Raw genomic sequence first — 57,671 nt, forward strand, 5'->3', positions numbered from 1 at the left:
CCGCGACGACATCCACGAAGCTTTCATGACCCTCGCCGCAACCATCATTTGCTGGCGCCGCCTCACCCGCTGATCATTCTGTTAGGACTTCTTAGCCCGTGCGACATTTGGAGGAGGGCCCGACGATCCGTAACGACTGGCCAACGCGATCGAGGTGGTCCCGCAGCTCCTGCTGCACTTGGGGCAGGTTCACGCGGTCGACTTAATCGAACATCAAACCGCCGCCCTCGTTGCCCCCGAGGAGTCGTACGGCACCTACCTTGTCGTCGCACCGGGTCCAAGAGGAGAGCCAGAAATCGACTTTGCTCTGGACCTATTCTGCTGATCTCGGTCCTGGACCTATGGCTGCTCGGGCCAGCTCTCCTTTGGAGCCACGAACGTGCCCCGGCCTTGGATCGTGACCACCCAGCCTTCCTCCCGCAGGAGCTCCATGGCGCGGCGGACCGAACCACGTGCGATGCCGTGCTCCTGCTGCAGCGAGCTCTCCGAAGGGACGACCTGCCGTTCCTTCAAGTCGCTCGCCTTGATTCTTTCCCTGATGATCCGCGCGAGCTGCTCGTAAATCGGTGTCGGGTCAAGCTGGTCGACTGTCACAGACAGCACGTTAGGGACGGGCAGTCATAGGACTTACGTTGGGTACGGACTAGACGTGCTAGACGAGTTGTACGTGCTACACGTACCCTGGCACGAAACAAACGGGCCCGCCCCGGCGGTGGAAGCGCTGAGGCGGGCCCTTGATCGGACACGGGAGGTCCGACCCATGGGCAAGCCAACCATGGACGACCGGATCACGTCTGTTCTGGTTGCGGACATCCGGACCGTGCTGGAGAAGCACGGTTATCGGCTGCCGCCCGGAAGTGACTACATCCACGAGCTCGTCATGGCGCGCGTCGACGTTGCACTCAGAAATCTCATCGAGGTCTTCGAAGGGAGGACTGCGTGACATGACGGAGATCGCTGACTTCCATGGCCCGCACTTCGAGCCTCCGCAGGCCAGCTGTGTCGAGGTGCACTGGTACCGACCGTGCCGGCGAGTGCAACGTATTCGTGTGATCTCACACTCATGCGAGTGCAACGAGTTGCTGTACGAGCTGTGTGCTGGCGGCGGTCTGAGCTTCGTGCGTCGGACGGATCGGGCCAAGGGCCCTGTTCGGGCCAAGGGCATTGTTCGCGAAAGCGAGTGGATGCTGACCGCGGCGGCGAGAAACCTGTACGAGAGGATCTTGCGCGGCGAGGCGCGATGAGACTGGCGCGGCGCGGGTGCGTCACCGTGCATCCGCTGCGTCTCCTGCAGCGCGAGCCAGTTCATGGGGCAGAAGCGCTGACGGTCCTGGCTCGCCCCGTGCCGAACATTTGAGCCTGGGTGTCGTTTGCCCTCGTGCCGCTGAGGCGCTCGAGAGGGTTGCTGCTTCGGTGTCTTTCATTCTTCGGTGAGATGGCGCCTCCATGAATGGCTTGCCGCGGCTGCTCGGAAGGTGAGTCAGGTGATCAAGAACGGATCCGTCACTCAGTGGCTATAGCCGTGCGTGGTCGTGATATGACTCTCTGTTGAGAATAGGTCGCGGGCAGCGATCGGTGATCTTGGGGGTTTGTGACATGGGGCGTATCACTGCCACGCTCGCCAGCCTCACCGTAGCGGGAGTGCTGGTGACGGGGGCTCCCGTCGATGCTGACGCCGCAACGGGCGTTTTGTTCATCAATGGCAAGACGTATTACAACCCGAGCGGCTGCTATCCCGTCGATGGGTCGCCGGCGTACGTCTTCAATGGTGCCAGGGGAGTCGCCTTCATCCACGACGGTCCCAAGTGTGACGCTGAAATCAACGCAGTGCTTCTCCCTGGTCATGCGGGAGTCTCGAAGTACGGCAAGAGCGTTTTCGTGGGGTGATCGGCGCGAGTCGGACATTTAGCCTATCTAGCGCGAGCTGCTAACTCTGGCTGTGTTGGGCGCCTTCGGCGTGATCTTTGGGGCTTCTGTTGGGCTGCTTGTGAGTGAAGATTTATTGCTTCGAGCCAAGCCTTGATGATCTGTATTCGCGTTTTCATGATCGCCTTGACTGGGAGGGGTGGTAAACCAGAAGTGACGTGCTGGACTGCTGGGGAGGTGCCTGATGAATCCGGGGAACCTTCTCGCAAAGGGCAGCGGCAGGCGGATTCAGGCTTGGGCTCAGTATCCCGTCATGGCTGCTGCTGCGCTCGGTGCCTTTCTTGGCGGGGTATTGCCCGCAAGGGCGGATGATCCTGGCTATTGCCCAAGAGTGTCCGAAGTGGCGTATCAGTTGTATGACATCGAAAAGTGGTGCGCCGCTGTCAACGACGACATCAAGAACGGGCGGCCCCTGGATCTAATGGGGCGTTTGCGAGAAGCGAGAAAGCTGCCGGCCTCCACAGCTTCTCCAGGAAGCGAGTCGGATGGTTCGAAGGTCCCGCTGAGGCCGCCCAGCAGTAAAGCATCGGCCAGCCAGGAGCAGCGGTCACCCGGGACAAGGCGCCCATCGGCGGAGCGGAGACCAGGTTCTCGTCACCGAAACATGGTTGAGGAGAAGCCGCCGGAGGAGGAGCGGATAGGACGTCCGCAGCGAATCTCTTCTCACGAGGTACGACCGAGGCCGCACAAAGCTCGGCAGGGCAGCCGGCGGCATCAAGACCGACATGCCAGGGCAACGCCTTACTCTTCGAGTACAAGGTCACAGTCGCCCGCTGGCCCTGGCGAGAGCCCAGCGCCTGGCGCCAGTCCTCACCTATCCCAGGCCCAACGGCAGGAGCGGGAGGTCGCCGGGCAGGGCTTGCTCCTGCCAGCCGGGGCGGCAACCTTCGCCCTGATGGTGATGCTGTTGAGCGGCCTGCTGGTGCGGTGGGTTCGCGTGCGCATGTCGAACGCCGGGCCGGAGGCGAACCTGCCAACGGTCCACTGTCACAACGAGGACCGCAGCGCTAATCAAAAGCTGGCCGCTGTGCCGGTGAGTGCCGCGAGCGTGGGCGTCAAGGGAGAGAAGCCCCCAGCTAGGTCGGAGGTGGATCATCCGAGTCCTGCTGTTCCGGAAGCTGTTTCGACCGCGCCCCTAAAGCCGCTGGTGGCGCCGCCGATCGAGACGCCGAGGCCATCAGTGGCTCAGGTTGAGGTATTGGGTCCTGCGCGACTGATGGTTGCTGGGAGGGAGGTGTCCTTCAGCAGGGCCGAGGGGAGAGCGTTGTTTGCCCTGCTGGCGACAGCCAAGGACGGCGAGTCCTCGGACGCGGTGATCGACCGGTTGTGGCCAGAGGACGGGGAGCGCGGAGCGCGGCGCTTGGAGACGGCTGTGCGCGACATCAACGGGGCGATGCGCCAGGCGACGGGGCTTGGGACCTCGGTCAAGTTCGTGTTGAAGGTCGGGCAGCGGCGGCGGTTGTCGGCGGCCTACTTCGACGTGGACTGGTGGCGGTTCGAGGAGGCGTACGTACAGGCGAACACCGCCGAGGACGAGAGGACGCGGCGTGAGGCGCTCCGGCGGATGGTGGCCCTTTACCGAGGGCCGTTGCTTGCCGACCGTGATGATGTCTGGTGCCTGCCACTCCGCCAGACCGCTGTCACCCAGGCTGTCACCGCGGCGACTCGGCTTGCTGAGCTTGAGCGTCATTCTGATCCGGATCAGGCGTTGGGCTCCCTGAGACTGGCCGTGGACCGCATTGACCCCTACAACGAGATGTTGTGGTGCAAGATCATGACTATTGAGGGCGAGCTGGGGCGGGTCTCCGAGGTCCGCTGGACATACCAGCAGCTGACGGAGCGCCTGGTAGAGATCGACGCGCGCCCAAGCGCAGAATCGCAGCGCACGTATCAGCGCTTTGTTAAATAGCCGAGCGGGGCCGAGAGCCGGGTGCTGAGGTGCCCACGTCATTGATCGCCGCGCACGAGTTCCCGCTGGTCACGGATTTGGTACGTGGCCAGTATCTGAGGCGACACGAGCTGTGCGGGTGTGGTGCCGTAGATGCGTGCGAGTAGCCGGAGGACGTGGGCGGGGGGTCGGCGGCCGCCGCGGGGCCAGTTCTCGTACTCGTAGAGGCGGGCCTCGCGCAAGCTCGTGGCTCCGGTGGAATCGAGCGCTGCGTGGGCGGTGACGACCTGGCTGGCGGTGAGTCCGGCGGCGTAGCGGTACAGCCGGAGCGGGCTGGCTGAGTGGTCGAGGCTGAAGACGATGGCGATCTGGTCGACCGTGAAGCCGTGCTCTCGGAGTAGGCGGCCTCGATGCCGGCAGTCGAGGAGTGTTTGGTAGCCCTTGCCGGACATGTATCCACGCTCCCTTCGGCGATGTGGGGTGGTGAACGGTAGGGCGGCTGGCGGGTGAGGCTCAAGCCGCTGGTTGGGGTGATAGATCGGAAATGATGCCTGGTGATCGAGCCCGGTCGGCGCGCGTTGTCGCAGGTAGTTGGGCGCAACGGGCGGGGGTGATGGGTGGCGCTCGCTGGGGGTGTGATTCGGGCGTGGAGTTGGTTGATGGTGCTGGCCGTCCCCGGATCGGCCGGGGTTTATCGCGGAGGTGACCAGCGGTGGACCAGCGCCACGACGATCACGAGTACGGCCAGGCGGGCGATAGCGCGCCGCTGTATGGGGACGCGCATGCGAACGGAAGCGAGCAGCGCCACAAGGTGTGCTTCCCCGCTCCTCAGCCGGGCCGGGTCTTGGCGGAGGTTCGGTCGGGACACGGTGGAGGAGGGCTGGTGTGGCGACGGACGTTCGCGGGCCGTGGGGATCAGGCTGCGCCGGCGCGTCGCTTGGTGAGGTTGCTGCTGGAGAACACGCCACGCGCGGAGGATGCGGAGTGGGTGGCGGCGGAGCTGATCAGCAACGCGCTGCGGCACAGCCTGTCCGGTGCGGCAGGCGGCTACTTCGTGGTGGAGGTCGCTCGTTCCGCTCATCTGGCGCGGGTCGTCCTCTACGACCTGGGAGGAGGAGCCGTTCCGGCTCTCGATCGTGGCGTTCCGGCCGCTCGGAGGACCGAGACGGGGCAGCGAGAGGACGGGCGCGGGCTGGTGGGAGTGGCCCAGCTGGCGGCGGCGATGGGTGTGTGCGGGGACCCGATCACCGGGCACGCGGTCTGGGCCGAGCTCAGCCTCGCCCCATTCGGTGATCAGGAACGCCAACAGCTCTTTTCGGCCCCTGGTCAAGAGGGCGATGCTGCCGCCTGGGGGAGCGTGCTCTCACCTGACGAGGCAGGGACGGCTCCCGCACACATGGCACTCTCTGCGTCGGATGAATCCCAAGCGCAGGCGTCTCCGCAGCGCGGATGGCAACCGGACCAGGCTGGACGGGAGGGCTTTGCGCTGGACCCTTCCACGCGGCTGCTGGAGGCGCCGTGAGCCACCGTGCGGACCCAGCGTCCGCATTCGGGCAGGAGCCATGGGCGCAGCGTGAGCTCGGCCGGTTGCGTCAGGAGTATCCACACTGGGCGTTCCTCGTGGTGAGCTACCGGTGGATTGCGCTCCGCAGCAAGCAGGCGGTGATCACCGCTTACGGGCCAGGTGAACTCCGGGATGGCCTGCTGGAGGCTGATGGGCGCAGCACGGTTGACGTAGCGGCAAGGGGGTTGGCCCCAGAGATCAAGTCGGTGTCACGGCCGGGCGCTGTCGGTGGAATGGCTGGGGCGGGGCCGGGGGACACGGTCGTGGGCGATGTACCGCGACAGGCGGTGTTGCACGCGCACCGGTCCGAAACTGGCACGTGGGCGGCCGTGGCCCATCCCGTACGGGGATGGGGGCGGTGGCCCTGGCCACGGCTGCGTAGACGTACGCGACGTACAGCTAGCACGATCGCGCGGTAACTGGTGGTTCTCCTGAGGAGGAGAAGGCAAGGCGGCCGACACTTGGCCATGTCCTCGACTTGATCTCGTTGGACACAGAACTCATCCGCTTGATCTCCGCGCCGACTGTAAACGGTCGCCTGCTTGTGAAGACGGTACGAGCTGATGAATGCGGGCTCGGCCCAAACACCAGTAATGGCGGGCGTCGGCAGTGACATTGGTGGCCTGCGCCAGCGGCGCGAGGAACTTGGGGTCTCTTGGGTGGTGCGGGCAGGGGAGAGGCAGGTTGCTCGCCGCTGAGATCGGCGTGGAGATGCGGATAGCGCTCCTGCGCGTCATTAAGACCGCTACTCGCGATAGCGATGTCTTGCCAGGTCAGGGCGGTCTTGGACTGCGCGATGCGCGGCCCGACTCGCCTATAGGCGAGGCTACGAATAGATGGGCCGGGGATTCTGATGGGCTTGTCTGTTCCTGCTGGTTGCCGGCGCCCAGCGGCGTGCTTTACCTGCTGACGTTCTGGCATGCGTCGCGTGCGGCAGGTCCGCTTGGCGCTTGCCGTTCGGCGACAGCCGAGCAGAACCTTCGCCCGGCGGTGTGCCCGGCCGCGTCGCCGCATGGTGAGCCCCGGACGGCGGTCCGGGTGGTGCGCCGTACCCCCGCCCCCGGCGCATGGCTGTGGCCCCGGCCGCCTATGGGCGTGCTGGGGCCAGGGGCGGCGGGGCTGTCAGACAGTGGCGGGGACGGTGTGCGCGGCGTGTGCGACGGCGACGAGGGCGGCCACGTCGGTGGCGGGGGTACCGGGAGGAACGGTAGCCAGCTGGGTGCGATCGGGGGCGTGACCGGGGCGGCGGCGCGTCCTCGACGATCACGGGTCGGCCGGGGCCGTCGGGGATGGTGAGTTGGTAGACGTGGCCGTCAGGGGACCGGTAGCCCTGGATGATTTGCCGTCTGTCCCCGGCGTTGCCTTGACCGCTACGCGTGAAGCCGTGCGCGGCGAGGGCGCGCGTGTAGGGCAGGGCCTTGGGCGTTCGGTCATGTTCTTTATCCCTTCCGTTTCCGGCCCACGGCCAGCGTGCCCGGATTTCCTGTGCCATTTCTATGGACGCTCGATCCGGTAATGATGTCAAGTTGAAACGGGGATTGATGTCGAGATCCGATTAATTTCTAAATGGACATGAGGGATGGATGGCCGTCGTTGTGGAAATATGGTGCGACTGGATCACGGTCATAATGTCAAGCCGATCGGCCCGCCTTCTCGTGAGATGTTTTAGCAGCTCAGAGAAGACTTTGGTGAGGATAGCCTCTCCAGCCGTTGGGGTGACGAAAAATATCCGGAGACCGCTTGCCGTAGGCGCGTTATGCGAGCCATCGTCGAGCCAACCCAAAACGCCGACCCCGAAAATCGGGGGGCGAATCTTGCGGGAAGGGAGACGTTTCAATGGCTATTCATGCCCCGGAAGTCGCGTCCGATGGCGCTGGCGAAATCGCATCGGATGTCGCCCCTAGAGCCGTCGACGTACCGGACGTGCCGCCCCTAGACGGTAATGGCGCGGACGGTACGGACGGCCGTCAGGAGGCAGTGTGGGCGGCGCTGGTGGCCAACCCCGGTACGTCGGCCACGGCGGTTGGCGCGGCGGCGGGGATGAGCCGGATGGTGGCGGGCAAGATCCTCAACCAGCTGGAAAGCGAAGGCCGAGCCCGCCGGGTTGCGGGCGGTTACGACGGGCAGGGACGGGGCCGGACCCCGGACCGCTGGTACCCGATCATCACCGACGCCACCACATCCGACGCTCCTTCCGCGCCGGATCGGGACGGGCCCGATTCGACTTGCGCACCCGACACTTCGGTGTCCGCTGCCGAGGTGGTCATCAACGGTGCTCCCACGCCTGACGCCCCCTCCATGGGGATCGCCGAGACGCAAAATGAGCCGGAGGCCACCGCAAACGCGGAGTCACTCGTGTCAACGGACATCGACGCTGGTGAAGCCTCCCCTGCGGCTGAAGCCCCAGAGGCGGAGGACGGTCCAGCCCCAAATAGCCCTACGGCGGCTGTCCTCGATGAACGGCTGGAAAGAGACGAGGATGCGCCGGACACGGAGCCGGGGGCCGAGGAGGATCCAGCGCGCGAGCAGGCGCGGGCCGAGCTTTTGGAGCTGGCCGAGCTGTTGCTGGGGACGGCGGCCGCGATGGAGGCGGACGGGGATGCGGTACTGGCTCTGGGGCGGCTCGAGATGGCCATGGCCAAGGCTCCGCAGGTACACCGCGCCGTTCGCTCGGTGCTGACCGGTACCACTTCACCTCCAGCCCGGGCGGCGACCAGGGCCAGTGCCCAGGACGCCAGGACGGCGGGCACGGTCCGGCATGGCGCGTTGCGGGATCGGGTGCTCGCGCACCTGGCCGAGCATCCGGGCAAGGAGTTCACCCCGTACGAGATCGGCCGGGTGCTGGACTCCTCGTCCGGCGCGGTGGCCAACGCTCTGGACCGGCTGGTCAGCCTCGGTCAGGCCGAGCTGACCTGCGAGCGGCCCCGCCGGTACACCCTCGCCGACGACCTGGACTCCGGTCGCTGATGCGCGTGGCGGGGATGGGACCCGTGCGGGCCATCCCCGCCGCACAGACACGGCATCGCCTGCCTAGGGCGGCGCGCCGGGCCCCTGCTCGTCCCCGTTACGGCTGAGCCCAGAACACCCGCCTTCCATCCGTTCCCTCACACCCATTTCACGACCGCCTTCGAGGAGGCATCCGCCATGGCTCACGAGATCGAAATCTTCGCTAACGGTTCTGCCGGGTTCGCGGCCGCCGGGAAGCCCGGCTGGCACCGGCTCGGCTACACCGCCCCCGGCCCGATGACCGCCGAGGAACTGCTCACCAACGCCCAGCTCGCCGGGTGGAACGTGCGCAAGGTGCCGGTTGGCACGGTGACCGACCCGGACACTGGCCAGCCCGTGACCAGCGAGGAGGACTTCCTCATCGTCCGCACGAACCCGGTCACCCGCGAGCCGGAACGCCTCGGCATGGTGGGCAAGGAATACAAGATCGTCCAGAACGAGGAGGTCGCCGACTTCCTGCAGACCCTCGTGGACGAGTCCGGGGCCATCTTCGACACCGGCGGATCGCTGAACGGCGGACGGCGAGTGTTCGTCACCATGCGCCTGCCCGAACCGCTCATGGTCGGCGGGCACGACCAGCTCGACCTGTACCTCGCGGCCTTCTCCCGGCACGACGGCTGGGGGGCCTTCACCACGGTTGCCACTCCCGTACGAGTGGTGTGCGCGAACACCGAACGGGCCGCACTGCGCAACCACGCCTCGATGTTCCGGGTCCGCCACACCGGCCACATCGCGGGCCGGATCGCCGAGGCGCGGGAGGCCCTCAAGCTGACCTGGCGGCACGGGGAGGCGTTCGCCGCCGAGGCCGAGAAGCTCCTCGCGATTCCGATGGACGTCAAGGAGTTCCGCCAGTTCACCAACACCCTGCACCCGCTCGCCCCGGACGCCAAGGAGATCACTCGCCGCAACCACGAGCTGGCCATGCGGGAGCTGGAGTACCTGTTCACCACCGCGCCCACGCAGGAGCCGATCCGCAACACCCGCTGGGCCGCTTACAACGCGGTTACCGAGCGGCTGGACCACCGCAGCCCGGTGATCGGGCCGCGCGAAAGCGCCGTGGTCCGGGCCGAGCGCGCCCTGCTGACCGACCACGACAACACCAAGATCAAGATCCGTGCCTTCAAGCTCCTCGCGACCGCCTGAACGCCCGCGACCCCGGTACGGCCTGCCCGGGGCCGGGCCGTACCGGAACCTCCTCTCCGTCCCCGGGTCCAGTCAGCTCATACCTCGGGAGAACGACGTGACCCAGTTCGAAGACCTGGCCGAAACCCACCACGCCAACGCCGCACTCGAGTCATGTGAGGCGATCGGCAAGCTTACCTACGCCGCCGAGTCTGGTCAGGAGCTCCGTTCCGACGACCTGGCCCGGCTCGCAGTCACCCAGTACGTCTGCGGCTGGTGGCAGCAGGTCATGGACCTGATCAACAGCGAGGAAGCCGACGGAGCAGAGGCCATCCTGCGTATCCGCCGCGAGGCCGAACAGCGCCTGCTGACCGGCTATCCCACCATCTATGGCGACCTGTTCGCCCAGGCCATGGCTCAGGCGGGCCGTCAGGCCGCCCGGCAGTTCCTGGCCACCACCCAGCCCCTTGCCGACGCTCTGGCCAAGCTCGCCGCCACCGCCGGACCTGCTTTGACGGCCTCGGCCACACCTCACGACCCGGCAGCCACCGCATCGCCGCCCCGTGCGTGGGAGTCGGGGCGGCTGTGAGTGACCTCCGGGTGGCTCTACCTCTGACCTCTCCACCGAAAGGAACAATCACCTTGAACACCCCCAGCGACCGCCGAGCCCCGTACGCAGGTGCGCAATCGGTGGCGGTTCCGCCCACGCCGCCCGGCACGGCGGACGAGTCCAGCTCACCGCGATCCGGGACGGTAGGTCCACTCGCGCTGGCTGACGAACGAGTGCACGAGGCGCTCGCCGCCGCCCAACACGCCGCACACGCGGCCGCCGCCGAGGTGGCCGACCTGCTGCAACGCGGGCTACGGCTGACCAGCGAGCCGCTGTACCAGGCGACCTACACCCAGGCGCTGCGCACATGGTGGGAGCAGGTCGGCGAGCAGCTCAGCGAGCGGAACCTGGAGGCTGACCATGCGCTCCGCCGAGTGCGCTCGTGGGCGCGAACCCACCTGACCGCCGAGATCGGCTCCACCCAGCCAGGCACCCTGTTCGATCATGCCCTCGCACATGCCTCCAGGGCAGCCGCCCGTCGCTTTCTGACCGCCACCGGCGAACTGCTCGCTGAACACGCAACCCGGCACGGTGACTTTTCCACCAGCCCCTCATCCCCAACCGGCGCATGACCGCTCGTCTCCGACAAGGTCCCCACCACGGCGAAACGCCCATTGATCTTGGAAAGGACATCACTCTCGTGAACGACCCCACACCCCCTCACCTGTCCGGTGAGCCTTCGTTGCGGGCCCTGGTCCGGCAGCAACAGCAGGTGAACAAGGACACAGTCGACGGCCTGGCTTCGCGACTGGCTCATGGTTACAGGCTCAGCGCCGAACAACTGTGTGCCGCCCTGCAGGCCAACCTCCTGCTCCACTGGTGGAACATGCTCGGGCGGTACGGCGAGCAGCACGGGCTGGGCATGGTCCGCGCGATGGCCAAGTTCAGCTTCTGGGTCAGCTGCTACCGCACCCAGGACCTCGCAGACGCTCGCCCTGCTAAGGGGCTCGATGGCGCCACCGACAAGGAACTCGCACTCGCACATCTCGACTGCGCGCTGGAGCTGATCAAGCGGACCGCCGCCCGCGAATTCCTCGACAAGGCAACGAAGATCCCCTCGCCCCGAACGGAGCAGCCCAAGTGAATACTCACGCCCCAGCATCACGGCCGCACCCCAGCCCCCTGGATGAGTCCCAGATCGAGACGTTCCAGATGTTGGCCTGGAAGTGGGACATCACCGCCGCCAAGCAGCTCACGCAGGGCCGCGAGCCCACCGGCCAGCTTGACCCGCAGACGTGGGCGGGCATGCTCTACCTGATCCGCATCGACCACGCGCACGCGGCCAGCGTGAACCTGGACGAGCCGCTGATCGCGGTGCCGATCCCGGATGTGGGCTGGCTGATCGTCGATGGCTGGCACCGGATCCACAAGGCCCTCACCCAGGGGGTGGAGAAGCTGCCGGTCATTGTGCTGACCGCCGAGGAGGAGCTGGCCTGCCGCATCTTCGGTGGGGAGAAGGGCCAATCCCGGCGGTAGCCGAAGTCCGGTGGTGTAGGTGGTCTGCCCCGGTCGCGCACCTGTGGTGTGTGGCCGGGGCACACCTCCTGCATCACCGGCCCTCGCGCGAGGACACCCCCGATGCCCGATTGGACAGCTCGCGATCCACCTGCGCTTACCCTCGGCTGTCTCGGCGCTGCTCGAGACGCATGGCCCTGCGCCGCTCGAGCTCCCGGCGAAGCGTGTCAATCTTGGCGAGGCCGCCAGGCGTTGGGACGAGCCAGAAGTCCCACCCGTTTCGCCACTGCCTCTTACCTTTTCCCTTCTCCTCGTCATCTGAATGGCTCTCGATCAGCGCCTTGGCCGCGCCGGACAGCGTTTCGCAGCGGCGTCCTTCGTGGTCTTCGAGCCAACCGTCGTCGGCAATGGTGACGAAGCCGGGATACATGCGAGAAGGACTGACGAGTTTGGTGCCCGAGGCGACGAGCCCCTCTTCGAGTAGGTCGTACACGCATATGTCGCTGCGGGCGCGAGCGCCGACGCGAGAGCGAGGCATGGGGCGGGTCCGGTTGGACACTTCGCTGGGCACTTGTGCCTCAGCGCGAGAGGACGTTTGCCGGGCGCGAATACGCCAGCGGACCGTGCGCTGTTCCTGCGCGGTAGCGGAAGGCGGAGCGGGGATGAGGCGGTGCCCGAGCAGGTGCAGCGTGTGAAGGATGGGAGGGACGTACTCGCTCAGGCTGATCTGATCCTCCAGCGAGATGGTGTCGTCCTGAGGCCGGTTGCGGTTATGCAGGTAGACCTGATCGGAGGCGAGCAGGTGGTTGTAGAGCTCTCCTTCCAGCCAGCCGGCCTGCCCCGAGTGCAACTTGTCGTCGTTTCGGCGAACGAGCAGGGCCCGGTACCAGGCATTGTCACGGGTGCTGGCGTGGTTGAGCACTCGAGTGCGCAACCCACCAGGGGAGGCTTTACCGACATAGGCTGCCCAGCGTCCGGTTGGGTCTGGGCGGTCCAGCAGGAGATAGATACCCGGAACGTTCCAGTCCGCCGTGAGCCGATGGACGGCACTGCGGTCGACGATCGTCATGCCGATCACGCGATGTCCGATGGAGATCTGCAGGGGGTCGTTGAGGTCATTCGGGATCATGACGTAGAGCGGCTTGGGGCGGGAGCTTTCCATTCCGGGTCTCCTTCGAGCATGAGGCGAGTCGAAATGTGCCCGGAGGGTACCGAAAATATGACTGTCCGTGACAGTCGCTTTGGGAAAGCAGCCACAGGTTCCCGTGCGCCGGAACGCATGGGTTCATCGGGAGGCGGGGCGCGTGAATCCGATGAGGTCGGCCCGCCAGTAGCTGGCGATCTTGACGGTCTCGTGGCGGTTGGGGGCGTGGATCATCTGGCCGTTGCCGATGACGATGCCGACGTGTCCGGGGCCATCGGGTTGCATGTGGAAGAACGCCAGGTCGCCGGGCTGTTCATGGCCGGGCGGGATGGGCTGGCCATGTCTCCATTGGTCGGCCGCGACGCGAGGGATAGTGATGCCTGCCGCCTGGTAGGCGCGCATGGTGAGGCCGGAGCAGTCGAAGGCGAATGGGCCTTCGGCACCCCAAAGGTAGGGCTTGCCGAGTTGGGCGTGGGCGTAGGCGAGAACGGCTGCTACCTTCTCGCCCGCGATGGGCAGCACGCAGGCACCGGAGACGGCGTCGACGGCCTGCTGGGCAAGCGGTTCCCAGCGGGCGTACGCATCGGGGTAGGCCGAGCGTTGGACGGCTTGTGCCGCCCTGGTCAATGGCAGCTGCTCCCAGCGGGGGACCTTAACCAGGCGATCGTAGAACTGGCGAGCCGCATGTGACGGGTCGAGGATCTGCTCGCGAGTTCCCCAGCCCTGTGAGGGGCGTTGCTGGAACAGGCCCAGGCTGTCGAGGTGGCCGTGGGGAAGATTGCGGAGCTCGGACTCCTGCAGGGCGGCCGCCACCGCGATCACGGCGGCGCGCGCGGGCAAGCCGAGCTGCTGGCCTGTGCTGACGATGAGCAGGGCATTTACGCGCTGCTCATCATCGAGGGTCGCGATCTGGCGGATGGGTTGGTTGGCGGGTGCCGCGACCGGGTCGACCTCTCCAGTGGTGCTTGCCATCGTCGCCACGCAGGCCGAGCCGCTCGGTCCAGCAGAGTCCAGGAGACTGGCCACCGCTGCGATGATGGCGGCTACGAGGAGTAGGAGAAGAGCGGCGCCGGCCGCGGCGTACTTCATCTCGTCCCAGCTCCGTTCCTTGCCGCGGGAACGGTTGGGAGGTCACGCATCCGCGTGCTTCTGAGGCCGGCCGAGGAGAGTCCAGGCATCGGCGAGTTCGGCAAGCCGCAGACGGGGCTCATCGGATCCGACGGGAATCCAGATGGCTCCTGCCGGGCCATCATCGGAGTGGACCGCCGTGGCAACCGGGACCTCGGCTGTAGCCATGAGCTTGCGCAGGTTGTTCTCTCGGGTGCGGTTGGGCAGCCAGAACAGGACAGGTGTGGTGATCCCGGTGGCGTCGGTGAGGTTGGCGTAGGCATGGAGCTTGGCGGTGACCTTGGCGAGGGTTTCGGTGCCGGTGTCGTGTTCGAGGAAGAAGTCGAAGTCGCGGCCGTCTTCAATCCAGCGGCCATAGGCGTCGGGGCGGGCAATGTCGCCCCAGACCTGGGCGCAGCGCCGTTCGGACCACCATGTCCTGACCTCGGCCTGCGCGTCGGGTTGCCGGGCGCGATGGTGCAGGTGTGAGAAGAACTCGTTGACGCCGACCTGGTGGGTCAGTCGCGAGGAGACTGCGATCGGGTGGTCGGGGTCGTAGCCGAGCTCTTTGACGGTGATGCCTTCTCTTATGGCCAGGGCGGCGGCTCCGGCTCGGCCGAGGAGCCAGTGCACGGGTTGTGAGCCTGCGCCGTACGGGGCCCAGGGGCGGAAGCGGGTGACGGCGTTGAGCGCGTAGAGGGTGGCCAGGCGCTTGCGGGCCGATTGCGGGATGCCGAAGAAGATGCGCTGGAGCTGGTGGGTGGTAAGCACGCGGTGGCGGTGAAGGTAGGCGAGGATCTCGTAGTCGCGCGGGGTCAGGCGGGCGGCCAGTGTGGTCAGGGCGATGCGGTCGAGGCGGGGCTGTCCGGTCGGGACGGGCTGTGCGGTCATGCGGATCTCCCTCTTGGCGAGCTGGCTGGCTCGGTCGGATCGGGTGCTGGGTGAGTCAGTGGTTGTGGGCGCGCGGGTCGTGTTCGGGCCTGCCATGGGCTGGTCGCTTCTGCCGTATTGGGCGTTGGGCATCGGACGGGGGCGAGCCGGTGAAGCGGTCCCGTGATGCCTCGCGGATGGCCTGCTCGCGACCGGGGATGAGAGACGGCAGAGGGCGGGTGCGCAGCGTGAAGGCGGCGGCTTGCTGGCCGTCGACGATGAGACGTGTGGCGGCCTGATAGGCGCCGAGGTGAGTGAGGTCGTGCGGAGTGATGAGCGGCGCGGTGTGGTGCTTGAGCTCGGCCGCGTCCTTGGGGGAGGCGTTGAAGTAGATCTTGTTGCGGGCGTCGGCGGAGAGAGCCTCGCGCAGGTCGGCGGGGAGCTGGTCGAGGTGCTGGTGGGCGAGGATGAGGGAGAGGCGGTAGCCGCGTGCTTCGGCCAGGACATCGTTGATGTGGCCGGGCAGGTTCAGGAAGTTGTGGCACTCGTCCAGGTAGATCGCGGCGTCCGATCGGTCGGCCTCGTTGCGGGTGGCTCGACGGGTGGCGGCTTGCCAGGTATGGGCAAGCAGGATCGATCCGAACAGCCGGGCCGCGTCATCGCCGAGGATGCCTTTGGGGAGGCGGGCCAGGATCAGCCCTCCGTCGTTGAGGAGCTGGCCGACGGGGACGGTGGTCGCGGGGCTGGCGAGCGCTTGGCGGATGAACGGACGGAGGAGGACGGCGCGCAGCTTGTTCATGACCGGCCCGATGACGGTGGCTTGTCCGGCAGGCGTGAGGGCCTGGTAGGAGTCCCAGAACCCGGTCAGGAGCTCATCGTTGAGCCGGGCGGTGATGCGGGCGCGGAAAGCGGAGTCTGTGAGCAACCGAGGAACTTCAGCCAGCGTGGCCTGCTGGCCCAGCACCTTCGTGAGGGTGAGGCAGGCAGAGCGCAGCAGGTCGTCCACTCGCGGTCCCCAGGCCGACCGGAAGCAGCGGTGAAAGATGGTGACAACGGAGTCGACGGCGAAGGCGGGGTCGGGCCCGGCGAGCACGTTGATTGCCGGCGGCCTGCTCGGGTCTTGCGGGTCGAAGACGACGGTCTTGCCGAGGGCGCGGTCGGGGAGGCGGGTGAGGACGTCGGTGATGAGGTCGCCTTTGGGATCGATGACGAGGGCGCCTCTGCCTGCGTGAGCGTCGGTGAGGATCATGTTGGCGAGCAGGGTGGATTTGCCGACTCCGGTGCCGCCGAGGACGTGGGTGTGGTGGCGGCCATCGGCTACAGGTTGGGCTATGGGGCGGCGTGGGCCGCTGTCGCTGTCGCCCAACACCCGGACCGGCCTGGCCGCCGCGTCGCGCGGTATGGCCGGTGACGGGGCTATGGGGCGGGCTCCGGCACGGGTGATGCCAGGGGCGTCGGCATCCCAGGGCAGATGCGCCAACGCTGCGAGCTCGCTGATCGACAGCAGGAATCCCGAGTGCAAGAGCCGTGACCGGATGATCGCATGGGGGCGGTAGAGACGGGCGCGGCGAAGGTACTGGTGGCCGGAGGTGAACAAGGCGAAGACGCCGGCCAGGGCGTGGGCTTGGCCTCGTAGCCAGCCGGGTGTTGAGTCGTCGTCTCGTGTGGAGGCGACGGCGTAGCGGATCGCGACTTGATAGCGCGGCTGGCCAGCCTTGGCGAGGATGGCGCGTACCTGCTCGGCGCGTTCGGGGAACATGCGAGCGAGTTCGCCGGGATGGCTGTGGCCGGACATGGGCGCAAGTTCGTCGAGGACCTGGCCGAGCAGGCTGCTGGTGCGGGCGCCACGGAGCGCGGCTGCGGCTCGGTGGGCGCGGCGCAGGCGGCGTCCGGTGGTGGGCCGGGCGAGAATCTGGACGACGGCGTGCTCGCCGTCGCGCAGGCCGCTCATCGCGCTGAGCAGGGAGCGTATGGGGTCGTTCGGGTGTTCTGACTTGAGAGGGAAGTGCTCGGCCCGGCCGAGGATGAGCCGTCCGCCTGCCATATCAGTCGCGGGCGGGAGAGGGCTGGCAGCGGGCGCGGTGGTCGTGACGGCGCCAGGCCAGGCGGCCTGGATGGCCTTCTCGACGATGCCAGGTGGGACGGTGCCGGGTACCCACAGGCGTACGCGAACCCCGGAGGCGTCACCGTGGTACTCCCACACCAAGTGGGGTTGGCCACTCAGGAGGCGTTTCCACGCAGGGGGGAGCAGTCCGATGAGCTGGCTCCATAGCACCTGCGCGCCGTGAGGGTCGCTGTCGGGCGGGCAGGAAATCTCGATCAGGCGGGCGCCGGGAAGTAGGGGCCGGTGGCGTAGCCGTCCGATGAGGCGCCGTACGAGCTCCAGCAGTGACATCGCGCCCAGGACGATGGCGGCGACGCGCCAGCCGTAGCTCAGGGCGTATTCGGACAGGTGCGACGGCAGGTCCCTGAGAAAGCCAAGGATGGCTTGTACGTCCTGATCGTCAAGGTCGCACAGCAGGCAAGGACTTGTTGCTCTCATAGCGGGTCAGCCTCTCCGTCGAGTTCGTCGTAGGCGGTGTTGGAGATCAGCTGGTCTGCGGCGGGTTCGGAGGTGTCCAGCTCGGCGAGTTCGGCCGGGTCTGTGGTGATCAGCTGCGCCTCGGTGGGGGAGGCGGTGACGTAAAAGGCGACGCGGCTGGCCGGGCCGGCGACCATGAGGGCCTCGCCGCGTTCGGCGGTGAGCAGGAATTGCCGCTCGCCCTCGGACAGGTCGAAGGCGTCGCCGACGGCGGAGATGGCTTGCGGGGATTGGCGGAGGAGGATCTGGCTGGCTGCGTTGGCGACGATGGCCTGGCCGAGGTCGGTGCCGAGCAGGTCGGCGGCGTCCTGCGTGATGACGGCGAGCCCGGCCCAGTGCTTGCGGGCGGCTTTGGCCATCCGGAACAGGAACCGGGCACCCTCCGCTTCCTTCATCAGGAGCCAGGCTTCGTCCACCACGATGAGGCGTTTCTTGCGGTCGCGCGGGTTGGCTACGCGGCGCCAGATGGCATCGAGGGCGAGCAAGGTACCGACAGCTTTGAGCTCGTCGGGCAGGTCGCGGAGGGAGAAGACGATCAGGTGGCCGGTGGGTGTGGTGGTGGTCGGGCCGTCGAACAGTTCTCGGTAGGAGCCGGTGACGTACGGGGCGAGCTGAGCGGCCAGTTCCGCGCTCTTTGTCTTCAAGGCAGTGACGAGGTCGCCCAGTAGCGGGGCGGGCCTGTTCCAGGTGTCCGGGTCTCGGGTGATTCCGGCCTGCTGGTAGGTGGCGATGATCGCGGTGTCGAGTGATGCCCGCTGCTGCGGGGTGAGCGGGGTGGCGAGCATGGTGGCGATGAGGGTCTGCAGGAAGAGCGCTCGCCGCGACAGGACGTCGTCGTGGGGTCCGTGGCTGGTAGGCAGGTCGAGCGGGTTCCAGCGGACTCCGGTGGCGCCGAGGCGCAGGTGGGTACCGCCGACGGCCCGAGCCAGGCGGGCGTACTCGTCTTCGGGGTCGACGACGGCGACTTCGACGCCCTGGTAGAGGAGGCGCAGGGCTTCGAGTTTGGTGAAGAAGCTCTTGCCGGCGCCGGATCGGGCCAGGGTGACGGAGTTGTGGTTGTCCTGGGCGAAGCGGTCCCAGACGACGATGCCGGAGCTGGAGGCGCTGAGCCCGTACAGGATGGCGCTGTCGCTGGTGGGGGCGGCGAGGTCGGGCGAGGTGAACGGGAACGCGGCCGCCAGAGCGGTGGTGTCGAACGTACGGGTCAGCTGCACCGAGTCCACTCCGAGGGGCAGGCTGGTTGCCCAGCCCTGCAGGGCCCGGAAGGTGGTCGGCTGGGCATCCAGGAGGAGCGAGGCGGCCAGGGCGTGGACGCGTTCGAGCTCGGCGCTGAGTTCTTCTTCGCTGGAGGCGTACATCGTGAGGTAGAGGCCGACCTTGAACAGTCGCCCGTGGCCTCGGGCGAGGCTGGCGGCCAGCTCGGTGGCGTCGTCGGCGGCGGCTTCGACGGCGAAGTCCTGCAGGCGGCCGTGCTGGGCGTCAGCGCGGCTGGACGATTCCAGCCGGGCGAGCTGGCGGCGCAGCCGCATTGCGGCGACCGCCTGCGGGATCGGCTCGATGTGCACCGACACATCCAGGCGGCCGGGATAGGTGAGCAAGGGTTCCAGCCAGCCCGCACCGACCTCGCGCGGGTAGCCGACCACAGCGAAGGACGCGGCCACTCCTTCCGGGAAGGTCAGAACGCGAGCGCCGACCTGCAGAGCGGCAGGCCTCAGCAGCGTGGCTGCTTCTGCCGTGCTGTCGTGCTGGCCGTGGTGTCGTCTCATCAGCCCTCCTGGCCAGTGGTGGTGATCACGTCGTCGGGGAGGGCCGCCGGCACGGGATGCCAGCCGCCGGGGTCGAGGCATTCGGTGAGAACCCGATACGCCGCTGACGCGTTCAAGACGGCGACGGAGATGCCGAGCGCGGCCAGGGTGCGGGCGCTCTCGTCGGCGCGGCGCAGCACGACGGAGGCTGCGGTGTCACGCTTGGTGGTGCGGCGCCCGCGAGCCGGTCCCGGATCTCGCAGCACGATGAGCACCTGGCGGGCCAGCAGCTCGCGGGAGTCGTTGAGCTGCTGCAGGAACGCCGCATGCTCGGTCGCGCTACGGGCGAGCGCCGGGTGAGGCAGCCGATCGGCGCGTCGCAGGACTGTGCCGATCAGGGCGTCGAGCTCGATCGGGCGGGCCCGTACCAGGATCTGCGCGGGTGCTTCGAGCGAGTTGAGCCAGCGGCCGAACGCGCCCACCAAGCCCGCCTGCTCCGCGGTCGTGCGCAGATGGAAGGAGACGGTGGTGGTCTCCACGAGCACCGCCACCCCGCCGTCCGCCAGTTCCAAAGCGCCATCAGTACGGATGGTGCGAACCGGCAGGCGAAGAGGTGCGGGCAGCTTGCCCCGCAACCGGCACCAGGCGGGCGGCTTGACCACCTCACCGGAGGCAGCGACCAGTCGCTTGGGAGCGCGGGCGAAGCGCAGGGCGGCCAGCGAGAAGCGATCGAGGCTCAGGCCCTCCCGGCGTCCGAGGGCGACCGCCAGGCCGACGGCGAGCAACGGCAGCGCCAGCCCCGCGATGACCACCACGGGTAGCAGGTGATGGAACAGGTAGTAGATGGCGGCGGCAAGGGCTCCGGCGGTAGCGACGATGATGATCTGGCGGGTAGTCAGCCCGTAAGCGATCTTGTCGGACTGGGCGATGTCGGCGGGGATGTGGGCGATCAGCGGCTCGGGCTCGTTCACGGATCTCTCCTTCCGCGTGGCAGGCGGCGGGGTGGCGGATCGAGCCGCAGGTGCAGTTGTCGTTGGCGTCCGGGACGGGTGGGCATGCCGGGCAGCATGGGTTGCACCCACGGCGGGCGGGGGCGGATCCACGGCCCGCTCGGCGCAGATGGCGGGGCTGGTGCAGGTGGCCGTGGCACCCGCGTGACCGGGAATGGCAGCGCCAGCTGGCGACCGCGTGCTCGCGAGGCAGGGGCCGGTGCCGGCGCGGGCGGCAGGTTGAGCGGAAGCGCGAGCTGCTGCGGCCCGCGATTACCGCCCGCTGCGGTGGTGGAGCTCGACGGGGCCTGGGCAGATGCGTTCATCGGCTGGGGTCCTCTCATGCTTGGCGGCCCGCCCCTGGGTCGAGGCCCGCTCGGGCCTCGCCGTCCGGCCCGTCCTGGCCCGGACGGCGGTCGCGAGTGACGTGCGGCTCCGGCGCCTCTGGCGGCGGAACTGGCGGCCTTGCCCTTGCGCAGAGCGGCGCCAGCCAGGCCGAGGGTCTTGTAGACGATCAGGGACTTGATCAGGCGTTGGAGCAGCTGGGGCTGGGCGTGTTGCCAGACGGAGCGGGCGACCCAGCCGGGGATCTTGATCAGGATGAACAGCAGGCCGATCAGTACCAGCGTGTCGATGGCCCGCGTGACGACCGGTTTCACCACCGCCACGACCGGCTGATCGGGCGGGGTGGCGAACGCGTCGGTGGAGTCGGTGAAGTACACCTTGAACGCCAGGATGAGCACCAGCGCCTGCAGCACCTGCATGATCAGGACGCCGGTGAACGCTCGCCACCACAACCGGGCGATGTGCTCGGTTTGCGGCAGCGCGTGGCAGAGCAAGGCGAGTGGCGCCGCGATGATCAGGAACAGCAGCAGGGCGACCCGCAGGATCGCGATGAAGGCCAGGACGAGGCCCATCACGACGGCGAGTCCGATCATCCAGATCAGGAACATCTGCGGGCCTTGGAGCTGGCCGACCGGGTTGGCGAGCTTGTTGGCCAGCAGGTCGCCTGCCCGCTTCCCGTCGACACCGTCGCCGAGCAGCGCGGCGACCAGACCGTTGGCCAGCTCGATGGCGTACTGGCAGAGGGTGATCGAGGTGTTGAGCGCGACGACGGCGACCACCAGGCGCGGGATGATCTCCTGTGCGGTGGTGGAGGTCTGTACGCTGCCGTACGCCATCACGATCAGACCCGCGACCAGTACGAACAGCGCCAGCAGCGCGTTGGCCACCAGCCGCACGTGAGCCGACAGCTCCTGGACCCGCTCCAGCATCGAGGGTGGCGGCGAGGACAGCAGGAGAGTCCCGACCGCCTGGAAGGCCGGCTGGATCGCCTCGGTCACGATCAAGCCGAACCAGCCGTTCAGCGCCCGATTGATCTTGCAGCCGAAATCGAGCCAACCGCACTCGTCTGGAGCAGCCGTTTGATCTGGCGTCGAGGTGGAGGGCGGCGTGGTGGGATGCGGCTGGGGCGGCGGCGTGAGCATCGGACCAGTGAGTGAAGTCGGCGCTGGTGTGGAGGCCGGCCCAGGTGCGGGCGGGGTGGGCTGTGGATTCAAAGATGGCGAGGGCGTCGGCGGCGGAGACGCCCACGTTGGGGAGCTCATCGCGGCCAGCGTGGTGACGATGAGCGCGAGCAGTTGCGCTGTCACGACCACCACGCGACGTGGACTCGCGGCGGGCAGAAGCGGCGACCGGCGGGGCACTGTCAGGCTCCTACGATGCCCTTGAGGATGCTGACCAGCAGCGGCGCCAGAACGGCGATGCCATAGCCGATAGCCGCGTAACGCAGGGTCTTCTTGGCCGCCTCCACCTCACCGGGGTCGCCGCCGGCCAGGATGTAGCGGACCCCGCCCACGGTCAGGAAGAGGGTTGCCAGCGCGACCAGCAGGCCGACGATCACGTTGCGCAGGTTGTCTATCACCTGGTTGAGCGAGCTGGCCTCCTTTGCCTGAGCAGGCCCAGCCCAGGCCGACGCTGTGATTCCGGAGATGCGAGCGGCCTCGGCGAGGTGGGCGAGCGCCAGCTCGAGGAGCGTGCCGAGCGTGGTGCCCGCGACGATGACGACGCCGATGAGAAGGACCTTGCGAGGGGTGAAGCGGGAACGTGGTACCACTGCTACCTCCCGGTATGGCGTTGAGGATGCGTGCGATGGGTGGGACAGGCAGCGCGGAGGCCCGGTCCCGGCCAGGGCCGGGTGGGCGTCCTCCTTCTGCGTGGGGCGGTTGGCGGGTCCGGTGGTGACAGGAACCGGGTGGCCTGGTGCGGCCTGGCCGGACCGGTGCCGTCCGCGCTGCCTTTCACCTGTTAAAAGACCGGGTTCAAGTGCCGAGATCGGACATCGAGGCCTGTGGAATTTGCCGGATCATGACCTTGAGCGGTGGGGCGTGGCGCTGGCCGTCATGCCGCCAAGCTCGGCGGTGCCGGATAGCTCGCCGCTGATCAGGGCTTGGCGGAGGCGTGCTTCGGCACGCTGCCGGCGTTTGAGCTCCGCGCAGTAGAGCAAGCCTCGAGCTCGGCAATAGTCGGCCAGCGATGTGTGGTCCAGCCGGGTCATCCCGATCAGCTCCGCTGCCTCCGCCGTGATGATGCCGGCCTCGACCGCGCGGGCCAGCAGCAGATCGGCGTGACCGGACGGATAGCGCAACGCCAGCCGCTCATCGCTCATCTCGGGCTCGGAGAGCAGCTCGGGCTGATTGACGGCGTGGGCCCGCAGGACGCCGAACTGGGTCAGCCGCGACAGCCGCAGCAGCGGGTGGGACCAGGACAGCTCCACCCGATGCAGCGCCTCCATGAAGCAGGCCAGCATCTCGGCCTCCAAGTCCTCATGCTCGGCGTTGACCATCTCGTTCAGGGGCTTGAGCAGGCGGCGCAGCATCGGCGCCGCCAGCGCGACGGCGGCGACCATCCAGGCGCCTCGGTGGGCACGGGCCTGCTCGATCAGGTGCCGCCAGACCCCGTCCCTTGTGGTCCGATCGCAGCTGGGGTGCAGCAGGATGGTTCGCAGCTCGTCCAAGGGGATGGGGCGAGCGGGTAGGACGAGCCCGAGCGCGGCCCCGTCGACCGCCAGCGGCTGCGGTCCTTGCATGAGCAGCGCGAATGAATGCTCGGCCTGGTTCAGCGGACGCCTTCGGATCGAGGCGGTGGAAGAGGTGCCCGAGGAGGAAGCCTCGTCGCTGTTCGCGGTGGCGGCTGTGGTCTGGAATCGGGCGTGGAACATGGCAGCTCCCGAAAGAGTGAGCGGGTTCGGATGCTGCTCATGGCGCCAGAGGCCGCGTACAGAAACGGGACGACTTCCGGACGGACTTCGGCTCAGATAAAGATCATCCAAAGCTCGAAGGTGCGTAGGAATTGTTGCCTGACCTGTGCAAACGCCTCTCGGTGCATCGTTGAGGGAGCGGAGAGGGACGAGGGTCGGGCACCGTCCGCTCCGAGTCCGGAAACGCGCCCACCTGCGTAAACGGCGAGGACCAGGATCGGACACTTATAGATATGGCAAAGGGAGCCGGACGGTGGACCGGCCGCCGCTCAACTGCGAGGTTGCTGCCCCTTACGCACCTTTTCTGAAGGGCAATGGCGGCAGGGTGACCGATGAAACGATGGTGCGCTGGGAAGGCACCGGTCCATCAGGTTGTCTGCTGGCCCTCGGCGTCCTGCCGTTCGGCGTCTTACTTACGTTCGCGCTGAATCTCTTCTTCTCGGTGCCGTGGTTCCCTCACGGCCTGAACGCCCTCGGCTCGATGCTCGCTCTGGGCGTTGTGCCGTGGCCGGTGAACGAGCGGTACGAGGTTACGGTGGCGGAGTTCATACGGCACCAGATCCGTCTGGTCAGCAGGGCCGCCGTTCCTACGGTGGAGGCGGCGGACTCGATCGTGGCGCATTCGGCCTCCATCAATGATGGCTACACGCGGACATCGCTGCAGGTGGCCTGGTACGGCGGGAAGGAGGATCGCCGACGGCTTTCACGCTGCCACGCTCGCCCCATCGCTCAGGCGACTCCTCCCGCCAAGCGTCGAGGTCCGGCACGTGTGGGAGGAGCTGGAGTACCTGCTGTGAAGAACGCCCGAGGGGCGTTCAGCCCGCATCTTTCACGCTGTCACGGGCCATCAGTGCCAGCCGATGCGGATAGGGGTACGGCATCGACCGTACTTGGTCCCCTCGCACAACTTGAAGACGTTGATCCGGCTGAAGAAGGTGGAGTCGGTCCCACAGCCCCATCGGGCGCCGTTGGAGTCGACCACCGTCCAGGTCTGCAGGTAGGAGGTCTTATACACGGCTCGTACGGCTCGACCGTCATTGCTCAGGTCGCAGACCTCGATGTGCTTGCGGTCGGCTGAGATGGTGACCGATCCCCAGCCAGCGTCGTCGTACCAGCCGCCCGCCGAGTCAGCTGAGGCTGAGGAGGCGCAGAGCACGGTGGCGAGGGTGATGGCCAGTGCGCGGCGAACGTACATAGGGCGTCCGTTCCGTTGAGGCGAATTAGAACGGAGCCACTGTGATCCCATCGCGCGCCTGAATCTCGCGGGTCAGAGCCCGTGACGACATGGCTTGATCAACATTTGGTTGGCCCACGAGGCAGCGACGCAGCGAGGGCGCGCGAAGCACTCCGAGCCGGACCCGAGCGTGCATCACTGCTCGCCCCGGCCGTGATCTCTCCGTCCCTTCTCCAGAACAACGGGGCACGTACGGCGGTCGATGACTGTCCGGTCTTTGTCCCGAACGTGTCCAGCAGCGCTGTGACCTGCGAAAACTCGGTGGTAGAAGTTGCCTCGGAGACGGTGGCGGGGAGACCGCGTGCTCGAACGGATACTGCTGTGCCCTTTCCGAATCGAGCCTGTTCAGGACTGGGCATACGTGTCATAGAACCGGGTGCCGCCCAGTGCCCGACTGAATCTTTGCCTGCCCTCATGTCTCAACTCGGCCCTCGGCGCCGGTATTTAGATAGGTGACAGGAACCAGGTGGTCCGGTGACGGGCCACACCATCGTGACACCACCCGTACACGCTGACTGCTCCGCCGCCACCACTGACTTCGTCGCTCCTCGTCGAACCGTTCGCGACGTTCACCAGAAGCATCTGCCGTTGAGCGTCTGGTTGGCTGCCGCCGATGCCGAGACCATTTCCGCCTGCCGAAGTGGCTGCTGCGTCCCGGTGAGCCAGGCCCTGGCCCGCCATCTCGTCACAGTCTGTACCCGGCTCGGCGATCTCGTGATCAACATGGACGCCGCCGACCACAACCTCATCTCCACCGCACTTGCACTCGGCTGCCGGGCCACCGCCACCGTCGCCAGCCCACGCCTTGCTGGCGAAATCGGCAAGCGGCTGGCCACGACCCACTCCGACGCCCGTCTGGAGATGGCCGACCTACGCGTCGTCCACCCCGAATCCCTGCACTCGGCCGTCAGGGACTTGGCCGGAGCCGCAGCCTTGGTGGTGTTCACCCACACCTGTCCAGGCCAGCATTGGGGGCAGCAGCTCATGACGGCCCGGCTGGTTGACGGGTCCGAGCGGACTGCGGTCGATCCAGCTGGATTGGCGGCGCTGCTGAAGCCGGGTGGTCACCTTGTGGTTGTGACCGGCCTACACCACGGCGAGCACGAGCTCGTCGACCCGGTCCCAAGCTTGATCGCAGGCGTGAAGCGTTCGGGGCTGGCGTACATGCAGCACATCGTGGCCCTACGGACGCCCGCCCGCGGCGGACACCTCGAACAGCCTCTGGGATGGGGCCCGCAAACGACTGGCACTGCGGGGACAGGGCGGCCGGCCAGTGCTCGCGTGCACAGCGACGTACTCATCTTCACCAAACCTCGCACCGGTCGAGGAGCGCCGCTATCCGTAGTCGAGCCGCCCCGAAGGACCGACCACCAGCAGACGGATGGTCAGGTGCTGGGGGAGCGATCTTGGCTGGAAGGAGAGCTGTCATGACGCCGATCACGTCGGTGTGGGCGACGGGCCAGCAGCAGTCGCGTACTCAGAGACGAGACCGGTACCTGCCGGAGTCGATGAAGCACCCGGGCAAGATGCTGCCCTCGATCGCAGCCCAGGTGATCGACACCTACACCCAGCCGGGTGAGCTGGTTATCGATCCGATGTGCGGGATCGGCACCACTCTGGTCGAAGCCGTCCACCTGGGCCGGCACGCGGCCGGAATGGAATACGAGGAGGGTTGGGCGAAGCTCGCCGTGGCCAACCTCGCTCACGCCCGCCGCCAGGGCGCCACCGGGTTCGGCACGGTGATTGCCGGAGACGCGCGAGGCATCGCCCGGCTACTGCCGGACCTGGTCGGCCAGGCGGCGCTGGTGCTGACCTCGCCGCCATACGGGTCGGCCACGCACGGCCACATCCGCGCCACCCGCGACAGCGGTGAGCCAGGTATCCGGAAATGGAATCAGCGCTACTCCCGGGACAGGGCCAACCTCGCGCACCAGGGTCTCCCAGTGCTACTGGATGGGTTCGCCCAGATCCTGTCCGGGTGCGGTGAGCTCCTACGGCCCGGCGGCGTCGTTGCGGTGACGGTGCGTCCGTACCGGCACCGCGGGGAACTGGTCGACCTCCCTGGCCACGTGCAGCAGGTGGCGCAGCGCGCTGGGCTGGTATTCGCTGATCGGATCGTGTGCCTGCTGTGCGGGCTGGGCCACGGCAAGCTGCTGAACAGGGCGTCGTTCTTCCAGTTGTACGAGGCACGCAAGGGCCGGGCTCGCGGCCTGCCGATCCACGCCACCGCGCACGAGGACCTGCTTGTCTTCACCAAGCCTCACCCGCTCGACAAGACCGCTTCGACCGTCCAGAGAGCTGCATGATCCAACTGAGGGGCCCTCACACGGCGTGCCGTCAGCGTCTAAATGCTGACGGCAGGGTGCGGATGGCGCGGCTGGTGGGCAGCCGCCAGACCGCGACCGGCCAACCACAAACCTGTGCCTCGCTCTCGTACCCGACCATTTCAGGGGATGGCGCAAGCGTCCTTGCACCATCAATCGGGGCGATTCAGCTTGGGCGAGCCGTAGGGCGCAGCTTCCCATGCCACGTTCGCCGTCACGCCACCGGACTTGAAGACCCGGTCGGAGGCGGTGATTCATATCCCTGCCCCTGACGGTCTGGGACACCCGCTATGCGGGTGGTCGCCCCAGGGACACGGCGAAGCGCCAAGCCTTGCAGCCCGGCTGGCTGCTGGACGCGCCTCCGCGGACCGTCATCCAGTTCGTCCTGGTCAACGGAGCAGGCGGGTGACCTGCTCATTGGCCAACAAGAAGAAGCGATCAAGGAGGTCGTGAACTATCCGAGCCTGCGCCGACTCGCCCGCATCGAAGTCGACGCCCGCAATAGCGCCCTCGCCTGGCCACATCCGCCAAGATCCGCCAGGTCGAGGGCCATCCCACACCAGACCACTGGAGAGGACGTATCCCATCTTGCACGAGCGTGTCCATTCCGGCGCCAAGACGAGAATGACCGACTGGCTCGACGACCCGGACAACGATCGCTGGGCCATCGCAGTCGGCGGCTCTCACTGCCCGCACTGGGCCTGGCCAACGTCATGCTGTCGGGCCACAGCGGGAAGCCGTCCGACCGTGACCTGTCTGCTGAACGCGGGCGGTGGTCGATGACCAAGCAAGACGAGTTGCTGACTATCCCTCAAGTTCTCGACGAGCTGGGCGGCGTCTCACGCCGCACCTTCTACCGCTGGCGCCAGCTTGGCCGCGCGCCGGTCTGCATCCAACTACCCAACCTCGAACTGCGCATCTGGCGGAGCGATCTCATGGCCTGGCTCGACTCCCGGCGGGAGGCCGCGTGAACACCACGTACGACGTGAAGCTCAGCGGAGTTCAGCACCGCACCGACCGAGACACTCCCACGTTCGTCGCCCGGTGGCGCGTCGCAGGCAAGGCCAAGTCCAAGAGCTTCCGGACCAAGGGTCTTGCCAACGCCTTCATGTCCGACCTACGGCAGGCAACCAAGGTAGGGGAGGAGTTCGACATCGCAACCGGGCTGCCATCGTCAATGCTCGCGCCGCAGTCCTCCGGCCCGACATTCCTGGAGTTCGCACAGGCGTACATCCTCAGCCGCTGGAACAGCCTGGCAGCTCGAACCCGAGAGACGGAAGCTTACGCACTCCTCTCGCTGATCCCTGCTCTGGTGAGCGACGCGCCGCGCCGTCCCACGGCCGAGACCCTGCGAGAGGTCCTCCGGAGCCATACTCTCCTTCCGGAGAAAAGACGAGCCAGCCTGACCACAACCCAAGCTGCGGCCTTGGGCTGGCTGGAACGGGCGTCCATTCCGCTGTCCGCGTTGAAGGAGCCGCACATCCTTCGTACGGCGCTCGACGCCATCTCGGTCACCTTCGCTGGTACTGCAGCCGGCGCAAACACGGTGCGCCGCAAGCGAGCCGTCCTCCACCACCTGCTCGAGCATGCGGTGGAGCAGAAGGTGTTCGACAGCAACCCGCTGGACGGCATCAAATGGACCGCACCCAAAGCCGTCACAGTCATCGACCCGCGAACGGTGGTCAACCCCGCCCAGGCCCGACAACTCCTCGATGCCGTCCCCAAGGTCGGACGCAACCGAGGCACACGCCTCAAGGCGCTCTTCGCCTGCATCTACTACGCCGCACTCCGGCCCGAGGAGGCGGCGGACCTGCGGCAGAGGAACTGCACCTTGCCCGAATCCGGCTGGGGCCTGATCGTCTTGGAAAAGGCGCGGCCCCAGGGCACGAAACGCTGGACCAACTCAGGCGAAACCCACGAATCGCGAAACCTCAAGCATCGAGCAGACAAGGAGACGCGAGAGATCCCCATCCCGCCCATCCTGGTCGCCATCCTGCGCGAGCACATCGCCGAGTACGGCACGGCAAAGGACGGCAGAATCTTCCACACGGGCAAGGGTGGCACCTACTCCAGCTCGGCACACTCCTACGTCTGGCAGGAGGCCCGAAAACTCGTCCTCACTCCTGAGCAGATCAGCTCCTCCCTGGCAGGTCGGCCCTACGACCTCCGCCACGCGGCCGTCTCTCTATGGCTGAACGCGGGGGTACCTGCCGTCGAGGTCGCAAAGCGCGCCGGCCACAGCGTAGAGGTCCTGCTACGGGTGTACGCCAAGTGCATTGATGGCCAGCAAGAGCACATCAACTCAAAGATCGCCAATGTGCTGACCGACTAACTCACTGAAGCGACTGCGGCCCCAGCCAAGCTGGGGCCGCAGTCGTGTTCGGCGTAGATCGCTGTGGAGCTGTTCGCGGTTGGAGCGTGGCCGTCGACTGATGCTTCCTGGTTGGCCGTCACGTCCTTCCGCTGGCATACGCGGCAAGCTATGCCGAAAGGGTTGATCAATGCTGGTGTGGCTGGTTTTGCCCTACCCTGAGGGCGCTGCCAACAGGCGGGAGGCGATCATGAGCATGACGCCGCCGGGTACCGGCCCACTCTCCCCTGACTACAGCGGGCTCGATCCCGAGCTCATGGAGAGGTTCATCACCACGTTCAAGAGCGGTGGAGATCGGGTCGGCGAGGAGGCCGGGGCGCTGCGTCGCATTTTGGAGCAGGCGAGGCTGCCGACGGCGGATTTGCAGCCGCTGGCCGCCACGTTGATGTGGCTGGATGTGAAGTTGCCGGAGCTGCGCCGCCGTGCCCAGGCCGCCAGGGCGGCCAACGCCATCACTCCTTGGCGGACCGGCTTGCTGCCGTTCGACGAAAGCCGGCTCATGTCCCAGAGCGAGGCCAGAAAGAAGGGGACGGAGTTGGCCGAGCGGTTCACGGACGCGAAATCGGGTGCCGGACCGCTGATGAATCGGCCCCACGACGATGAACTAGGCGCGCTCATCGCCGAACTGGACGCCCATCGCCATGACCCCGATTTCACCGCGGCCTTCTTCGCCGGGCTGGGTGTCGACGGCACGCTCGCCATTGCCGGCAAGCTGCGGCAGGGTATGCGGGACCCGGAGAAGGCGATCGATGTGGTGAGCCGCGCCTTCAGTACCGCGGTGCGGGGCGGGGATGTTGTCTCGCGCAGTTACAGTGAGCGATCGGCTGTGTTCACGGGTACGGATGTGCCGGGTTTCGCCAAGCTCAAGGACGAGCTCGCGCGAGGGCCCAGCTTGCCCGGCGATAGCTCCATGGGTTGGCTGCTGCGGGCGGGCGATTTTCCGCCCGAGTGGCTCGCCAAGGTGGTCAAGGCGCATGTGCTGACACCGGACAGCCGGCTCCAAGGCAAGGAGATGGCGGGCTATCTGGCCGCGCTAGGCAAGAACCCCGCCGCCGCCCGGCTGGCCATGGCCGCGGTGCGCAAGGACGGCGTGTCGCTGTCGGCGCTGCTGCGCGACCTCACGTGGCGGACCCGCCGAGAGGTGTCCTCGGGGTCTGAGGCAGCGGATGCCTTCGGGCGGATGCTCGCGGCAGCGGCCGGGGCCTACGACGAGAAGGACGGGGCGCACTCGTCCGAATCGGCGAAGTTCGCCTTCGACCTCATGCGGGCGCTGCCCGACCTCGCCAACCCCACCCCCGCTCAACGGCAGCAGAGCATCGAGCCCTTGGACCTCGACGACGCGACCAGGAAGCACCTGGCGGAGATCGCCGGCGTGTACGCAACGGAGATCACCGAGGGCGCGAACCTTGGCGACGCGAACCGCACGCAGGGCAGCGCCTTCGGTCCGGTGAAGACGGTCGTGTCGGGGCTGAACCCCGGTTTCCGGTTGTCACCCGAGGACACGTACGCATTCGTCAAGCTGTTCGCCACCTCCCCGGCCACCATCACGCCGTTCGAGGAGGGCATGGGCAAGCTGACCGATCGACTCATGGCAGCGGCGGCCCAGGCGGACGGCGGACGGGGTATTGAGCACCTGGAACGGGCGATGAAAGCGCTCGGGTACACGGCAGGCATGCAGTTCGCCGCGGAACGAGCGGTGCAGGGTCTGCTCGACGAACGGGACAAGGAGTTCCGTGAACAGCAGCTCGCCAAGCTCGGGTTCTTCATCAACGTGGCGGGCGTGCCCGTGGCGTTGCAGGGACAGCCACTCTGGATCGCGGCAACCACAATTGCGGGATCCGTGCTCAACGACCTGACCGAGGTCGACAAGACGCGACTGGACGTCCTCGATGACAAGACCAGGCTGGCCGCGCTGGCGAGAGGCAGGTGGCTGGTCGATGTGTTGACGGCTGGAGGGTTCAAACCTCAAGTGTCGGCGGCAGACGAACGGTTCAACTCGCCGCCGATCGTCGATGAGAATGGACGACTGCTGCCGTTCGAGAAGATCGCGCAGAGCAAGGAAGCTCTCCGCAACCTCAACAACTGGCTGATCGCCAACGGGTCCGGCCTGACAGACAAGAGCCGCATCGGCGAGGCGACGAAGCAGTTGGACGTGATGTTCCGCGGGGCCAAGGACGCGGCGGAGGACGAGTGGAAGCGATTTGATGAACTCAGCCGGGCGGCAGGCAGTCCGTCTCGCCGCGGATGACCATGACATGCTCGGCCGGTGACGACAGCACGATATGGGTCTTGAACTCCTTGCTAACAAGATCTTGCATTGTGGGTTGTCCGGGCGCATTCAGCTCGTATTCGGCGACAAGATCGAGGGCGCCGACCATGACCAGGAGCATCGAGTTCGGATCTCCTGATCCGATGTCATTTTCTGCTGAGGCAGCGTAGGTACGTTTGACCTTGCCTTCACCGCAGGGAACGTCTCTGCCCCCCGCATCGGTGATCTCGATGTTCTTGGCCTGAGCGCCCTCGAGGGTCCGAGTGATGTGCTCCTTGAGCGTTGCACCAGCTTCGGCGGCCGTCGGCACTTTCGGATCGTCCGACCCCCCGCATCCGGCCAGCATGAAAAGCACGACCAAGGACACCGAAACTACGCGCCATACCGGAATTATCATCGATTTGCCTCCGAAGGCAGGCCAGTATCCGGACAAGTCTCATAATGGTCGATAGGTCATTGCAACCCATTCAACCAATTCCTTAGGAAACCGATGGCTCCGGTACCCAATCCGCGCCATGCGGAGCTACAGCAGCTCATCGCCCAGGCCAGGGCACACGTGGACCGGCTGGAGGCGGCGCTCGACCCCGTCTGTGAGCAGTTTGCGGGCCAGGCCATCTGGGCCGGTCGCACTGCCCAAGGCTTCGCCAGGGAGCTGACCGGGCATCGCACTCGCGTGCGAGCGGTGGCCCAGGCGGTTCTCACGACACTCGAAGAGGAGTTGCGCCGCACACCATCAGAAGTGTCGCCAGATCAGTTCAAGAGCCCATAGCGCTCTCGTTCGATGGGTCACGTCTCGTCGGAGGGTGTAGATCCGGTCAATCCCCTGAAAGCGTGGAGACGATCTATGCCACAGCGGTCCTCAGCGGGGGCGATCAGGCTTTGGTTTCGTTCATGAGAAGCGACCGTGAACGTTCGCCGTTTTTCGACCGCACCGAGGGGCGTGCGTCGGTGTTCGTGAGAACCGACAGCAGTCATCCGCTTGGGGCCACGGGCATCGACGAGAAGCAGGACGTTGGCAGAGGTCAGCGGAGTCCGCTCGCGTAACCGTTGGGCGCGGTCAGAACGGGCGAACATCAACCTCGCGACGACCACCTGGCGAGCCGATGGGAAGCCTCGTGAGCAGTACCCTGTTCCAGCCAGGTTCTCGAGAAGGCGCCGGTCAAAGGCCCTGAGCCAAACCGTCGGGTGTGGCTGCCAGAGCGACACGCATCTCCGTGGGATGCTGGAATCGGTCGTCGGGATTGGTGGCCAATGCTTTGAGGATGATGCCTCGCATGTACGCCATGTCGGCCAGTGGTGTCATGTCCCCCTTCCCCTGCAAAATGGCGGTCATGATGCCTTGGATGCCTTCCTCGCGAGGGTAGGGCGAGTGTCCTGTCAGGGCGAAATAGAGAACGAGCCCGAGCGCGTAGATGTCGGTTCTGATGTCCGTCCGGCCGCCCTCAATGCTCTCAGGTGCCATGTAGGCAGGTGTGCCGACGATGCCGCCGGTCACCGTGATGTCAGCGAGGTCGGCTCGTTTGGCGAGACCAAAATCGATCAGTACAGCGCCGCGATCGGGCGCCATCATGACGTTGTGAGGCTTCAGGTCGATGCGGCTGACCTGCTGAGCTTCCAAATATTCCAGTGCTTCGGCGATCTGATGTCCGAGAAGTACGGTGGCCGCGAGACCCAAAGGACCCTTCTCGTTCACCGTCTGCTGCAGCGTTAATCCTGGCACCAATTGCATGGCGATAAAGGTTTTTTCTTCGTCCTCGATTACGCCGAACATGCGTACGACACGCGGATGTCGAAGCTCGCGGAGGATCCTCACTTCTCTGCGAAAACGTTGCTGGAGTTCAGGACCTCCGCCGCTCCGTAGCTCTTTGACCGCTACCTCCCGCTGCGCCACCAGATCGCGAGCTCGATAAACCATACTCATCCCGCCCGCACCTATGGCCTCGACCAGTTCATAACGGCTGGCGACGGTGCGCAGTACGGATTCCAGGTCACGCTCCGATGGTGGATCAGTGGGCATGGCAGCCGGCACCGACTCCGACGCAGTGGTCTCTCGGGAGGGCAAGGGCAGACGGAGCGACACGTCCAGCGCCGCTCGCTCGCTTGCGTTCCCCCAGACGATCCCTAGAAGTCGACGTTTCACATCATCAGCGAGCTTGTACCACACGAGTGCGCCGTCTTGACTATCGCTCACGATACGTGTTGCGTCAGGCCGATCCGGGTCCCGGACGACCGTCAGGAAGTCGTGCTTGGTCAGGTGACGCAGCAACTGCTCAACGTCCGGCTGCGCGAGCCGTAGCAGGGGATCGAGTTCGGGCTTCTCGGCCGATCCACAGACGTGGGCGACGGTGAACGGGTCACCCTGTCGGCGCAGGATCCAATCGATGACAAAGTATCCGGCCATGCGCCAGCGGTCATCGTCAATATCTTCCCGGAAGAGCCGATCTGAACGGCCGTGCTGGAAGTAGGACTCGAGCAGTTCCTCAACCTGCGCGTAGAAGGTAATCCGGGCCCTGTCATGCTTGCCGACGACGAGGAAGGGGTGGTCGTCCTCCCAGTGGACAAACTCGCCGAACTCTTGCAGCAACCGCCGTGGGATGCCACGGGCTTTGAATCGCAGATACCGGACGACTTCTTCGGCATCCGCGCCCGCGTCTTCGGCGAGCACCGCCCTGAGGAGCAGGTCCGGCGCGTCCCAGCTGCACGGTACGTAGCGCTGCCAGGCGAAGATGCTCTCGTAAACGCTGTTGCCCCGGCTGGCGTCAAGGACGGCGTGATCGTGCAGGTCTGGGCCGGCTGCCAGCAGGAAGTGCGCGCCACGCATGGTGAGCGTGTTCTTCAGATTGCCCAGCAGTCGTTCAACCTCCGCAAGCCCGGACGGCTCCGAGGTCAGCTTGTCAACCTCGTCCAGAACGACGATGAGATGAACGCGGGGCTTGGCTCTGCGCCACCACCTACGCCGGCCCGGCTCGGCCCTGGAGAGGAGGTCGATGATCCGCCCGAGGTCGTGCTCAACGTCGCTGTCCGAATAGGTGAGATAGGACGCCTCTACGGCCAGGGACCGCGTCCGCTTGGACGTCAGGCCCGCACTGGGCGCCAGCCATCCGGCGGGACCGGTCAATTTGGAGGCGCCCGGACCCATGCCGATGGTCAGGGAAGTACCGCGCTCCTTCGCGTCGGAGCGTGTCTGCTTCAGTCCTAACGACGTTCGGATGTGAGCCAGCATGACCGCTCGCCGTGTGGTCTCGTCCAGCCGTTTGAGCACGCGGCGGTCCTGCAGTGTCTCGTAGAGCCGGCGCACAAGAGCGAAGAGCAACTGATCAGGGGTCATGGGGCGGGCCACGTTGATCGTGATCGGCACCACGATCTCGTTCGTGGCTGCCTCGGCGGCGATCCCCTCGACTGCGCGCGTTATCACCGTGCTCTTGCCGACACCTCGGAAACCTGTGATGAGGAAGGTGCCTCCTCGCGAATAGCGCAGCCGGTGCATCAGTTCGCCGATGAGCTGTGTGTTGCCGAGGAGCGGGATGACATCCTCGTCACCCCTCAGCGGTTCGTGCACGTACCGGAAGGACGGCTTGAGCGGCAGCTTAAGCATCAGGCTCCGACCTCGATGGGGTTGATCATGATATTACCGGCGGAGGAGGGCTTGCCAGGGAGGCGTACTGCCGTGACGTGCCGGCCGCCGGTTGAGCGGCCCGATCACACCGGACGTGCCCAGGCGGCTCGCCCTCCGCCACCGGGGGTCCGAGCAGCTTGTCGATGTAGCGGTGGCTCACGATGCATGCAACGACCCCTGCCCGAGCCCGAATGGCCACCGGCACGGCTTCCTCGAGGGAAGGGCGGAGGGCTTGCCCATATAGCGGTCGGCGGCCACGGCGGCAGCCTTGGGACCGGCGTCGCTGAACGGCATCTCTGGGGACGCCTTCATGCAAGGTGCGGGCTGGCTCATTCGGCATTGGTGTCGAGCCTTGTGAAACGGGGTGACGCTCGAGTTCTGCGCACGTATTTGGCACGATCGGCGGGATATGTTCGCCCCGCGCCGGACGATCGGAGCGGGTTGCCGAGAACCCTGATGGCCCAAAAATGCGGCCTGACCTGGGAATATGCTGCAAAGATCATCCCGCGTATGTCCCCTGATCATGGTCTTACGGCTGCATCCGGGCGCCGTCGGCTGCCTATCAAGGTCCACAAAGCAAAAGACCTGCGGCTGAGAAACCGCAGGTCAGGGACTGAAATGCCTGTTCAGGTAAGTGCCCCCGGCAGGATTCGAACCTGCGGCACCCGCTTTAGGAGAGCTCGAGCTGTTTCGAGTCCAACATGTCTACTTATGGGCTATATGCGGTTTCTGCTCGACGTGTCTTGGCGCGTCGACAAGGACCTCTCATCGTCCGCCGCTTGATGGGTGTTTGGCCTGGTCAAGGTGGCATTCGCGGCGGGAGCCTTCCAAGGTGTTCCCGCTCTCCAGGTGCGAGTGCCGATACTGTCAGATCAGGCGGGCGATATTGGCGATGGTCAGGCGGTGCAAACTCAGCCGGCCGCTCATGGTTCCGATTCACGCGACGTGGCAGGCGGATCCGTCCTCGCGTTCGCGACGCTTCAAGCCGTCGCAAGCTGGCTAAGGAGCCTTGCGACGTCGCTCCACTTGGCCACGGCATCAGGCGCGGGAAAGAACGGATACGCCGATGTCAGTGGCTTGTTCGTCAGTGTGCGTAGGGTCGCGAGGCAGGCGTCCGCCAGGTCATCGCGTCCCCGTCCACGAAGCGGGTCAAGGTTGATGCACAGGGCCCGATTCTTCGGGTAGAGCTGCGCGATGCGCAGGTCGTTCCGACCGGAGACGATGACGCCTGCGGTGGTGTGGGCCAGCATCAGCCCTTCCTTGTCGGCCCACTGCTCGAGCAGGGTCCACAGGGTGCGGACGTCTTCGTCTGCCTTGTCGCGAAGTTCGCTCAGGCTCGGCCGTACGACGGCGGACTTGGCGGAGGCGGCCGCGGTGCGTCCGTACACGGCCGGGACGAGGGTCCGCCATCCGTGATTTTCCGCGACGTACTGCTTGACCTCTACCGCGAGAACCTCTGCCGGGTTCATCTGCTCGTTGAGGAACTCCACGATGCGGCGGAGATCGTCGGGGATGGCGTCGGCGACGAAGACCATTCGGATCCTGCCTGCTCGCAGGTTGTCGCCTACCTTGGCGAAGAAGGTCTCCACGGTGACCGTGTCGTCCTCGCAGAGCTGAGCGACCATCTCTTGGGGATCGCGGCCGGACTCGCGCTGCGTCTGCTCGAACAGTGCCTGAAGGTTGAGTACGGGCCAGTAGAGGACGCCGTTGGCGGCGTAGTCGAGCATCTGGCCGACGACCTCGCGGCGGATGCGGCTGTCGCTGGCGCGCTTGACCTCGACCAGGGTGGGGATGCCGTCCTGGTCGACGAAGAGGTGATCGAGGCTCCAGCGTCCGCCGCCTCCGTCGCGGTCGGGGACGCCTGCCTCCCGGCGGACCAGCAGCCAGCGGCGGGGATCGCCGGGCGTCATCTGCCCGCCCGCAAGAAGATCCGGGTGAGTGGCCAATAATTCCTGGAGCACCTCTTCGGCCTCGTACGGCGCCAGACGCATCGCGAGGAGGCGACCGGACTCGTCGATGTGGAACATTCCGTCGCTGTTCATGGCCATCCTCCAGCCAATCGGTCCATCGCCCCGCGCGTATGGGATGTCAGTGGAAAGCCTGAGCTTCGGGGCATCGCTCGTGGCGTTCTCAGCGGTTTGGGTAGGCCGGGGACTCGGGTGGTAGCACGAGGGTCGAAAGATCGCGGGCGAGCACGTCGAAGTAGGGCTGCGTCGACCACGAGGCCCGATCGCCGATCACGTAGAGGCGCCGTTTGGCGCGGCTGACCGCCACGTTCAGCAGGTTCGGCCGCTTGGCCGCCCAGGCCCTGGCGCCTGGCCGTTGCGGATCGCCGCCCAGGACGAGGATGACCACCTTGGCCTCTTTGCCCTGGGCTGTGTGCACGGTCCACGCCTCCACACCTCGGAACCGCTGCACGACCGGCCGCATCCCGCGCACTACATCACGGAACGGGCTGAGCACGAAGACATCCTCCGGCGAAACCCTGTCACGCGCCAGGCGAGCCAGGATGCGCTCCAGCGCGGCTCCTTCCTCAGGGATCCAGTGCCCGCTGGAGCCTGTTCCGGCCACGTCGATCCACACACTGCCCGGCAGCTCGATCGGCGGTTGGGCGGTTTTGCCGTAGACCATGAGCCCGTCGTAGGCGATGGTGTTGGAGATGCCGAACATGGGCTCGTCGCAGCGCCGGTGGACGCGCAGCGGGGCTCCGACCCAGACGGGAGAGTCCTGCCCGGGCAGGTACGTGCCGTACGCGTTCGTATGATCGGCCAGCTGCTGAACCGAGGTGCGTCCTGGCAGCCAGTGCTCCTCCTGGACGCCGAACGTACGCCGTAGTGCCTGCTGGGCGGCGAACGGCAGCGTCACCACCGGCTCCAGTTGTAGAGGATCCCCTACGGTCACCACCCGTCGGGACCGCCAGATCGCGCCGGCCGCGAGCTGCGGTGCGGCTTGGCCGGCCTCGTCGATGAACAACCAGCCCAGTGCCTCCTGGGTGAGGTGTGAGAACACGCGATCGAAGGAGGCGAAGGTGGTGGAGACGACCGGGATCAGGAAGAACAGGCTCTGCCACGCTGCTCGTACGGCCTCCTCCGGCACGCCGGCCGGCACTTCCCCCGTGACGACGTCCATCGCGGCCTGCAGGCTTCTGCGCATCCGCGTCGCCTCGGTCTGAAGGAACGCCTGGTGCAGGCGGAGGGCCTCTACGAACAGGTCGGTGCGTGCGTGGTTCCAGGCCTCGTCGGTCCACAGCGTTTGACTTTCCCGGTGTTCCTCGTCGGTCCACCAGCGCTCCTCCGGGAAGAACCGCCCGAGCCGCTCTTGCTGGACGGCCAGCCGGGACTGGAGCTCGGCCAGTCGGTGTCGGGCGGCGTGGAGCTCGGCGCGCCGGGAATCGAGCTCATGAGAGATCTGCGCGGCGGTCTGGCGAATTCCTGCCAGCCGCGCGGTCGCGGTGCCGAGTGCGTGGTCAGCACTCTGAACGTCACCTGCCAGAGCTCGATCCTGCGCATGCCACTCCCGGGAGGCCTTTCCGAGCGTGAAGAGCGCGGTGACCAGGCCGGGCTGGAACTGTTGATGCTCCTGGCGGCTGCGCTTGCGTACGGTGACCTCATGCCGTGCCGACTCCTCGAGACGCTTGGCCTCATCGAAGTCGTTGCGCAGGGCGGTGAGGCGATGTTCTGCAGCGATGATCTGCTCGGTCGCCCGTGCGATGATGCGCTGCTGTACAGGCACGTCTCGCAAGCCGTCGTGGGCGGTGGCCCGCTCGCGCTGGAGAGCCTGGACGCGTTCGTAGGCGAGGGTGAACGACTCGACGGCCGTCGCCCATATGTTCGTCACGGTGTTCTGCCAGGCTTCGAAGCTCACCCGCAGGCCGGGTTCGTCGGCGGTGCCGTACCAGGCTTTCCTGACGAACTCCATGCGGTAGGACTTCCTGCCCAGCTTGGCGGCTACCAGGCCCCATGCGGGCTCGCCGAGCACCCGGCTTGCCACGTCGTCGAAATACGTGGCCTCTCCTCGCCAGAGCGCGTCGATCGCTTTCTCTCCGGGGATCTCGGTCGTGACGTTCTCCACAGCCCCGTTGTTGGCCGAGGTGACCACCATCTCGAAGCCGGTGAGCTCTTCGCGCCACAGACTCACCACACGCCGGAAGTCACCCGTCTGCCACCGCATCTCTCCGGTGAACGCGGCCTCGGTGCTGGGCAGCCTGGACAGGCGGAGTGCGCGCTCCACGACGTTGGCCGCGATCAGATCCCTGAGCATCGTGGTCTTGCCGGTGCCTGGAGGTCCGTTGACGGCGAAGAGGCCCGCCCCCTGGCCCAGCTCAGCCATGATCGTGTTGACCGCGAACTGCTGGCTCAGCGCGAGTGGCAGGCTCGGCCCCTGGGGCCAACGTCCCGCAGGGACATGTTCGGGTGCCACGTGGTCGAAGACCACCTGCGGCTCCTTGCGCAGGTCCGTACGGGACGGCTCCGGTATCCGCAGATAGGCGTCCAAGGCAGTGCCATAGGCGCCGGTCCGGACGGCTGAGGCCACTCGTTCGAGATCGTGGACGATGAAGCTGTTCAGGAAGTCGGTTCTGCCGTCGTCGTCGTGCTCGCGCCGGCGCGGAACCTGTACGCACTTGACGAGCAGGCCGTCCGGGGCCAGAACCTCTTCCACACCGAACCGGTCGGTCGTGAGCTTCATGAGCGCCCGCAAGTCGTCCTGTCTGAGAGGGCGGCCGACAGAGACACCTTCGTTCCGCAGCTCGGCGGCTCGCTTGTCATGCTCCAGGGCGGCGACGAGTTCCTCACCGGCAGCCCCCACGCGTCCAGCCGTCTCGTCGAAGCCCTTGAGCCAGGCCGGATCCCGAGGGCCGGGGGACACCGTGCGACCTGCCGCCCAGGCAGCGCTGGAAAACTCCCACGCTCCCAGCAACGGTCGGCCTTCTTCCGTGACCAGCATGGCGAAGAGCGCGCTCGCCCCCTGCGGTGCGCGGTCGAAGTTCTCCGGATCGGGCCCGAACACGTTCTCGAGCATGACCCGCACGCGCTCGAGCTGGAAGACGCCGCCATAGACGATGTACCGCCAGGTCATGGTCGGCTTGATGCGCCTGCGCTGGAGAGGGTGACCGACCTCCCAGGGGAGCAGGGCACCGGCCTGCACCTGGAACACCGGCTCCCTCTCGTCCCGGGGATCAACCCTTGGCAGACTCGGGGGGCTGAACAACTCGCAGGCCCGCCAGAACTCGATGACGCGCGCGCGGCTGTCGTTCAGATGGCTCACGGCACTCCTTGCTGAGGGACTGCACGACTTCGCCCGGTTCAGCCTCGTCAGGGTCCGGGTTTGGAGCTCAGGGCGACCACAGGTTAACGGGCCGCCCTGAGGTGCGTGGGCAGGATCGCGATGTTGGTCGACGAGCAGGAGACTTACGCGGCCAGGACGCCGTCGGCGGCGGAGATGCCCACTACCTTCACCTCGATGCCGTACGTCCGCAGCACCCTGGCCGCGTTCGCGAGCGCCACCCGCGCCAGCGGGAAGAGTGTCTTAGGGGTGAGCGTGGCCCCGGTCTTGAGGTGGATGGCGAACACGACCTTGCGCGGCCGGAAGTCCTCCGGCACCTGGCGACGGCTCCGGCTCACCTCCTCAACCTTCTCCCTGAAACGGCGGAGCGCCTCGTCGGAGTGCAGGAGCGCCTGCGTCGCCACGACGCCCTGGGCGAACAGGTGGCTGAGCGTGCTGGCGCCCTCGGCGAACTTGACGTGCACCAGCGCGTCGTCGGGACCCAGGAGGTCGCAGGCCTCGAAGCCGTTGCCGGTGAAGAACTTCGTCTTCAGAAGAGCGCGGTCCATGCACAGGAACCCGTCGCACATCTCCCCGACGTAGATGTTGTAATCCTTCTCGTCCTGACCGGCGTACCGCGTCGGGAGCTCGACGGAAGGACGCAGGGTGAACAGCGGCACGATCTCGTTGAGCTTGTCCTCCAGGTACGCGGGGTCGATCTCGTACCACTCGCCGTCGAGCAGGAAGTAGCGTCGCTCGCTCATGGTCAGCACGACCTCCAGCCACTTGATGGCCGCCGCCTCCCCGACCTCGTGAGTGCATTCGGCGTCGCGGAAGATGCGGATCTTGCCCTTCCGCAACGCCGTCACCCGCGCGCCCGGCGCTTGAACACGAGCGCGGACACGGATGAGCTGGACGTCGAGCTCGTCCACGCGCTGCGTCGCGGTCCCGATCTTCACCTCGAACCGGCGGGCCTGAGCGTAGCCGGGCAGACAAGAGGTCGGCACCACGCAGACGAGCTCCGCGGTGTCCGACTGGCCCAGCAGCTCATCGAGCTTGGCGTCCAGCCGGTTGACCAGCTTGTTGTCCACGATGGGGCGAATGTGATCCACGAACTCGAGCGACGGGTGCGGCTCGTCCTCACGGCAGACGCGGGCGATCTCCCGGATGTCGGCGACGAGGTCCTCCGGCCAGATGCCGAACCTCATGCTCAGCCCCACGCCGGCCTCCAGGCGCACCGGCCGCTCGTCGGCCTTGGAGAAGGTGACCTTCAGATCCCGCGAGCGCCCGCCCATGCGGCGGATGACCTCGGCCTGCTCCTCGATGCCGAGAGCCCAGATCGGCATGCCGCCGGGGATCAGGGTCAGATCGCTACGGCCACGTGCGCCGATCCTGCGGCGTGCGACGTCCTGCACGTGGTCGGGGTCGAGGCGGCGAACCGCGAAGCAGATGCCGAACCCGTGGTCCTTGTGCTCGTCCGGGATCCACCAGTGGCCCTGGCCGTACCCGATGGCGTAGACGGCGCCGTCGACGGCGATCAGCAGCAGCCCGAAGGAGCGCCGCTCGTCGAGGGCGATGTAGCTGGACACGAGGCCGCCAGTACGCGGCAGAGGACCTTGACTGGGATGCTTCGTCAGCCATCACCGCGATGGCTTCGAACCGTCTTTTTGGAAGCGCCGCCTCGCGCGCCAACTCGATCATCCGGAGTGGCTCTCAGCCCGGTCTCCAATTCGGCGATGCGCCGTTTGGTGGCCGCCAGCTCGACCTTTACGCGTCAGGTCAGCTCCTCAGTAATGAGCAGCATCCATCGTCTCTTGGCTGCTGTCGGATCTGGAGCTGGAACCGACGTCTGTGGAGGAGGGGCACAGTGTTCTGCTCAAGAAGGGGAGTGATTGCATAACCAGCTCTAGTCCTCAAACTGCGCAAATCACCGTATAATCGGCCCCAGCTCTCAAGATCATCTCAAGTTGCCTCCCGCTTGATGGGGCTTCTCACGGGATCCGCAGTTCGAAGGGACTCGATGTATGGCGTACTGGTGGGTGAATCAGAGTCATTCGTTTCGTCAGGAGCTCGAGGCTGGGATCCTCTGGGCGCCGACCCGAACCCAGGCCGGTCGACGCCAATCACACTGGGAAACAATGACGAAGGTGCATCCAGGCGACACAGTGATCCACTATGCCTCTGGAGTCAGAGCGCTCAGCCTCACGACAACCACTGCGATCTCCTCGCGACGCCCTCGGGATATCCCCGGCCTCTGGACTGGGGATGGCAGACTCGTGCGGACCGCCTACCGAGAGGCTTCGCAGGTAGTTCCACTACTAGACATTCCCGAGGCCTGGCGCACCAGCCACTCGACGGATGGGCCCTTCAACCGCGATGGCGGTGTGAAACAAGGTTATTTATTCCGAGTAGACGATGCCTTTTTCAAGCGGTTTGTGGAGCGTTTTGGACACCTACTCCCAGACGCCCCAGTCGTGCTATCTGCTGAGGCGAATGACAGTGCCACCGACTTGCTCCGGCGATTACTTGGTCACGACATTTCGACACTTCATGGACACCGCAATCGTATCGTTGACGTGCAGCCTCCATATGTCCTCGTGGCAACGGAACGATCGCCGAACGGGCAACGGGTGCCAATCGCCGATGTGGAGGCTGCACTCGCAACTCTCCGTACTTTAGGTCGCGTGCAAATTCATCCTACCGAGGTGGGATACCGCAGCGCCTTCGTTGGAGCCGTCCTGCTCGCTCTTCCAGGAGTTGAGTCGGTAGGTGGGACACCGCCAGTGATCGCTGTGCGCTCTCTTGCTGACTCTGACACGCCTGCAGAGCCTCAAGAGGCACTCACTTACGAGGGCGATCTGAACCGTCCGGTGACTGCAGCGCAGCGTCGCGAACAATCCGCCTTGCGCCAGCTTCTGTTCGGTTCTGCCATCATCGCAACATGCGCTCTCTGTGGTGAAGCTTACCCTGTCCGCTTTCTGGTTGCCGCGCATATCAAAATGCGGAGCCTCTGTAGCGACGAAGAACGCCGCGATCTATCTAACATAGCGATGCCTGCATGTCAGTTCGGTTGTGATGCCCTCTATGAAGCCGGCTATATCTCTGTTGGCCAAGACGGTACTATCGTGGCGTCCACGCCAGAGGCAGATGGGGCGCTTGCTGATCGCCTTAATGACCTCGCGGGGCGCCCATGCCTTTCGTTCTCGGAGAATAGCCGTCGCTACTTCGAGTGGCATTTTTCCACGCGATTTCGTAGTTGATGCTCAGTGCGGCCTTATCGCCCTCAGGTGTTGGGTGAAGCCTGCCTCAGCTACGGGTAGCCTATGGTCGCTCGGGCGGTTTCGATGAAGCTTTGTAGTCGGTCACGGAACACCTGATGAGCATTGTCGAAGCGGGAACGTGCATCAGGGGTGCCTTGCGCAATGTGCCATAGCGCTCCGTTGGCATCCGTGACCGCCACCTTGACGGCTTCAGCCTTTGCGGCAACGGCTTCTGGCCCTTCGAGGAGGACCACCCTGGCACATCGTGCCAGCGGATCATAGGCGTCCCGCAGGGCAGTACGTAGAAGGTCGATCTTCTCTAACTGCTCGTCCGGCCGCGTCAGTTGTACGTAGACGTCACCGAGCCTGTAGTAGAACTCGCCCGCGATGTGGGCCTGCTCCAAGAACTCAAGGTAGGCCGTCCGGCGTGCTTCACGAATCTGAGCATGATGCTGGGCCTTGGCGGACGCTTCGGCCTGGATTCGTGCTGCGCGAGCGTTCCCCAGGCTGGTCACCCATCCCGCCAGGATCGCCGTCCCACCGGTCAAGATCGCAACCCACACCGTGCTGTCCACACGACCTCCTAGTCCAAGGCCGGCGCGTTCGCTCGAAGGCTGCTACGCCTCCCTCGGCACACATGGGCCTGTCGGAGACCTTGCTTCCGATCTTCTCACTCTTGCGCCTCCATCATCGCTGTTCTGCGGTGCCTGAACCAAGCCGGATCGGGAGCGAGCGTCCTGTCGGAGAGGAGAGCCAGAACCTGTTCCAATGTCTCCTGGAGGGCCGTGTCTGCGTCAGGCTGGTCCATGAACCTACGAGGGACCCAATTAGGAAACACATCGAAGATCATCCGATGCTGACGGCTTCGATGATGTCGAACTGTGGGGTCCGTGATGGTGTCCTGGTTCCGCAGCCCTGCGCGGTCGTCAGGCTTGCTGGAGATGTTGGATGGGCTAAATTGATGTCTGACCTGGGGAAACTCTATCAAGATCATCCTCCACGTGTCCCCTGATCATGGTCTTACGGCTGCGTACAGGCACCCTCAGTCGCCTATCAGAGTCCGCCAAGCAAAAGACCTACGGCTGGGACGCCGCAGGTCAGGAGCTGAAATGCCTATGTGGGTGAGTGCCCTCGGCAGGATTCGAACCTGCGGCCGCGTGCTGAACGGCTCAGAGCTTGGATACGCCGTCCAGTTCCGTCTGCAGAGCGATCAGTGCCTCGTGAAATTCCGCAAGGCGCTTGATTTTGTGCTCTTTCTTTCTGGAGTACACGGTCATGGCGAGAGTCGCCGCTCGCGTCGAGTTTCTGAGTTTCACCACGCGCTTTTTAACGGCTGCTTGCATGGAAGGAAGTATGCTGGGATCTGTATCGCGGAAAAACTGGTCGAGTTGTTTGGCCAGAGCTTTCGCCACCTGTTGTGAAGGTAGGTCGATGAGGAAATTCTCGGTGACCGCGTCGACTTCCCCTTTAAGGTCCGCAGCGAGCTCGCGGATTAGTTCTCGCGCCGATAAGGATGACGCGGGCTGTGGCTTGGACCCGCCGAGAAGCCCGCCATCCCGCCCTTGGTTGTCGGCGGCCAGCACTGCGGGCTACCTTGGGGCTAACGCGTGAGCGCTCTTGCCAGCAGCTTCTGCAGCTCCTCTCGCAGATCGGCCCACGCGACGGCCTCATCGGCAGCTTGTGGCTCTCTGACCTGATCGGCCCACTGCATGGCCGCGTCCAGGGCCGAGCGCAGGGCGCCTGCGTCTCGCAGAAAACTGGGCCGGGGTCGAGTGTGGGTAACGGTCGCCAGTTCCTCGATCGCCGCGACCGCCTCGACGACGGCGTCGATCCATTCGCTGGCCGTCCAGCGCCACGCTTCCAACTCCGGCAGGTCCCGGGGCGGCGGCGGTGGGTCGTGCAGGCTGTCTACTAGGGCCGCCGCATGAGTGGCCTTTTCATGCACCGCATTGGCCGAGGGCAGCGGGAAGACGTCTTTCAGCGCGGCAGTCGCCAAGGGTTTCTTCTCGAACGTCGGACGTGGCCCGATGGGCACCACAGGGTAGTCGTGGTGGTCCCAAAGCCTCTTCACGAGCTTTTCTACCGTCCGGTAGTCCTGGGGGTTGAGATAGAAGCGATCGAGCCTCGCGTAGATCTCGTTCGACACGTCCTCGTCGGTGACGCCTACGAGCACGGCGAGCACGAACTTGTAATTGAACGTGTGCTGATCTCTGTTGTAGTGACTTCTGATCGTGTCGATCTCACGAGCTGCCCCCGCTCCCTCGTCTGTCCGATTCTTTCCTTCCCATCGCTCTTTGTAGGCGCGGCTTGCGACGATCACCACGAACCTGCATTCGTCGACCATGTTGGGTCCCCAGCGGGTGAAATCCGTCCCTGGCGGCTGGAATTTGTCGAATCTCACGTCAATGCCCCCGGGGTCCCTGAGGATCTCGGCCAGCGCACGCACCTGCGTCTCCCACGCCTCGGCCTGGGCCTCCGTCATGGAGCGGTGTCTGTGAGCCCAACTGATGAAGACCGGAGGCGGCGGCGGTTCGCCTGTCATGCGCTCAGAGTAGTCTTGCTCTCTCTTCGCGTCAGTACTTGCATCAGGCGAATTCTGGCAGATGTGTACCAATCGGTGTCGACATCACGAGGGACGCCGGGACAGAATATGTAGGGATCAAGGGGTGGCCGTGTCGACACTTGCTTCCGTGCGCAGAACCGTCCTTTCCGGGCGATTCGTCCGGTCATGGCTCATTACCTTCCTGGCCTGCCTGGGGGTCGTCTCGGCGGGAGCAGGGCTGATCGAGGCGCTGTTCGACAAACCATTCGCACCGCACGGTGCGTATTATCTCAGCGCGGCACTGGCAGGCTGCTTCGCCGGGGCCACACTGCGGACCTGGCCGCGACTGACTTTTTCCCGACATTTCCCTGTCCCCGGAACGACGATCATCGTGACCGTAGGCGACCTTTTCGATCAGGAGGGCCATCTGGTCATCGGGACGACCGACACCTTCGACACCGACACCCATTCCATCATCGCCAAGCAGAGCATCCAGGCCCAGCTCCTTGAGCGCGAATATCGGGGCGACGCTGCGCGACTCGATGCAGACCTGGAGAGAGCGTTGCGGCCTGCGGTCCCCTTGCGGGTGGAAGAGCGACGAGATCGGCCTCAGGGAAAGCTGGTCAGATACCCGATTGGGACCGTCGCGACGATCGGCATCCGGGGGAGGCGGTATTTCTGCACCGCCTACAGCACACTGAACAACGACAATTACGGTCGCTCGTCGATCGACGATCTCTGGAAATGCCTTTCGGCGACGTGGGAGGCCGTCCGGCGACATGGGGAGCGGCAGAGCATATCCGTGCCAGTAATAGGAGCCGGATTGGCGCGGATCGGCAACATTTCGCGCACTGATCTCATCCGCCTGATCATCATCTCCTACCTGGCCAACAGCCGCGAGTCTGTAGTAGCAGACCGGCTGCGGGTCGTGATCCATCCCGCGCACGCCGAGGAGCTGAACCTGCGGGAGATTGAGGATTTCTTGTCGGTGCAGTGACTGTTGCGCGCATCGGGCTGAGAATGAGAGCCTCTCGCGAGGAGTATGACGCCTGGTGGTACCGCCCGCCACCCTGCCCGCTCGATGTCGCGGTGAGGCGAGCATGTCGAGGTGGTGTAGCCGTCGCACTGGACGAGAGCAACTACGGCTGGTCAAGGGCGTGCGCAACGCGACATTTTCGATATCTCGATGGACAGCGAATGGCAGGGCTGACGTGTTTGCGGCTGGAGAACGCCGCGAAGGTCGGACCCTGCCTGTCCGGTCGAGGCAGCTGTTCGGAGGTCGGCGGCCCGTGCACGATCAGGGCGCGACCGCTCGGTGCGGCGGGAGCGCAGGTCCAGGGCGGTGTGCATCGCGGCTATTGCCCAGCGTGTAGCCGGCTGATTACCTAAAGCGATGAGGAAGGCGTAAGGCGCCCGGGGAGAATAGTGACGCTGGGCCGTCGCCCCGGGAGTGGATCACAGGGCTTCGGAAAGCGTGGTCTTGCTGGAGCGCCAGCCCTCGGGAATGCATTAGGAGGACTGGCCGTAAAGATCGGTGACAGCCGTTCACATGCGACACACAACGAAGCCCTTGATTCGCGTTTCCGCTAGACAGGGGCTTGCCGGGTCAGTGGAAGTGTCAGGAATGCACACAGCGTCAACATGTTCGCCGTCGAAGACGAAGCCCCGCTGGTGCTCGATAAGCGGGTCGAGGCAGTCCGCCGCAGTGTCTCTCTACCCTACGCCGACGCTCGGCGCTCGCTTAGCATCTCCTCGATCGCGAAATACGCGTGCCATTTCCGCGCTGCCCGGGGCTCTGTGAGCTATCTGGATATCCGCGCCCATCATCACGCCTGCGCCTCACGGATCGTAACAGACGCCGCCCTTGTCCTCGCCATGTGCCGAGTGTCGGTTGCGGCGCGCGCTTTTGTGCTTGATAAGGGCGGTGGCCAGATTGAGGGCGGCAACGGCCAGTGGAATAAGCTCAACCAGAAGCTTCATCGTGGCTCCTTCGAGAGATGCGTCGGTTGCTCTCCAAAGTCACCACAGGGAACGAGGGTCCGGCATCGGATGCGGAGCACGCCGGAGGCACCACCGCGCAGCGTGAACCGAGCGTGCAGGCTGGACGGGTACGGGGGCCGCACCGACGATAGGAGTTGGAACCGGTCCGATGCTGTCCGAGTCAGTCGCCGAAGGCCTCCGCGGCTGGATGGGGATGGCATGACGGGGAGGAGCGTCACTGGTGCACGTTGAGATGCCCGATCCCAGCCAGGTGCACACTGTCCCCGAGCTGGTATCCGCACTACGTGCCATAAGGGCGGGTCGTTCGTACGCCGACCTCGACAAAGCAGCCAACCCCGGCAACCGGCCGAAGGAAGGCTTACCGAGCTCGACGCTGTCGGATCTGCTCAACAAGGGCAGGGCCAGCCGGGAGACGCTGGAGGTGTTCCTGCGGGCCTGCGCGGTTCCGCGCGAGCAATGGGGCGCCTGGCAAGGGGCGCGGGAACGCGCGCTCATCGCCGATGCCCCTGGCACTACTGGCCTGATCCGGGTGGCGCAGGCCGACCCGCGGCGGCTGGGCGTGCATGCCGCGATCGACGCTCCGGGCGCGACTGGTGACCTTCCCGCCTACATTCTTCGTGACGCCGATACCGCCCCGCGTGGAGTCCGGGATCTGCTGGCGAAGGCTGCGGACCGAGGCGGCATGGTGGTGCTGGTTGGCGAGTCGTCGGTGGGTAAGTCCCGATGTGCGTACGAGGCGATTGGGGCGGTACTGCCGCACTGGTGGTTGCTCCATCCCGCTGATTCCGAGCATGTTCGTCGTGCCGCCGAGCAGGTGACTGGACGGTTGGTCGTGTGGCTTGACGAGTTGCAACGGTTTCTGGGCGGCTCGGCCGGCCTGAGCGCCGCCACCGTCCGCGTTCTGCTGCAGGCAGGCGCGGTGCTGATCGCGACCATATGGCCTGAGCGTTATACCGCCTACACAGCGATGCCGAGCCCAGGGCAGCCGGATCTGTACGCCGCTGAACGCGAGCTACTCGATCTGGCCGACGTGGTTCATCTGCGGGGCTCCTTCAGCGCCGCGGAGCGCGAGCGCGCCGAAGCCGTGGCGGCCTCTGGGGATCAGCGGATCGCCTTGGCCCTGCGATCCGGGGATTACGGGCTCACCCAGATCATCGCCGCAGCTCCACAACTGGTGAATCGATGGCGCGGAGCGGATCCCTACGCCGCCGCAGTGCTGAACGCCGCCATCGACGCCACTCGCCTTGGTGCCGTGTCCCCGCTCAGCCCGGACCTGCTGCGTGCCGCGGCACCCGGGTATTGCGACGTCCGCCAGCGCGCCGCCGCCCCACCCGATTGGTTCGAGGCCGCACTCGCGTACGCCACCGGCACGTTGAACGGCGCCGCGGCCGCCCTAGCGCCGGTCGCCAGCTCCACCACCATGGGACAGATCACCGGCTACCAGGTCGCCGACTACCTCCAGCAACATGCCGGGCAGCAACGCCACCTGGCGGAGGTACCACATACCTGCTGGGAGGCACTGGTCAACCATCTCACCGACCCTGGCGACCAGACCCGCGTCGCCCACGCCGCACAACATCGCCTCTTGTACCAGCATGCTCGAGCTCTATACCGCCACGCCATCCGCTCTGGTAGTGGGCAGGCGACTGGGCTCCTGGCTACCCTCCTGGCCGGACAGGGCCGAACAGATGACGCGCTGGCGCTGTGGCGCGCCCAGGCCGATGCAGGTGAGGGCTCCGCGAGAACGACGCTGGCCGGCCTCCTCGACGAACAGAACCGAGCAGGACGGGAGCTCGCACGCAGGCAGGCCGATGCTGGCACCGGCGGCAGAGCAGTCGCCGTACGGATGGCCGGTCTCCTGATCGCACAGGGACGCCCGCAGGACGCGCCCGCACTATGGCGAGCCCGGGCCGATGCCGGCCGCCTCGCCACCGCCCGGTCACCTGAGCGGTTCGATGGCGAAGTGACCGTCGATGATCTGGCCGAAATGCTGATGACGGCGCTGGAGATCAAAAGCCCTCACACGCGGCGGCACAGCGAACGCATCTCCCTGCTGGCCGCCATGATCGGCGACGGAATGGGAATGCGCCCTGACGCATTGGAAGCCGTACGTCTGGCTGGGCTGTTTCACGACATCGGCAAGCTCGCCGTCCCCGGCACTGTCCTCAACAAAAGCGAACCTCTCACCCAGGAGGAATACGCGCTGATCCAATCGCATACGAGCTGCGGCGTGAGCATCGTCGCGGGACTGGTGGAACTCTTCGACAACCTCCTGGAACCAGCCGCTCGAAACGTCCTCACGGACGCTGCTCTGGAGGGCATTCTTCACCACCACGAACGGTTCGACGGCCGCGGCTATCCCAGGGGCTTGGGGGGCAAGGAGATTCCGGAGAGCGCCCGCGTCATCGCCGTGGCCGACGTGTTCGACGCCGTCGCCACTGGGCGTACTTACCGGCCGGCGAGGAGCATCGAAGCGGCTCTCGAGGTCATGCGTCAGGAAGCGGGAGCGTCCTTCGACCCTCAGACGGTGGCGGCGTTTCTGACCATCGCTGACAGCCGATGCGACCAGCTTGAATTGCTCTTCAGTCCCAGGCCCGCCCGCAACGACGGTAAGAAACCGATGTGAGCGGTTCCGTGCACGCCAGTGATCATTCTTGCATCCGTACGAGGCAATTTGTCGAGTGACCGATCACTGATGTGCGGCTCTTCTGCTAATTAGGTGAAGACCAGGAGATGCGACCGAGTTTGGCTTGCGCAGCGGGTGGCGCTCGGACTTAAATCGGCCGGTGCCTGCAGAATCCGAATCGCTGATGGGGTAAACCTGACGGTCATCGAATTTCACGGCAACGGCTCGCTCACTGCCTTTGAGACGAGCATTTCGGGTGACCTGGACATCCACAGTAGCGTGCTGTGCGGTCGAATGGATGCGAGCTCGGCCATGCTCCAGGGGGCGCTGTCCACCTCGACGGCACGGTGCTCGGCCAGGAGGACGGGACATTCCTACGCGGCCGTGGGTTAAGCGCGCGCCAAACTGAACTACTGCTCGAGCACGCCCCTGGCCGGGTCGAGCCCAATGACAGCACCGTTCCGTCCTGGCCGGTCACGGGGCATCATGGCCCATGACCTCAGCTCATTCGGTGGAGGCTCACCGATTGTCGGTGTCGATCAATAGGCTGCGGCGCATGATCGAGAACAAATTATGCTCCGCCTGGATCGAGGCACCCGTGTGAACCCTGTGCAGGGGGTGCTCGACCGCATCGAGACCGGCTCCGTCGCAAGCCTCGTAGCGTTCTTGGACGGGCTTAACGACGACGACAAGTGCGCCGTGGCCCGGCGCTTGCCCACTCACCTGAGCGAACGCAGGCGCGCCGGGCTTGAGGCCGAACGGCAGATCTGGGAGCTGGCGCCCCTCTATCGCCTGGCCGGGGCGGCCTGCTTGAGCGGGGCGGAGCAGGTGGCGTCCTGGCTCAACCGGCGGGAGCTGAGCGGGGTGGAGCCGAAGGCCGACGCCGTACAGGTCATGTCCGTGCTCGGGAGCCGGCCGCTGGAGTGGCGCCGCGATCTGGCCATACGTCTGGTAGGGCGGTTGCGGCCGGCCCCTTCCGGTTCGACCTGGCGGCGTGTGCAGTCGCTGAGGGCCTGGGACCTGGCTGCGGCGCTGGTGATCGAGACGGGCGTTGAGCCGCCGGAGAACGACGCGTTCGTGTCCGGGTGGGTGTTGCGGACGGTCGAGCGGCATTGGATGAACAACGGGACCCCGGTGCTCGCCCATGATCGGCTGCTCGATCACATGCTGCCGCGCATGTTCCAGGCGGCGGGCGTGGCGGATGGGCTGGGCTGGAATCCACCCTGGGAGGGAAGCCAGACCATCATCAGCGAGCTGGTCGAGCTGGCTCGGACGGGCCGCGTGTCGCGTCAGGCGCTGCTCGACGGCTGCGTGAGCCGGTTCCTGACCGGATGCGATGCGGCTGAGGCCGCTTCCTTCATCAAGTTGTGGAGAGAGCTGAAGCCGGAGGCGGCCGAGATCCCGGTGACCGACTTCGTCCGCGTGCTGCCGTCGGCGTCCTCGCCTTTGGTTCAGCTCGCGCTGGAGGAACTGCACCGGGCGGAGTCCGCGGGAGCGCTCGAGGTGGACCTGTTCGCTGAGGCGGTTCAGGCGCTGGCGTACCGGCCAGAGAAGAAGAACATGGCGGCCGCGGTGAAGTGGATCGCCGACGTGCCCCCGGCCAGGGGTGCCGCCGCAGTGGCCGCGCTGGCGCCCGTGTTTGACGTCGACACGCCCAGCCTACGCGAACGTGCGGTGCGCGTCGCGGTCAAACTCGCCCCGCACACCGCCGAACCCGATAAGGAGGCGGTCCGCGAGGCGGCCACCCGGCTGCCTACCGACCTGCGCCAGCGGCTGGCGGCCGCTTTCGGCACGGTGGAGGAGGCTGAGCCTGAGCCCATAGCCGCCATGCTGACCGTGCCGGCGCTACCGGCCCTGCCCCCGCCCATCGCGTCAGTGGCGGAACTGGTCGCCGAGCTGGACAAACCGCTCTGGCCACAGGATCCAGCGCGGATCGAGCGTGTCTTGTCCGGCCTGGTCGAGCTGACCCACGAGGACCGTGACGCCGTCGTGGCGGGATTACAGCCCTGGTGGCGGACGAACTGGCAACATCCCTTCGAAGCGCGAGCCTATGCATACGGCATCTCCGGCACCGACGAGAACATCGGTTTCCTGCTGTGGCGCTGCGCACTGGCCATCGTGTCGCCCTCCAACAGCTGCGAGTTGACCGTATTGCTGAATGACGACAGCGGCCGCTGGCCGAGCTCCGAGCCTGCCCCGCAACGATTCGTCCAGCAGCGCTTCCGTGAGGTCTTATCCCTGCTCGAACGGGACGAGACGATTCCCGTGTTGCTGGCCACGCCGACCGCGCCCACCGGGCACGTCGACGCCACCACCTTGGTCGCGCGCATGGAGCGACTGGACGGCGCCGAGCCGCTCGAGTACGACTTCCTGCAGGCGTTGCTGCGACTCCCACGCAGGATCGATCCGGAGCTGGCCGTGCGGGCGGAGAGATTGCCGTCGGAGGCGGGCCGCCGGCTGGCGGGTTGCCTGCGCGACGGCGGCTTGCCCGGCCCCGTCGTGACCTGGGAACTCGGAGTGTTCGACCGCCCGGCGTCCTACCAGCAGTCGCTGCAGGAGGCGCACGCCCGCCTCGCACCACCCGAGGGCGTGCCCGGGCCGCTCGCCGAGCTGTGGACTCTCGCACCCAAGACCGGTTATCCCGCCTTCTCCCGGAACATGGTGTGGTGGCCGTCGATCATGCCGTCGCATCGGGAGGCCCTGGCCGCGCACCTCCTGGAGTGCCTTCCATCGAGCGGTCCGGTGGAGGTCGTGGCCGCTCTGGCGCACAACGACAGCCCGGCAGGCATCGCGACCGCGAGCACGATCGTTATCGCCATGAACCATCCCAGCTCCGCCCAGCGGGGTCTGGCCGCCGACGCGATCCTCACGCTGGTCGCGTACGGGGAGTTGCCCGCAGCCGACCTCGGCCGTGCCGTGGGCCACCTGGTCCGCGGTGAGCAAGTCAAACTCAATCGGATCACCGGCGTCCTCGATGAGGTCACGGCGGCCGGGGCGCACGCCGACGTGTGGACGGCCCTGGCTCAGGCGGTGCCGCTGCTGTTGCCCGGATCCGGTGAGAGGGCCAGGCCGGGGCTGGGCGAACTGCTCAAGGTCGCCGTGCGTGCGGCGGTGCTCGCCAAGGCGCGCGACGACCTACCGGGGCTGGCGGAGTTGGCGGCACGCAAGGGCTCGAGCCTGTTGATCCATGAGGCGCGGCGTCTGTACGGGACAATTTCCGCCTGAGGCATCATCTCGAACCCTTGCTCGTGATCAAGGCCCGGGGCGGGAACGGCGGCGATTGCGTGAATGGCGTCGGTCAGTGCGTCATCGCGGCGATGTCCACCGTGGCTGCCTCAGGCTAAGCCGGCAGCAGGCGTAGCAACAGCGCGCAAGGTGCCCACGCCACTGGGTGTGAGAGTGAGAATTCCCCTCCAAATGGTCTTCGACACGCCGACGGCCCGGCGTTCACCCGCCATCGACATCTGCCCCACGGCAGACCGGACTCTTCTCGCCGCACGTCGCCGTGTCACGCAGACCGGACAGGACTCCGTGACAAGCTGTGGCTGCATAGGCCGGCACTGGGCAGGCGGCGTCGAGGGCCTCAGCGATCCTGTGAGCCATCTCAAAGGGGCGGGATCGCCCTCGTTGTCGGTTACCAGGACCAACGTGCACAGCAGACCACGCGCAAGGTAGCCAACACCGAGATGCCCACCCGAGCTTTATCAGGGAGGTCGGGTTGGGCTTGTGCGGCGGGGTGACGCTGGGAGCGTACGCACGTATTTGGCACGATCAACGGTTGTATTTGTACGGTTGGCCGGGCGGCCGTAACCGGTCGCCAAGGCCCGACGAGCCCAAAATCAGGGCTTGACCTGGGAAAACACCGTCAAGATCATCCCGCATATGTCCCCTGATCATGGTCTTACGGCTGCATGTGGGCACCGTCGGTTGCCTATCAAGGTCCACCAAGCAAAAGACCTGCGGCTGAGAAACCGCAGGTCGGGCGCTGAAATGGCTGTTCAGGTGAGTGCCCCCGGCAGGATTCGAACCTGCGGCACCCGCTTTAGGAGAGCTCGAGCTGTTTCGAGTCCAACATGTCTACTGATGGGTGATATGCGATTGCTGCGCGATGTGCCTTGGTGGGTCGACAAGGACCTCCCATCGCTCATCGTTTGACGGGTGTTTGGCCTGGTCAAAACGATACTCGCGGCGGGAGCCTCGCAAGAAGCTCCCGCTCTTCACACGCGGGTGCCTTCACAGGAGTACGTGCCGACCACGGTGACCTTCTTCTTCGGGAATGCCTTCGACAACGACAACTTTTGCGAGCCGGCCAGTGATGGCAAAGCACATCACGGAGCTTCAACCCATGGCGATCGTGGAATGCATCCGCATGGGCGTTCCACCCGGTGCCCCTGCCGTTCAATGATCCTCGCTGCCGTAGCGGCTCAAGGACGTGCCCGCAGGGCCTGCTCCCGGCCCTCACCTGCTGTGCCCGCTTTCCGCCGGTACTGAGTGACTTGGGACAGGGGCGCGTCAGGTGCGGGCGAGCACCAGGATGAGCACGGCCATCCCGGCCAGCAGGTGGGAGGTCGCCGCGGGCGCCGTCGAGGACGTTGCCGGCGGCGGTCGTGCCGTCCGGAAGGCCGAGCCGGACGCGGTAGATCACGGTGCCCAGGGAGCCGAGGACGGTGAGCCCGACGGCGATGCCGAGCTCGTTGCTGACCTGGGCCAGGGGCGGCTCCCACTCCGGCCCGCTCCGGCCCGCTCCGGTGACGCGGCGCTGATGACGTGGTCCATGAGCAGCGGGAACGCCGCGCCGATGCCGAAGGCGGCCAGGGCCGCGGCAGCGGCCGACACGCTGGTGGGCCTCGGCGACGCCCACCACGCCCTCGGCGACCGGCCGGCGGCCGAGACGGCATGGCGTGGCACTCGCCCTGTACGAACCGCACCACCGCCACATCGAAACCGCCCGCGTCCGCGCCCGGCTCGGGTCGTGACTTCGAGTGCCGGGCACCGGCCCGCCACGGGCGTCAGCAGCAGTCGTACTTGATCAGGCTTTGTGACCGAGACAGATCCTGCCGGGGCCGACGCGGATGGCCGTGGTCGGCGCCGAAGGAGGCGCCCGGCCCATCTGACATCGTGACCCGCATAATCCACGCCGCTCGACCTGTGGCCTAATCAGGCAAAGCGTCGGGCGATGTCGCTCTCGTAGAGGCGTGCCAGCGAGACCGCGTGAGGGGCGGCATTCAAGTGGCTCTGGTCGAACCGCACTCCGGTCACAGCGGTAGCCACCGCCAATGCTCGGATCACCTCCGCGCTCAGGTCCCGCTCCGGTACGTCCTCCTCATCCACGTCCTCATCGAACACGTACTCGTATGCCGGTAGCAGGCCGACTGCCGACAGTTGGTCATTGAGTGCATCGGGGGACCGCCCTCGGCGGTCGCCCGGGAGATAGATATCGAACGCGGTGATTACCTCGCCGTCCATAGCATAGGCGAACGTAGCGTTGACCAGGAAGTCACGTAGCACCACGACGGCCTTTGTGTCCTGGGAAAGGCGGCGGATCGCCTCAAGCGTCATGCCGCCGAACCCGCCATTCTCGAACATGATCGACCCGCTGCCGGCGGCGTGTATGTGGGCGATGTACGGCTGTGTCGTGTCGAGGGCCGGCGTGGCACCCAGGAACGTGCGCAGGGTGTCTTCCACCCAGTCGGGCGACTTGTTCGGGAGAAAGGTGACGCAGAACCCGGTTATCCAATGGGGGAAGTCATCGCCTGTCAGCCAAGCATAGTCGGCAACATTTGGAGTGGGCATGTTCATGCGTTTCCGATTCGACTGAGCCTGAGAGGCTGAGAGTGATGGCCGAAGGCCTCAGAGGACTGACCCTGAGGCCTTCGGCACTCGAAGCTATGACAGTGATTATTACCAGTCCGTCAATTTAATCCAGAATTCGTCGCCGTCGATTATGCGCTCGTTATTGTACCACGTACCCAGGACCTTGCTCCCCCAGTCCACATTCTGTTTTCCGTCGATTACCGCCACGGAGTAGTTGTCGAGGAATTTTTTTGTACCGGGGTCGCGGGCGGTGGAGCCTTCCCTGACCGATGCGAAGGGAAACTCGTCACAGTTTCCAGGGTTGCCAGGTGCGCCATTTGGTCCTGGGTGCGTTCTGGCGTAGGTGGCGGCGTACCCGCTTCCGTGAATTCGCACGCATGTCCGCACCGACCGTCCTCGGTTGCGCGCATTAAGATTCTCGTCACCGGTTCGCGTGATGCGGTCATGCAAGTCCCCGCCGGGGATATCCTTAGGCAATAGTGACCTTCCGCGGTGGTCTGTTTGCGGATCAGTGCCGTCTGGGTACCAGATGGCATACGCGAGGTGATTCACCTGTTGCGGATAGGTCGTCGAGGGCCTGATGACCATGTGCGGGATGGACCAGTAGTACACGCACCCGGAATTCGTCACGTACATCGCACTGTCGCAGCGCAGGTTGGATTTCATGCGATAGGTGATCCGGGGATTCTTGAGTGCTTGAGGATTGTATCCCCAGACCCGCACCTGACAGTAGTTGCGTTGCTCGCTGGCCTTGGTCTTCGTGTTGTAGGGCGAGGTGAACGTGGCTTCAACCACCACGTGGTCGTCGTACCCCCTCCACTGACTGAAAGTGGCCGTCCGGTGGATGTTGCTGGGGTCCGGCTTGCAGTTGGACGTGCCATCCGGACGGAGTTCCTCGTTCGAGATGGAGAAGCCGACCCTGAGTTCGTCGTTCCATCCAAAAGCCTGCCCCCATGGGGTGAGGTCATCTATGTACGCTTCGTACTTAAAGGTGCGGCTGTTCGGATTGAGCGTGCCCAGGACGGTCACCCGGTAGCGTATGTACCCTACGGACCGATGGGTCGTCCCGTTGAATGTCGTGTAGTC

Annotated in this window: 44 protein-coding genes (1 of these 44 running past the window's edge); 21 read left to right on the forward strand and 23 right to left on the reverse strand. The window is 65.9% G+C overall.

The window, feature by feature from the left end; all coding sequences use genetic code 11:
- Nucleotides 1-339 precede the first annotated feature (339 nt).
- Nucleotides 340-594 carry a GntR family transcriptional regulator gene (locus tag ACWEPL_RS38635; protein WP_452439080.1) on the reverse strand — a complete coding sequence of 85 codons (255 nt, stop codon included), beginning with the start codon at nt 592-594 and terminating at the stop codon, nt 340-342.
- Nucleotides 595-760: 166 nt separating this feature from the next.
- On the opposite strand from ACWEPL_RS38635, the gene ACWEPL_RS38640 reads away from it, so the two are divergent.
- The 4 genes from ACWEPL_RS38640 (at nt 761) to ACWEPL_RS38655 (ending at nt 3,835) form a co-directional block, all read left to right on the forward strand.
- Complete coding sequence (locus ACWEPL_RS38640; RefSeq protein ID WP_364242797.1) at nt 761-943, forward strand: hypothetical protein; 183 nt, start codon at nt 761-763, stop codon at nt 941-943.
- Nucleotide 944: 1 nt separating this feature from the next.
- A complete protein-coding gene (locus ACWEPL_RS38645; protein WP_452439081.1) occupies nt 945-1,244 on the forward strand; it encodes a hypothetical protein in 300 nt (99 codons plus the stop codon).
- Nucleotides 1,245-1,596: 352 nt separating this feature from the next.
- Nucleotides 1,597-1,887, forward strand: coding sequence for a hypothetical protein (locus ACWEPL_RS38650; protein WP_452439082.1), 291 nt, complete (start codon nt 1,597-1,599; stop codon nt 1,885-1,887).
- Nucleotides 1,888-2,821: 934 nt separating this feature from the next.
- Nucleotides 2,822-3,835, forward strand: coding sequence for an AfsR/SARP family transcriptional regulator (locus tag ACWEPL_RS38655; RefSeq protein ID WP_452439083.1), 1,014 nt, complete (start codon nt 2,822-2,824; stop codon nt 3,833-3,835).
- 38 nt (nt 3,836-3,873) lie between these two features.
- Here ACWEPL_RS38655 and ACWEPL_RS38660 read toward each other — a convergent pair whose 3' ends face one another.
- The gene (locus tag ACWEPL_RS38660; RefSeq protein ID WP_452439084.1) at nt 3,874-4,266 is read right to left on the reverse strand and encodes a hypothetical protein; all 393 of its coding nucleotides are present in this window, start codon (nt 4,264-4,266) and stop codon (nt 3,874-3,876) included.
- 494 nt (nt 4,267-4,760) lie between these two features.
- Between ACWEPL_RS38660 and ACWEPL_RS38665 the strand changes: the two genes are divergently transcribed.
- From ACWEPL_RS38665 to ACWEPL_RS38695, 7 genes are all read left to right on the forward strand, one after another.
- Entirely contained in the window at nt 4,761-5,336 is a 576-nt protein-coding gene (locus ACWEPL_RS38665) for an ATP-binding protein (protein ID WP_452439085.1), read from the forward strand.
- Nucleotides 5,337-7,214: 1,878 nt separating this feature from the next.
- Entirely contained in the window at nt 7,215-8,345 is a 1,131-nt protein-coding gene (locus ACWEPL_RS38670; RefSeq protein ID WP_452439086.1) for a hypothetical protein, read from the forward strand.
- A gap of 177 nt (nt 8,346-8,522) precedes the next feature.
- Nucleotides 8,523-9,527: a DUF932 domain-containing protein gene (locus tag ACWEPL_RS38675; protein WP_452439087.1), complete on the forward strand. Its 1,005-nt coding sequence runs from the start codon at nt 8,523-8,525 to the stop codon at nt 9,525-9,527.
- Between the two features lie 97 nt (nt 9,528-9,624).
- A complete protein-coding gene (locus ACWEPL_RS38680) occupies nt 9,625-10,095 on the forward strand; it encodes a hypothetical protein (protein WP_452439088.1) in 471 nt (156 codons plus the stop codon).
- Nucleotides 10,096-10,289: 194 nt separating this feature from the next.
- Entirely contained in the window at nt 10,290-10,688 is a 399-nt protein-coding gene (locus ACWEPL_RS38685) for a hypothetical protein (RefSeq protein ID WP_452439089.1), read from the forward strand.
- A 68-nt stretch (nt 10,689-10,756) separates the two neighbouring features.
- Complete coding sequence (locus ACWEPL_RS38690; protein ID WP_452439090.1) at nt 10,757-11,200, forward strand: hypothetical protein; 444 nt, start codon at nt 10,757-10,759, stop codon at nt 11,198-11,200.
- Nucleotides 11,201-11,268: 68 nt separating this feature from the next.
- Nucleotides 11,269-11,592, forward strand: coding sequence for a ParB N-terminal domain-containing protein (locus tag ACWEPL_RS38695; RefSeq protein ID WP_357749592.1), 324 nt, complete (start codon nt 11,269-11,271; stop codon nt 11,590-11,592).
- 136 nt (nt 11,593-11,728) lie between these two features.
- Here ACWEPL_RS38695 and ACWEPL_RS38700 read toward each other — a convergent pair whose 3' ends face one another.
- The 10 genes from ACWEPL_RS38700 to ACWEPL_RS38745 all read right to left on the reverse strand — a co-directional run bounded on the left by ACWEPL_RS38700 (nt 11,729) and on the right by ACWEPL_RS38745 (nt 24,461).
- Complete coding sequence (locus tag ACWEPL_RS38700) at nt 11,729-12,733, reverse strand: hypothetical protein (protein WP_452439091.1); 1,005 nt, start codon at nt 12,731-12,733, stop codon at nt 11,729-11,731.
- Between the two features lie 123 nt (nt 12,734-12,856).
- Entirely contained in the window at nt 12,857-13,804 is a 948-nt protein-coding gene (locus ACWEPL_RS38705; RefSeq protein ID WP_452439092.1) for a C40 family peptidase, read from the reverse strand.
- Between the two features lie 42 nt (nt 13,805-13,846).
- Complete coding sequence (locus ACWEPL_RS38710) at nt 13,847-14,713, reverse strand: replication-relaxation family protein (protein ID WP_452439093.1); 867 nt, start codon at nt 14,711-14,713, stop codon at nt 13,847-13,849.
- Between the two features lie 55 nt (nt 14,714-14,768).
- On the reverse strand, nt 14,769-17,234 hold the full coding sequence (locus tag ACWEPL_RS38715) for a type IV secretory system conjugative DNA transfer family protein (protein WP_452439094.1): 2,466 nt from the start codon (nt 17,232-17,234) through the stop codon (nt 14,769-14,771).
- Nucleotides 17,231-19,039 carry a VirB4 family type IV secretion system protein gene (locus tag ACWEPL_RS38720; protein WP_452439095.1) on the reverse strand — a complete coding sequence of 603 codons (1,809 nt, stop codon included), beginning with the start codon at nt 19,037-19,039 and terminating at the stop codon, nt 17,231-17,233. The genes ACWEPL_RS38715 and ACWEPL_RS38720 overlap by 4 nt, the downstream gene beginning before the upstream one ends.
- Complete coding sequence (locus tag ACWEPL_RS38725; protein WP_452439096.1) at nt 19,039-19,989, reverse strand: PrgI family protein; 951 nt, start codon at nt 19,987-19,989, stop codon at nt 19,039-19,041. Before ACWEPL_RS38725 ends, ACWEPL_RS38720 begins: the two co-directional genes overlap by 1 nt.
- Entirely contained in the window at nt 19,986-21,350 is a 1,365-nt protein-coding gene (locus ACWEPL_RS38730) for a hypothetical protein (RefSeq protein ID WP_452439097.1), read from the reverse strand. The genes ACWEPL_RS38725 and ACWEPL_RS38730 overlap by 4 nt, the downstream gene beginning before the upstream one ends.
- Nucleotides 21,351-21,715: 365 nt before the next feature.
- Nucleotides 21,716-22,123, reverse strand: a complete 408-nt coding sequence (locus tag ACWEPL_RS38735) for a pilin (RefSeq protein ID WP_431931506.1) — start codon at nt 22,121-22,123, stop codon at nt 21,716-21,718.
- 249 nt (nt 22,124-22,372) lie between these two features.
- A complete protein-coding gene (locus ACWEPL_RS38740; protein WP_452439098.1) occupies nt 22,373-23,227 on the reverse strand; it encodes a hypothetical protein in 855 nt (284 codons plus the stop codon).
- 886 nt (nt 23,228-24,113) lie between these two features.
- Complete coding sequence (locus tag ACWEPL_RS38745; protein ID WP_452439099.1) at nt 24,114-24,461, reverse strand: hypothetical protein; 348 nt, start codon at nt 24,459-24,461, stop codon at nt 24,114-24,116.
- 513 nt (nt 24,462-24,974) lie between these two features.
- Here ACWEPL_RS38745 and ACWEPL_RS38750 point away from each other — a divergent pair.
- The 5 genes from ACWEPL_RS38750 to ACWEPL_RS38770 all read left to right on the forward strand — a co-directional run bounded on the left by ACWEPL_RS38750 (nt 24,975) and on the right by ACWEPL_RS38770 (nt 31,443).
- Complete coding sequence (locus ACWEPL_RS38750; RefSeq protein WP_452439100.1) at nt 24,975-25,931, forward strand: hypothetical protein; 957 nt, start codon at nt 24,975-24,977, stop codon at nt 25,929-25,931.
- Nucleotides 25,928-26,806: a TRM11 family SAM-dependent methyltransferase gene (locus tag ACWEPL_RS38755; protein WP_452439101.1), complete on the forward strand. Its 879-nt coding sequence runs from the start codon at nt 25,928-25,930 to the stop codon at nt 26,804-26,806. The genes ACWEPL_RS38750 and ACWEPL_RS38755 overlap by 4 nt, the downstream gene beginning before the upstream one ends.
- Before the next feature lie 797 nt (nt 26,807-27,603).
- A complete protein-coding gene (locus ACWEPL_RS38760; protein WP_364242724.1) occupies nt 27,604-27,795 on the forward strand; it encodes a helix-turn-helix transcriptional regulator in 192 nt (63 codons plus the stop codon).
- Nucleotides 27,792-29,156, forward strand: a complete 1,365-nt coding sequence (locus tag ACWEPL_RS38765) for a tyrosine-type recombinase/integrase (RefSeq protein WP_452439102.1) — start codon at nt 27,792-27,794, stop codon at nt 29,154-29,156. Before ACWEPL_RS38760 ends, ACWEPL_RS38765 begins: the two co-directional genes overlap by 4 nt.
- A gap of 169 nt (nt 29,157-29,325) precedes the next feature.
- A complete protein-coding gene (locus tag ACWEPL_RS38770; RefSeq protein WP_452439103.1) occupies nt 29,326-31,443 on the forward strand; it encodes a DUF6571 family protein in 2,118 nt (705 codons plus the stop codon).
- On the opposite strand, the gene ACWEPL_RS38775 is transcribed toward ACWEPL_RS38770, so the two are convergent.
- The gene (locus ACWEPL_RS38775; RefSeq protein WP_452439104.1) at nt 31,406-31,831 is read right to left on the reverse strand and encodes a hypothetical protein; all 426 of its coding nucleotides are present in this window, start codon (nt 31,829-31,831) and stop codon (nt 31,406-31,408) included. The two genes, ACWEPL_RS38770 and ACWEPL_RS38775, sit on opposite strands and share 38 nt — an antisense overlap.
- 464 nt (nt 31,832-32,295) lie before the next feature.
- Here ACWEPL_RS38775 and ACWEPL_RS38780 point away from each other — a divergent pair, with 464 nt between their 5' ends.
- Entirely contained in the window at nt 32,296-32,508 is a 213-nt protein-coding gene (locus ACWEPL_RS38780; protein ID WP_452439105.1) for a hypothetical protein, read from the forward strand.
- A gap of 115 nt (nt 32,509-32,623) precedes the next feature.
- Here ACWEPL_RS38780 and ACWEPL_RS38785 read toward each other — a convergent pair whose 3' ends face one another.
- From ACWEPL_RS38785 to ACWEPL_RS38800, 4 genes are all read right to left on the reverse strand, one after another.
- Entirely contained in the window at nt 32,624-35,059 is a 2,436-nt protein-coding gene (locus ACWEPL_RS38785) for a serine/threonine-protein kinase (protein WP_452439106.1), read from the reverse strand.
- Between the two features lie 1,001 nt (nt 35,060-36,060).
- Nucleotides 36,061-37,122 (reverse strand): hypothetical protein, encoded by a 1,062-nt coding sequence (locus ACWEPL_RS38790; protein ID WP_452439107.1) that lies wholly within the window; start codon nt 37,120-37,122, stop codon nt 36,061-36,063.
- 88 nt (nt 37,123-37,210) lie between these two features.
- Entirely contained in the window at nt 37,211-40,345 is a 3,135-nt protein-coding gene (locus ACWEPL_RS38795; protein ID WP_452439108.1) for a DEAD/DEAH box helicase, read from the reverse strand.
- Between the two features lie 143 nt (nt 40,346-40,488).
- Nucleotides 40,489-41,931: a TIGR04141 family sporadically distributed protein gene (locus ACWEPL_RS38800; protein WP_452439109.1), complete on the reverse strand. Its 1,443-nt coding sequence runs from the start codon at nt 41,929-41,931 to the stop codon at nt 40,489-40,491.
- A 687-nt stretch (nt 41,932-42,618) separates the two neighbouring features.
- Between ACWEPL_RS38800 and ACWEPL_RS38805 the strand changes: the two genes are divergently transcribed.
- Nucleotides 42,619-43,602, forward strand: coding sequence for a hypothetical protein (locus ACWEPL_RS38805; protein WP_452439110.1), 984 nt, complete (start codon nt 42,619-42,621; stop codon nt 43,600-43,602).
- Between the two features lie 50 nt (nt 43,603-43,652).
- Here the strand turns inward: ACWEPL_RS38805 and ACWEPL_RS38810 are convergent, their stop codons facing one another.
- The 3 genes from ACWEPL_RS38810 to ACWEPL_RS38820 form a co-directional block, all read right to left on the reverse strand.
- Nucleotides 43,653-44,177, reverse strand: a complete 525-nt coding sequence (locus ACWEPL_RS38810; RefSeq protein ID WP_452439111.1) for a hypothetical protein — start codon at nt 44,175-44,177, stop codon at nt 43,653-43,655.
- Nucleotides 44,178-44,771: 594 nt separating this feature from the next.
- Nucleotides 44,772-45,185 (reverse strand): hypothetical protein, encoded by a 414-nt coding sequence (locus ACWEPL_RS38815; protein WP_452439112.1) that lies wholly within the window; start codon nt 45,183-45,185, stop codon nt 44,772-44,774.
- Between the two features lie 17 nt (nt 45,186-45,202).
- On the reverse strand, nt 45,203-46,084 hold the full coding sequence (locus ACWEPL_RS38820) for an SEFIR domain-containing protein (protein ID WP_452439113.1): 882 nt from the start codon (nt 46,082-46,084) through the stop codon (nt 45,203-45,205).
- Between the two features lie 208 nt (nt 46,085-46,292).
- Here ACWEPL_RS38820 and ACWEPL_RS38825 point away from each other — a divergent pair, with 208 nt between their 5' ends.
- Complete coding sequence (locus tag ACWEPL_RS38825) at nt 46,293-47,141, forward strand: macro domain-containing protein (RefSeq protein WP_452439114.1); 849 nt, start codon at nt 46,293-46,295, stop codon at nt 47,139-47,141.
- 842 nt (nt 47,142-47,983) lie between these two features.
- On the opposite strand, the gene ACWEPL_RS38830 is transcribed toward ACWEPL_RS38825, so the two are convergent.
- The gene (locus ACWEPL_RS38830) at nt 47,984-48,124 is read right to left on the reverse strand and encodes a hypothetical protein (protein WP_452439115.1); all 141 of its coding nucleotides are present in this window, start codon (nt 48,122-48,124) and stop codon (nt 47,984-47,986) included.
- Between the two features lie 241 nt (nt 48,125-48,365).
- On the opposite strand from ACWEPL_RS38830, the gene ACWEPL_RS38835 reads away from it, so the two are divergent.
- Nucleotides 48,366-50,771, forward strand: a complete 2,406-nt coding sequence (locus tag ACWEPL_RS38835) for an HD domain-containing phosphohydrolase (protein WP_452439116.1) — start codon at nt 48,366-48,368, stop codon at nt 50,769-50,771.
- 618 nt (nt 50,772-51,389) lie between these two features.
- Nucleotides 51,390-53,996: a DUF7825 domain-containing protein gene (locus tag ACWEPL_RS38840; protein ID WP_452439117.1), complete on the forward strand. Its 2,607-nt coding sequence runs from the start codon at nt 51,390-51,392 to the stop codon at nt 53,994-53,996.
- Between the two features lie 1,932 nt (nt 53,997-55,928).
- On the opposite strand, the gene ACWEPL_RS38845 is transcribed toward ACWEPL_RS38840, so the two are convergent.
- Both ACWEPL_RS38845 and ACWEPL_RS38850 read right to left on the reverse strand, forming a co-directional pair.
- Nucleotides 55,929-56,570, reverse strand: coding sequence for a DUF6461 domain-containing protein (locus ACWEPL_RS38845; protein WP_185068758.1), 642 nt, complete (start codon nt 56,568-56,570; stop codon nt 55,929-55,931).
- A 102-nt stretch (nt 56,571-56,672) separates the two neighbouring features.
- Nucleotides 56,673-57,671 carry the 3' portion of a LamG-like jellyroll fold domain-containing protein gene (locus ACWEPL_RS38850; protein WP_452439118.1) on the reverse strand. 4,281 nt of this gene lie beyond the right edge of the window, so 999 of the gene's 5,280 nt are visible here — the last part of the coding sequence; its start codon lies off the right edge, out of view; its stop codon occupies nt 56,673-56,675.

The organism is Nonomuraea sp. NPDC004186, assembly GCF_053603495.1.

Coding starts and splice junctions, on each gene's coding strand:
- ACWEPL_RS38675 (WP_452439087.1), top strand. CDS start 8,523: ATGGCTCACGAGATCGAAATCTTCGCTAACGGTTCTGCCGGGTTCGCG.
- ACWEPL_RS38785 (WP_452439106.1), bottom strand. CDS start 35,059: ATGCTTAAGCTGCCGCTCAAGCCGTCCTTCCGGTACGTGCACGAACCG.
- ACWEPL_RS38755 (WP_452439101.1), top strand. CDS start 25,928: ATGACGCCGATCACGTCGGTGTGGGCGACGGGCCAGCAGCAGTCGCGT.
- ACWEPL_RS38660 (WP_452439084.1), bottom strand. CDS start 4,266: ATGTCCGGCAAGGGCTACCAAACACTCCTCGACTGCCGGCATCGAGGC.
- ACWEPL_RS38845 (WP_185068758.1), bottom strand. CDS start 56,570: ATGAACATGCCCACTCCAAATGTTGCCGACTATGCTTGGCTGACAGGC.
- ACWEPL_RS38700 (WP_452439091.1), bottom strand. CDS start 12,733: ATGGAAAGCTCCCGCCCCAAGCCGCTCTACGTCATGATCCCGAATGAC.
- ACWEPL_RS38650 (WP_452439082.1), top strand. CDS start 1,597: ATGGGGCGTATCACTGCCACGCTCGCCAGCCTCACCGTAGCGGGAGTG.
- ACWEPL_RS38720 (WP_452439095.1), bottom strand. CDS start 19,039: ATGAGACGACACCACGGCCAGCACGACAGCACGGCAGAAGCAGCCACG.
- ACWEPL_RS38705 (WP_452439092.1), bottom strand. CDS start 13,804: ATGAAGTACGCCGCGGCCGGCGCCGCTCTTCTCCTACTCCTCGTAGCC.
- ACWEPL_RS38830 (WP_452439115.1), bottom strand. CDS start 48,124: ATGAAGCTTCTGGTTGAGCTTATTCCACTGGCCGTTGCCGCCCTCAAT.
- ACWEPL_RS38710 (WP_452439093.1), bottom strand. CDS start 14,713: ATGACCGCACAGCCCGTCCCGACCGGACAGCCCCGCCTCGACCGCATC.
- ACWEPL_RS38655 (WP_452439083.1), top strand. CDS start 2,822: ATGGTGATGCTGTTGAGCGGCCTGCTGGTGCGGTGGGTTCGCGTGCGC.
- ACWEPL_RS38715 (WP_452439094.1), bottom strand. CDS start 17,234: ATGAGAGCAACAAGTCCTTGCCTGCTGTGCGACCTTGACGATCAGGAC.
- ACWEPL_RS38740 (WP_452439098.1), bottom strand. CDS start 23,227: ATGTTCCACGCCCGATTCCAGACCACAGCCGCCACCGCGAACAGCGAC.
- ACWEPL_RS38745 (WP_452439099.1), bottom strand. CDS start 24,461: ATGTACGTTCGCCGCGCACTGGCCATCACCCTCGCCACCGTGCTCTGC.
- ACWEPL_RS38820 (WP_452439113.1), bottom strand. CDS start 46,084: ATGACGGAGGCCCAGGCCGAGGCGTGGGAGACGCAGGTGCGTGCGCTG.
- ACWEPL_RS38790 (WP_452439107.1), bottom strand. CDS start 37,122: ATGAACAGCGACGGAATGTTCCACATCGACGAGTCCGGTCGCCTCCTC.
- ACWEPL_RS38645 (WP_452439081.1), top strand. CDS start 945: ATGACGGAGATCGCTGACTTCCATGGCCCGCACTTCGAGCCTCCGCAG.
- ACWEPL_RS38640 (WP_364242797.1), top strand. CDS start 761: ATGGGCAAGCCAACCATGGACGACCGGATCACGTCTGTTCTGGTTGCG.
- ACWEPL_RS38695 (WP_357749592.1), top strand. CDS start 11,269: ATGTTGGCCTGGAAGTGGGACATCACCGCCGCCAAGCAGCTCACGCAG.
- ACWEPL_RS38770 (WP_452439103.1), top strand. CDS start 29,326: ATGCTGGTGTGGCTGGTTTTGCCCTACCCTGAGGGCGCTGCCAACAGG.
- ACWEPL_RS38670 (WP_452439086.1), top strand. CDS start 7,215: ATGGCTATTCATGCCCCGGAAGTCGCGTCCGATGGCGCTGGCGAAATC.
- ACWEPL_RS38760 (WP_364242724.1), top strand. CDS start 27,604: ATGACCAAGCAAGACGAGTTGCTGACTATCCCTCAAGTTCTCGACGAG.